Annotated in this window: 44 protein-coding genes, 1 tRNA gene and 1 pseudogene (1 of these 46 only partly in view); 29 read left to right on the forward strand and 17 right to left on the reverse strand. The window is 42.1% G+C overall.

From position 1 onward, the window contains the following. The 4 genes from ACM0OW_RS01515 to ACM0OW_RS01530 form a co-directional block, all read left to right on the forward strand. Positions 1-521, forward strand: partial view of a helix-turn-helix transcriptional regulator gene (locus ACM0OW_RS01515; RefSeq protein ID WP_414548262.1) — the 3' portion only. The gene continues 472 nt to the left of window position 1, outside the view; the window shows 521 of its 993 coding nt (coding positions 473-993); the start codon falls outside the window, past its left edge; the stop codon is at positions 519-521. Between the two features lie 196 nt (positions 522-717). Next, positions 718-3,354, forward strand: a complete 2,637-nt coding sequence (locus tag ACM0OW_RS01520; RefSeq protein WP_414548263.1) for a TonB-dependent receptor domain-containing protein — start codon at positions 718-720, stop codon at positions 3,352-3,354. A gap of 168 nt (positions 3,355-3,522) precedes the next feature. Beyond that, the gene (locus ACM0OW_RS01525; protein ID WP_414548264.1) at positions 3,523-4,473 is read left to right on the forward strand and encodes an ABC transporter substrate-binding protein; all 951 of its coding nucleotides are present in this window, start codon (positions 3,523-3,525) and stop codon (positions 4,471-4,473) included. A 111-nt stretch (positions 4,474-4,584) separates the two neighbouring features. Then, on the forward strand, positions 4,585-5,430 hold the full coding sequence (locus ACM0OW_RS01530) for a SirB1 family protein (RefSeq protein WP_414548265.1): 846 nt from the start codon (positions 4,585-4,587) through the stop codon (positions 5,428-5,430). Positions 5,431-5,433: 3 nt separating this feature from the next. Here the strand turns inward: ACM0OW_RS01530 and ACM0OW_RS01535 are convergent, their stop codons facing one another. Continuing rightward, positions 5,434-5,883 (reverse strand): SRPBCC family protein, encoded by a 450-nt coding sequence (locus tag ACM0OW_RS01535; RefSeq protein ID WP_414548266.1) that lies wholly within the window; start codon positions 5,881-5,883, stop codon positions 5,434-5,436. A 344-nt stretch (positions 5,884-6,227) separates the two neighbouring features. On the opposite strand from ACM0OW_RS01535, the gene ACM0OW_RS01540 reads away from it, so the two are divergent. Beyond that, positions 6,228-7,880, forward strand: coding sequence for a mechanosensitive ion channel (locus ACM0OW_RS01540; protein WP_414548267.1), 1,653 nt, complete (start codon positions 6,228-6,230; stop codon positions 7,878-7,880). A gap of 113 nt (positions 7,881-7,993) precedes the next feature. On the opposite strand, the gene ACM0OW_RS01545 is transcribed toward ACM0OW_RS01540, so the two are convergent. After that, entirely contained in the window at positions 7,994-9,454 is a 1,461-nt protein-coding gene (locus ACM0OW_RS01545) for a GTP-binding protein (RefSeq protein ID WP_414548268.1), read from the reverse strand. Positions 9,455-9,633: 179 nt separating this feature from the next. On the opposite strand from ACM0OW_RS01545, the gene tpiA reads away from it, so the two are divergent. The 3 genes from tpiA to ACM0OW_RS01560 all read left to right on the forward strand — a co-directional run bounded on the left by tpiA (position 9,634) and on the right by ACM0OW_RS01560 (position 11,789). Further along, positions 9,634-10,359: a triose-phosphate isomerase gene (gene tpiA, locus ACM0OW_RS01550; RefSeq protein ID WP_414548432.1), complete on the forward strand. Its 726-nt coding sequence runs from the start codon at positions 9,634-9,636 to the stop codon at positions 10,357-10,359. Positions 10,360-10,430: 71 nt separating this feature from the next. Then, positions 10,431-11,288: a dihydropteroate synthase gene (gene folP, locus ACM0OW_RS01555; protein ID WP_414548269.1), complete on the forward strand. Its 858-nt coding sequence runs from the start codon at positions 10,431-10,433 to the stop codon at positions 11,286-11,288. Between the two features lie 375 nt (positions 11,289-11,663). Continuing rightward, on the forward strand, positions 11,664-11,789 hold the full coding sequence (locus tag ACM0OW_RS01560; protein WP_414548270.1) for a hypothetical protein: 126 nt from the start codon (positions 11,664-11,666) through the stop codon (positions 11,787-11,789). A gap of 36 nt (positions 11,790-11,825) precedes the next feature. Here ACM0OW_RS01560 and glgB read toward each other — a convergent pair whose 3' ends face one another. Both glgB and ACM0OW_RS01570 read right to left on the reverse strand, forming a co-directional pair. Beyond that, positions 11,826-14,117 carry a 1,4-alpha-glucan branching enzyme gene (glgB, locus tag ACM0OW_RS01565; protein ID WP_414548271.1) on the reverse strand — a complete coding sequence of 764 codons (2,292 nt, stop codon included), beginning with the start codon at positions 14,115-14,117 and terminating at the stop codon, positions 11,826-11,828. A gap of 375 nt (positions 14,118-14,492) precedes the next feature. Continuing rightward, a complete protein-coding gene (locus tag ACM0OW_RS01570) occupies positions 14,493-16,070 on the reverse strand; it encodes an iron uptake porin (RefSeq protein ID WP_414548433.1) in 1,578 nt (525 codons plus the stop codon). Positions 16,071-16,386: 316 nt separating this feature from the next. Between ACM0OW_RS01570 and ACM0OW_RS01575 the strand changes: the two genes are divergently transcribed. Both ACM0OW_RS01575 and ACM0OW_RS01580 read left to right on the forward strand, forming a co-directional pair. Continuing rightward, positions 16,387-17,418, forward strand: a complete 1,032-nt coding sequence (locus ACM0OW_RS01575) for a metal ABC transporter solute-binding protein, Zn/Mn family (RefSeq protein ID WP_414548272.1) — start codon at positions 16,387-16,389, stop codon at positions 17,416-17,418. A gap of 86 nt (positions 17,419-17,504) precedes the next feature. Next, entirely contained in the window at positions 17,505-18,275 is a 771-nt protein-coding gene (locus ACM0OW_RS01580) for a metal ABC transporter ATP-binding protein (protein WP_414548273.1), read from the forward strand. Positions 18,276-18,347: 72 nt separating this feature from the next. Here the strand turns inward: ACM0OW_RS01580 and ACM0OW_RS01585 are convergent, their stop codons facing one another. Next, complete coding sequence (locus tag ACM0OW_RS01585) at positions 18,348-18,614, reverse strand: ArsR/SmtB family transcription factor (RefSeq protein WP_414548434.1); 267 nt, start codon at positions 18,612-18,614, stop codon at positions 18,348-18,350. Positions 18,615-18,878: 264 nt separating this feature from the next. Between ACM0OW_RS01585 and ACM0OW_RS01590 the strand changes: the two genes are divergently transcribed. From ACM0OW_RS01590 to ACM0OW_RS01600, 3 genes are all read left to right on the forward strand, one after another. Next, a complete protein-coding gene (locus ACM0OW_RS01590) occupies positions 18,879-19,733 on the forward strand; it encodes a metal ABC transporter permease (RefSeq protein ID WP_414548274.1) in 855 nt (284 codons plus the stop codon). Between the two features lie 76 nt (positions 19,734-19,809). Next, positions 19,810-19,882, forward strand: a tRNA-Phe gene (locus ACM0OW_RS01595). 245 nt (positions 19,883-20,127) lie between these two features. Next, entirely contained in the window at positions 20,128-21,669 is a 1,542-nt protein-coding gene (locus ACM0OW_RS01600; protein WP_414548275.1) for an FAD-binding oxidoreductase, read from the forward strand. Between the two features lie 81 nt (positions 21,670-21,750). Here ACM0OW_RS01600 and nifV read toward each other — a convergent pair whose 3' ends face one another. After that, entirely contained in the window at positions 21,751-22,890 is a 1,140-nt protein-coding gene (gene nifV, locus ACM0OW_RS01605) for a homocitrate synthase (protein WP_414548276.1), read from the reverse strand. Between the two features lie 719 nt (positions 22,891-23,609). Here nifV and ACM0OW_RS01610 point away from each other — a divergent pair. Beyond that, a complete protein-coding gene (locus ACM0OW_RS01610) occupies positions 23,610-27,473 on the forward strand; it encodes a PAS domain S-box protein (RefSeq protein WP_414548277.1) in 3,864 nt (1,287 codons plus the stop codon). 152 nt (positions 27,474-27,625) lie between these two features. On the opposite strand, the gene ACM0OW_RS01615 is transcribed toward ACM0OW_RS01610, so the two are convergent. Continuing rightward, entirely contained in the window at positions 27,626-28,066 is a 441-nt protein-coding gene (locus tag ACM0OW_RS01615; RefSeq protein ID WP_414548278.1) for a hypothetical protein, read from the reverse strand. 127 nt (positions 28,067-28,193) lie between these two features. Between ACM0OW_RS01615 and ACM0OW_RS01620 the strand changes: the two genes are divergently transcribed. The 3 genes from ACM0OW_RS01620 to ACM0OW_RS01630 all read left to right on the forward strand — a co-directional run bounded on the left by ACM0OW_RS01620 (position 28,194) and on the right by ACM0OW_RS01630 (position 31,510). After that, positions 28,194-28,538, forward strand: coding sequence for a hypothetical protein (locus tag ACM0OW_RS01620; protein ID WP_414548279.1), 345 nt, complete (start codon positions 28,194-28,196; stop codon positions 28,536-28,538). Between the two features lie 205 nt (positions 28,539-28,743). Beyond that, positions 28,744-30,927 (forward strand): pentapeptide repeat-containing protein, encoded by a 2,184-nt coding sequence (locus tag ACM0OW_RS01625; RefSeq protein ID WP_414548280.1) that lies wholly within the window; start codon positions 28,744-28,746, stop codon positions 30,925-30,927. Positions 30,928-31,012: 85 nt separating this feature from the next. Then, positions 31,013-31,510: a hypothetical protein gene (locus tag ACM0OW_RS01630; protein WP_414548281.1), complete on the forward strand. Its 498-nt coding sequence runs from the start codon at positions 31,013-31,015 to the stop codon at positions 31,508-31,510. Between the two features lie 83 nt (positions 31,511-31,593). Here ACM0OW_RS01630 and ACM0OW_RS01635 read toward each other — a convergent pair whose 3' ends face one another. Continuing rightward, positions 31,594-33,066 (reverse strand): PLP-dependent aminotransferase family protein, encoded by a 1,473-nt coding sequence (locus ACM0OW_RS01635; RefSeq protein WP_414548282.1) that lies wholly within the window; start codon positions 33,064-33,066, stop codon positions 31,594-31,596. 208 nt (positions 33,067-33,274) lie between these two features. Between ACM0OW_RS01635 and ACM0OW_RS01640 the strand changes: the two genes are divergently transcribed. From ACM0OW_RS01640 to ACM0OW_RS01650, 3 genes are all read left to right on the forward strand, one after another. Beyond that, the gene (locus tag ACM0OW_RS01640; protein ID WP_414548283.1) at positions 33,275-33,493 is read left to right on the forward strand and encodes a hypothetical protein; all 219 of its coding nucleotides are present in this window, start codon (positions 33,275-33,277) and stop codon (positions 33,491-33,493) included. A gap of 59 nt (positions 33,494-33,552) precedes the next feature. Beyond that, positions 33,553-34,560 (forward strand): porphobilinogen synthase, encoded by a 1,008-nt coding sequence (gene hemB, locus ACM0OW_RS01645; protein ID WP_414548284.1) that lies wholly within the window; start codon positions 33,553-33,555, stop codon positions 34,558-34,560. Positions 34,561-34,798: 238 nt separating this feature from the next. Further along, on the forward strand, positions 34,799-35,545 hold the full coding sequence (locus ACM0OW_RS01650) for a cobalt-precorrin-6A reductase (protein ID WP_414548285.1): 747 nt from the start codon (positions 34,799-34,801) through the stop codon (positions 35,543-35,545). A gap of 157 nt (positions 35,546-35,702) precedes the next feature. Here the strand turns inward: ACM0OW_RS01650 and psbA are convergent, their stop codons facing one another. From psbA to ACM0OW_RS01665, 3 genes are all read right to left on the reverse strand, one after another. Then, positions 35,703-36,785: a photosystem II q(b) protein gene (gene psbA, locus ACM0OW_RS01655; protein ID WP_089090755.1), complete on the reverse strand. Its 1,083-nt coding sequence runs from the start codon at positions 36,783-36,785 to the stop codon at positions 35,703-35,705. Between the two features lie 166 nt (positions 36,786-36,951). Next, a complete protein-coding gene (locus ACM0OW_RS01660) occupies positions 36,952-38,451 on the reverse strand; it encodes an MBOAT family O-acyltransferase (protein ID WP_414548286.1) in 1,500 nt (499 codons plus the stop codon). 180 nt (positions 38,452-38,631) lie between these two features. Then, on the reverse strand, positions 38,632-41,673 hold the full coding sequence (locus tag ACM0OW_RS01665; RefSeq protein WP_414548287.1) for a DUF1574 domain-containing protein: 3,042 nt from the start codon (positions 41,671-41,673) through the stop codon (positions 38,632-38,634). Positions 41,674-41,979: 306 nt separating this feature from the next. Here ACM0OW_RS01665 and ACM0OW_RS01670 point away from each other — a divergent pair, with 306 nt between their 5' ends. The 4 genes from ACM0OW_RS01670 (at position 41,980) to ACM0OW_RS01685 (ending at position 46,458) form a co-directional block, all read left to right on the forward strand. Then, a complete protein-coding gene (locus ACM0OW_RS01670; RefSeq protein ID WP_414548288.1) occupies positions 41,980-42,237 on the forward strand; it encodes a hypothetical protein in 258 nt (85 codons plus the stop codon). Between the two features lie 358 nt (positions 42,238-42,595). After that, a complete protein-coding gene (gene ppc, locus ACM0OW_RS01675; RefSeq protein ID WP_414548289.1) occupies positions 42,596-45,703 on the forward strand; it encodes a phosphoenolpyruvate carboxylase in 3,108 nt (1,035 codons plus the stop codon). A gap of 114 nt (positions 45,704-45,817) precedes the next feature. Further along, the gene (locus ACM0OW_RS01680) at positions 45,818-46,066 is read left to right on the forward strand and encodes a hypothetical protein (protein ID WP_414548290.1); all 249 of its coding nucleotides are present in this window, start codon (positions 45,818-45,820) and stop codon (positions 46,064-46,066) included. A gap of 86 nt (positions 46,067-46,152) precedes the next feature. Beyond that, a complete protein-coding gene (locus ACM0OW_RS01685; RefSeq protein WP_414548291.1) occupies positions 46,153-46,458 on the forward strand; it encodes a DUF4090 family protein in 306 nt (101 codons plus the stop codon). A 5-nt stretch (positions 46,459-46,463) separates the two neighbouring features. On the opposite strand, the gene ACM0OW_RS01690 is transcribed toward ACM0OW_RS01685, so the two are convergent. The 3 genes from ACM0OW_RS01690 to petC all read right to left on the reverse strand — a co-directional run bounded on the left by ACM0OW_RS01690 (position 46,464) and on the right by petC (position 49,771). After that, the gene (locus ACM0OW_RS01690; protein ID WP_414548292.1) at positions 46,464-47,912 is read right to left on the reverse strand and encodes a DUF3370 domain-containing protein; all 1,449 of its coding nucleotides are present in this window, start codon (positions 47,910-47,912) and stop codon (positions 46,464-46,466) included. Between the two features lie 237 nt (positions 47,913-48,149). Beyond that, positions 48,150-49,151 carry a cytochrome f gene (petA, locus tag ACM0OW_RS01695; protein ID WP_414548293.1) on the reverse strand — a complete coding sequence of 334 codons (1,002 nt, stop codon included), beginning with the start codon at positions 49,149-49,151 and terminating at the stop codon, positions 48,150-48,152. Positions 49,152-49,231: 80 nt separating this feature from the next. Then, complete coding sequence (petC, locus tag ACM0OW_RS01700) at positions 49,232-49,771, reverse strand: cytochrome b6-f complex iron-sulfur subunit (protein WP_239730191.1); 540 nt, start codon at positions 49,769-49,771, stop codon at positions 49,232-49,234. A gap of 229 nt (positions 49,772-50,000) precedes the next feature. On the opposite strand from petC, the gene ACM0OW_RS01705 reads away from it, so the two are divergent. Further along, the gene (locus tag ACM0OW_RS01705) at positions 50,001-50,309 is read left to right on the forward strand and encodes a DUF3067 family protein (RefSeq protein ID WP_414548294.1); all 309 of its coding nucleotides are present in this window, start codon (positions 50,001-50,003) and stop codon (positions 50,307-50,309) included. 801 nt (positions 50,310-51,110) lie between these two features. On the opposite strand, the gene ruvC is transcribed toward ACM0OW_RS01705, so the two are convergent. Further along, positions 51,111-51,602 carry a crossover junction endodeoxyribonuclease RuvC gene (gene ruvC / locus ACM0OW_RS01710; RefSeq protein WP_414548295.1) on the reverse strand — a complete coding sequence of 164 codons (492 nt, stop codon included), beginning with the start codon at positions 51,600-51,602 and terminating at the stop codon, positions 51,111-51,113. Between the two features lie 264 nt (positions 51,603-51,866). Between ruvC and ACM0OW_RS01715 the strand changes: the two genes are divergently transcribed. Further along, positions 51,867-53,228, forward strand: coding sequence for a gluconeogenesis factor YvcK family protein (locus ACM0OW_RS01715; protein ID WP_414548296.1), 1,362 nt, complete (start codon positions 51,867-51,869; stop codon positions 53,226-53,228). Between the two features lie 52 nt (positions 53,229-53,280). Next, positions 53,281-53,751, forward strand: coding sequence for a tRNA (adenosine(37)-N6)-threonylcarbamoyltransferase complex ATPase subunit type 1 TsaE (tsaE, locus tag ACM0OW_RS01720; RefSeq protein ID WP_414548435.1), 471 nt, complete (start codon positions 53,281-53,283; stop codon positions 53,749-53,751). Between the two features lie 337 nt (positions 53,752-54,088). Here tsaE and patS read toward each other — a convergent pair whose 3' ends face one another. Continuing rightward, complete coding sequence (gene patS / locus ACM0OW_RS01725; protein WP_414548436.1) at positions 54,089-54,142, reverse strand: heterocyst-inhibiting signaling peptide PatS; 54 nt, start codon at positions 54,140-54,142, stop codon at positions 54,089-54,091. Positions 54,143-55,122: 980 nt separating this feature from the next. Beyond that, positions 55,123-55,972, reverse strand: a pseudogene (locus tag ACM0OW_RS01730) (hypothetical protein); the annotation flags it as partial. A gap of 252 nt (positions 55,973-56,224) precedes the next feature. On the opposite strand from ACM0OW_RS01730, the gene lepB reads away from it, so the two are divergent. Beyond that, the gene (gene lepB / locus ACM0OW_RS01735) at positions 56,225-56,866 is read left to right on the forward strand and encodes a signal peptidase I (protein ID WP_414548297.1); all 642 of its coding nucleotides are present in this window, start codon (positions 56,225-56,227) and stop codon (positions 56,864-56,866) included. Between the two features lie 4 nt (positions 56,867-56,870). Further along, on the forward strand, positions 56,871-57,653 hold the full coding sequence (locus ACM0OW_RS01740; RefSeq protein WP_414548298.1) for an MOSC domain-containing protein: 783 nt from the start codon (positions 56,871-56,873) through the stop codon (positions 57,651-57,653). The last annotated feature ends 18 nt before the right edge of the window (positions 57,654-57,671 follow it).

Genomic DNA, 57,671 nt, shown 5'->3' on the forward strand with positions numbered 1-57,671 from the left:
ATAGTAAACAAGACTTTTATGAAACAAATATAATTGCTCCAGAAATGTATCTGCCATTAGAGCAGATCATTAACTGTCCATTCCAGGGAATCACGAAATTTATATATTTAGAAGGTAAATGTTTAGAATTAATTGCTCTCAAATTAGAACAATTGAGACAAAAAAGTCAAAGTAAGACAAAATCAGATGTTCTCAAAAAAGATGATATTGAGAGAATTCATGCAGCTAAAGTAGTTTTAATTAAAAATATTAATAATCCCCCCTCATTAATAGAACTAGCGCGTCAAGTAGGATTAAATGATTACAAATTAAAAATTGGTTTTCATCAAGTATTTGGGACAACAGCCTTTGGTTACTTGCATCAGTACCGTATGGAATTGTCTCGTCAACTGCTTCTAGAAAGACAAATGAGTATACAAGAGGTAGCACGTACAGTTGGTTATGCAAACCACGGTTGTTTTGCAGCTGCTTTTCGTAAACGATTTGGGATAAATCCTAAATACTATCGACTGAAACACTAGCCAAAAAATACCCTTAACTCCTCCTTTCTTAAACCTCCGCGCCCCTAACTCTGCGGGAACGCCTAACGGCGAATGCGTTTAAAAAAAATCCGTCTACCGCCGAAAAAAATCCGTCTTGCAGCTGAACAGGTATTTTAAATCACAGCCCATTTATTGTATTCTTCTTGAAAGAGATTCTTAAGTGGCATGAGTAGATATGTCTGTAAAGTTGCAATTATTAACAGGACTTTGGTTAACTGGGGTAGTGGCTACAGCTAAACCTGCTTGGGCAATTCCCCCTGTGATTGAGGCAGAAAAGACTGCAAATACTGTGGAAGAGTTGGTATCTCAAGCTTCAACTCCTCAATCTCCAATTATTGTGAATGGGGTGCAGGTGAGTCCAACTAACCAAGGTGTGGAGGTAATTTTACAGACAACTCTTGGGGAAGAATTGCAACTAGTAAATCGCAATGTTGAGAATAACTTTATTGTAGATATTCCCAATGCTCAATTGCGTTTACCCAGTGGCGATGCTTCCACATTCCTTTCCCCAAAGCCAGCTGAGGGGATTACTGAAATAACTGTTACTAATTTTGATGCGAATACTATTCGGGTGACGGTAGCAGGTGAGGCGGGTTTACCAGCTGTGGAGTTGTTTGACAGTCCTGAAGGTCTAATTTTTAGCTTCACACCAGTTGTCACCGCTACACAGCAACCTCAAACACCAGAGACATCACAACAGCCAGAACAACCCCCAGAGGAAACTGAACAATCAATTGAACTAGTGGTGACAGCAACACGCACCGAAGAAGATGTGCAGAATGTGGCGCGTTCTGTAACAGTAATTACACGGCAGCAAATTGAACAGCAAGCTAAGTTGACAACCAACTTAGCTGATATTTTGGCGAAAACTGTTCCTGGGTTTGGTTCACCCACTAATCGTAGTAATACATTTGGGCAAACTTTACGAGGTCGTAATATTTCCGTCTTAATTGACGGTGTTCCCCAAAATGCTAACTTGCAATCAATTCCCGCCGCACTCACAACCATCGATCCCAGTGCGATTGAACGGATTGAGGTGGTTCGCGGTCCTAATGCGATCTATGGTGGTCAAGCTACTGGTGGGGTTGTCAACATTATTACTAAGAGGCCAAGCGGTCAAAGACTAACTTCCACAACAAACATTGGTTTAGATACTTCTTTGACTCGTTCCGAAGATAGTTTTGGCTATAACCTATCGCACCAAATATCTGGGACAGAAGGCATATTTGACTATACTGTGGGTTTTTCTCTGGTAACAACTGCGGGTTTTTATGATGCAGAAGGCGATCGCATTGCCAATTTCTCAGGTGATGAAGACAGCGAAAAAATCAACGCTTTGGCTAAGGTAGGAGTGGAATTATCGCCAGATCAACGTCTACAGTTTACATTTAACCATTTTAATCAGCGACAAAATAGCGATTTTATTTCTGATGAAGCAATTGATGACATTCCCGGAATTCAAAAATCTCGCGCTATCAGGCTACCGGAAGGAACAACTGTGATTGGTGTTAGTGATGGGAGTTTTATCAACAATACTTTACTGAGCTTAAATTACAGTAATGACAATATTTTAAAGAGTAAACTTCAGGCTCAAGCTTACTATCGTAATTATGGTTTTGGTGGGGGAATTCCTGGTGATAACCGCAATGGTAGCTTAAGAGCAATTACCGGATCAGAAGGGGATTCGGAACAGTTGGGAGGACGATTGCAAGTTGAAACACCCTTCAATTCTGAAAAAACTGTGAGTTTACTTTGGGGTGTTGACTATCAGAAAGAGCAGAGTTCTCAAAGGTTTAATATTTTTGATGGTGATGAATTTGACGCTTCCGGGGGTAGAATTTTTCGCAAAATTGACGAGCGCGTTTTTGTTCCAGAATATGACTTTAGGGAACTGGGTATATTTGGTCAGTTGCAATGGGAGGTTAGTGATAATCTGCGGTTAAGTGGTGGTTTGCGTTATGTGAATATAGGTGTAAGTTTAGACGACTATGTTACCGCCGACTTTCCCCGTCAGGATATTCAAGGTGGCGATCGCAGTTTTAATTCTACAGTCTTTAATACTGGAATTGTCTACAAATTTACACCCGAAATTAGTGTTTTTGGTAACTTTGCTCAAGGGTTTTCTGTTCCCGATTTGGGTCGTGTTTTCCGCAGACCCCCTGGAGGTGTAGTCAATGTTTTGAACTCTTTGCAATTAACAGAACCACAGAAAGTAGATAACTATGAAATTGGCTTGAGGGGTCAATGGGATAATGTCCAAGCATCCCTTGCTGGTTTTTATAACTATTCTGACTTAGGTTCGGCTTTTAACTTTAACCCTGAAACTGATTTTCTAGAAACTACTCGCGCTCCTCAAAAAGTTTACGGTATAGAAGCTGCTGTTGATGTTCAGCCGGCTCAAGGTTGGAGTTTGGGCGGTACAGCGACTTGGATAGAAGGTGAAAATGATGCTAATAATGATGGTGACTTTGTAGCACTGAATAGTATTACAGTTCCACCTTTGAAATTAACAGCTTACATAGAAAATCAAACTCTCCCCAGTTGGAGAAACAGACTACAATTACTTTATTCTGGTAATCGCGATCGCGCTTTTAATGATGGTGTAGAAGATGGCAAAATTAGCAGCTACGTCACAGTAGATTACCTCAGCAGTATCAGAATAGGTCAAGGAGAACTACAAATAGGTATTCAAAACCTATTTAATAACCAATATTTCCCAGTTTATTCACAATACTTTGCACCATTTTTCGATAGTGCTAATTATGCTGGTAAAGGTAGAACCTTAAGCGTTGGCTATAGAATTGTCTGGTAAATAATTATATCATGTTCGGTTGAATAGTTGTTATTGTGAGCGAATGAAACCTCACCCCAACCCTCTCCTTAGTAAGGAGAGGGAGCAGGAGTAGGAATTTTATTTCCCTGTTTTGTCAGGTTAGGATAAATTTTGAAATCTCAAATTACAAATAATTTATAATAGATCATGCAAATTAAATTTTATTTTTATCATAAATTTCAACTGCTATTATTAAGTGTTATTACAGGTTTAATTGTCATAAGTTGTGGATTGAATAATACACAAAACTTGAATTTAAAGCCTGTGGATACAACTCTAGTGCGAGTGGTAAAACACGCTATGGGTGAAACAAAAGTACCTTTGCATCCCCAGCGCATAATTGTACTAGGTGGCTTAGATAATGTTTTGGCTTTAGGAATTAAACCAATAGGAGCCACAACATTAGGCGATAACAAATTTCTGGGATATTTAGACAATTTAACAGAGGGGATTGAGAAAATTGGTACTAATGGTCAGCCCAGTTTAGAAAAGATTTTATCTTTAAAACCAGACTTGATTTTAGGATTATATTGGGATGCTGAATTATATAAACAATTATCCCAAATTGCACCCACAGTTTTAGCAGATGGTGATATTAATTGGCAGCAGTGGTTAATGAAATTTGCTGAAGCAGTGGGTGAAACAGAAAAAGGTGAAACTCTACTGCGAGACTATGACCAAAGAATAGGAAATTTACGTCAAAAAATGGGTGATGATCTTGCCAATACTAAAGTGTCTCTAGTAAATTTTTGGGCAAATTTTACTAGAATTTATATGAATCGTTCTTTCGGTGGCTCAATTATTCAGGAAATAGGTTTATCTCGTCCTGCATCTGAAGATAAAGCAAAAAATCACGAAAATATTTCATTAGAATTAATTCCTCAAATCGGTGGTGATGCTATTTTTCTGATACTAGGAGGACATAATGAATCAAGGTTGCAACAATTTATTAATCATCCTTTGTGGTCTCGCTTAAAAGCTGTACAAGAAAATCGGGTTTATCCAGTTACAAGCGATATATGGATTGCGTCATGGGGAATTATTGGAGCTAATCGAGTTTTAGATGATATCTTTAAATATTTAGGAGGAGAAAGATAAATAGACATTACTAAGTAATTTGACAAGATTTGAATATTTGTGTGTACACTGGAGTTAATCAGGGGAAAAGAGATCAAGGAGAAATAGTTCAACTCCACTGAGAATTTACTTATGAATTTCTCTTCAGCACGATTATATTTTTACCAGGAAATTCAACAGCCTGATGAGCAGATTGACTTGGCAAAGGCTGCTTTGTATATTGCCCAGGAAGAATATCCTGATCTTGATACTGCGGAATACCTCAACGCCCTTGATACAATGGCGGAGGAAGTTAAAGAATGCTTACCGGCTTCATCATATCCTCTGCGAATTATTCAAACTCTCAATCAATATCTCTACACTGATTTGGGGTTTGCTGGTAATCAAACAGACTATTATGACCCCTGTAATAGCTTTTTAAATGATGTAATTGACCGCCGCATGGGGATTCCGATTACTTTGGCGCTGGTTTATCTGGAAGTTGCCCGCCGGATTGATTTCCCTATGGTGGGTGTCGGAATGCCTGGACACTTTTTGATTCGGCCTGATATTCCTGATATGGAAATTTTTGTGGATGCGTTTAATCGGGGTGAGGTGATGTTTGCAGAAGATTGTGAAAACCAATTGTCTCAAATGTTTCAGCAACCTGTGAGTTTAAGACCTGAGTTTTTAGCCACGGTAAGTAATCGCCAGTTTTTGGCAAGGATGTTGACTAATTTAAAATATATTTACCTTCAACAACAAAATTTAGCCAAAAGTTTGGCTGTAGTGGAACGAATTTTGTTGCTGTTTCCTGAGATGATTTTAGAAGTGCGCGATAGCGCAAGCGCTGACTTGTCAGTTCGCGGTTTGCTCTATTATCAACTTGGTGAATACCCCCAAGCTGCTGATGATTTGCAAAGATATCTAGTCAAGGTTCCTTATGCTGAGGACGCAGTGGTAATTCGGCGCTTACTAGCTGAAATGGGGAACGAATAACTCTTAACTGTTGACTAATGATTCTGCAACTCCTTTAAGGCGACGCAGTTGGGCTTGCATATCTGTTTTAGTCCAAGATGCAGCAAAGTTATTGAACCCCCAACCGACAATGGGGTTAGGAATATCGAACTCAAAGCGGTTGACTAAAAGTGTTCCCTGTGCATTGGGTTGACATTCCCAGCGATCGCGCCCTTGAAAAAATCCTTGAAATTCCCACACAACTAAACCCGGTTGCCGTTCTACAACTACACTTTTTAGGGTGGGTTTAACCAGAGGAATTTGAATCACAAACAGACTTTGACTACCAATGTCAGTACTCCAGACTTCGCCCACAGGTTCGCAACGCAAGGCGGGATTTAGCCATCGTTGCATGAGTGTTAAATCGGTAATACAACGTTCCACTACTGTAGCTGTGGCATTAATTTGAATCGATTGTTCAAAAGCTTGGGACATTCTACATTTCTGATGCTGTTGCTGTACTTAAGAATATCGCAAAATGAATCATTTTTATGACATGATGTCAATGATTTGAGTGTAGAAAAAAATAAAAAAGTTAGTCATAAACACTTAAAAATCTGATATTTTCTGCGGTATTGCTAAATAAAACGAAAATATCAATTATCAAGTAAAAAAAATAGCCTCGATATCAACTGCATATATGGCTTTGCTGCCAATTTACTGGTAAATTATAAGCACAACATGAGTGAACTTACTGGGGCTGAGATTGTTTCATATCCAGCCATACCATAAGTATTACAAGTGTTTTTGGAGACATCTTACCTTAATACCGGAAAACCATGAACACAACTTGGCAAAGTATAAACCAGTTGATAGACAGTGGTTTGCCGATTAGCTTACAACATTTTTTGGCACAATCGCCAAGCCTACCACTGGATCAAGAAAGAGTTAACGAAGGAATCACTGAAGTCCAAGGAATTGTCGAACAGTTGGTGGCGTTTACCCCCCGTTTATTAGGGGCGGCGGCACTTTTGTTAGTTGGTTGGCTGATTGCGGCCATCCTGGGCGCAGTCACCAAAAAAATTCTCGATAACACTAAGATAGATAATCGGATTGCTGCGGGGATAACAGGTCGTGAAGATGTTCCCCAGATAGAGAAATTAATCTCTGGCTTAGTCTTCTGGAGCATCATCTTAATCACAGTAGTAGCGGTTTTACAAACTCTAGAACTAGAGGTAGCCTCTCGACCACTAAATAATTTGCTTGACCAATTGATTGGCTTTTTGCCCAAATTGGTTGGTGCGGGAATTCTTTTGGGAGTCGCTTGGTTAATAGCAACAATCGTCAAACTTGTTACAGTACGAGGGTTACAAGCGCTCAGGTTGGATGAGCGTCTAAATCAAGAGACCCAAAACGATACGGCTAATCTCAACCCATTATCTTTGAGTCAGACCATTGGTAATGCCCTGTATTGGTTTATCTTCTTACTGTTTCTCGTGCCGATTTTGGATACTCTGGCACTGAGACAGGCACTATTACCAGTACAAGCCTTAATTACGGACATTCTTTCAATTCTGCCTAATATCCTAGCGGCGGCGTTAATTGCGTCAGTTGGCTGGTTTATAGCTAATATAGTGCGGCGAATTGTTACTAACTTACTCGCAACCACAGGAGTTGACCATATTGGCAGTCGTGTGGGATTTTCCCTATCTTCAGGAATGCAATCTCTATCAAGTATTATAGGCACGATTGTCTATATTTTGATTTTGATTCCTGTCGCGATCGCCTCCCTAAATGCTTTGAGAATAGAGGCGATTTCTCTACCTGCGATCGCCATGTTGCAGCAGGTGCTGAATACTCTACCCGCCATCTTTACAGCCATAGCAATTTTAATTGTCTCCTTTTTCTTAGGGCGGTTTGTCTCGGAGTTGGTGACTAGTATCCTCACTAGTGTAGGCTTTAACAACATTTTCACCGTATTAGGTCTACCATCACTAAGTAGACAAACTGCAACTTCAGAAGCAGACGCAACCCCAAGATCAGCCAGCCGCACCCCATCAGAAATGGCCGGGATTGTGGCTTTAGTGGGAATTATGCTGTTTGCCACAGTAGCCGCAGTTAATATCCTCAATATCCCTGCCCTGACAGAACTGGTGACAGGAATTTTAATTATTTTGGGGCGGATTTTGGCAGGATTGATTATATTTGCCATTGGTTTGTTCTTAGCTAACCTAGCCTTTCAACTGATTAGTAGTTCCGGCGACCGCCAAGCCCGAATTTTGGCACAGGTAGCACGGATTGCCATTATTACCCTAGTCTCTGCAATGGCATTGCAACAGATTGGCGTTGCCAGTGATATTGTGAATTTAGCCTTTGGACTGTTGTTAGGTGCGATCGCCGTTGCAATTGCCCTATCCTTTGGTCTGGGTAGCCGTGATATAGCCCGTGAACAAGTTCAAGATTGGCTGGATTCTTTTAAAAGTAAGAGTTAAATCTCAAAGAATGCAACCATAAGCATCAAGATTGCAGCCAATACAGCATCGTCAATTTTGTAGGGTGGGCATCCTGCCCGCCCTTATGTACCTCTGAGATATTTGAAGATTCATCACTTCCTCAATTTTACCTTTTGTTGCAATTCCTCTTTAATCCGATTCAAAATCGAACTTTCATCTAGATTTGCCAAAATTCGACCAATCACGGCTTTTGGCCCTTCATCACCCCAAGTTGCGCCATTGGCTAAATAAACTTTAGTAACTTGTCCAATGCCATAAGAAGAAACACCAGCCACCCCAGCTTGAGTAATTGCCACTGAGACATAAGGAGCAAAGGTAGCCCCAGCAGTAGCTGATGCAGAGATACCCAGCAAAGTTTTTAATCCACTCAAGCCTAAATTTGCCAGCAGCTCACTAAAACCGATACCGCCCATACTCAGAGCAATTTTTTGTAACAATTGCACAGCCCCGCTTTCACTCATAGGGATGCCATAGAGTTTAGATAAACCCAAAATCAGAGAAATATCAATGACTATACTACTGAGTATATCGACCACTGTTACCGGATTGAGTGCGATCGCTAAAGCCTTAGTCATCACAGCCTTCCAAATCAACTGATTAGCATTCTGTTCACGAATCGTCAATTTTCTCTCAACCAATTGCTCATTCACATTATCCGCATAAAGCATAGTATTCAGAGCAACCAAAGCTTTACCTTCACGGTGCAAAACCTCCAAAATTTTCAGCTTCAATTCTTCAACTTGGGCTGTACTGCTACGTAACTGCACCCCCCTAGTACCATCAGGGCGGATAATCGCCGTTTTGACCAATGGTGAGGCCGCAGCCATGACAATTTCCAGAGGAGTGAGTAACTCCCTCACTCGTTCATCTCGGATTTTGTGATAAATTGCCATCCTGTCAGCTTCAGGATACTGGTCTACTTTATTAAATACCAGAATTATCGGCTTACCAGCTTCCCGCAACTGAGAGAGGGCTTCATGTTCTATCTTGGTCATGTCCCCAGAAATCACAAACAAAATTAAATCTGCTTGCTTGGCTACCTGTTCGGCTAAAGCAGCACGAGTATCACCATCTACTTCATCTAATCCAGGAGTGTCAATTAGTTCTACCTGAGATTGACCACCAGCAGGTAAAGTTACCCGTAAAGTTCGTTCATTTTCACCAATGCTTTCCTCAGTAATACTCCAGTTAACACTTTGGGAATCACGGGTGACACCATGCAAGGGGCCAGTTTCAAACACCGTTTGTCCCACCAAGGCATTGAGTAGGGAAGATTTCCCACGTCCTACCATGCCAAAAGCAGCAATTTGTACCACCATGCTGTCCAACTTACCCAGCATAGTTTCCAAATCAGCGAGTTCATTTTCCAATCCGCTTTTTTCCTGGGGAGTCAAGTCAAGATTGGTGACTAAACTTCGCAGCGCCCTTTGTGCTTGTTTATAGTTAAGTTCTGTTTGAATATCGTCAAAACTGAAAATGGCACTATCCAGTTCTTCCTCCCAGTTGGGTGAGTTGCTTGGATGAGGTTCAGGCAAGGGTAATGTGGAAGTCATATCAATTAAGGAATGGGGAATAGGGGACAGGAGGCAGGTACGGAGATAAGATAGTAACTTTTAATTCCAAATGACTAATAATTAATGACCAATGACCAATGACTAATGACTAATAACTAACAAAACGTCCTAAACTGAAAAATGCATCTAGTAGCGTTAGAATCTTGACTAAATCATCTGTGCGAAAAATAGTTATTGCCGGTAACTGGAAAATGTTCAAAACCCAGGCAGAAACCCAGGATTTTTTACAAGGGTTTCTGCCTCACTTGGAAGAAATACCCGAAGACCGAGAAGTGGTCTTGTGTCCTCCTTTCACTAACTTAAACGTTTTATCCAAGAGTTTGCACGGCAGCCTCATCCAGTTAGGGGCGCAAAATCTTCATTGGGAAGAAAATGGAGCCTATACCGGTGAAATTTCTGGCCCTATGTTGACAGAACTTGGTGTCCGTTTTGTAATTGTCGGTCATAGCGAAAGACGGCAATACTTTGGTGAAACAGACGCAACTGTGAATCTCCGCCTCAAAGCGGCTCAAAGGTACGGTCTCACACCAATTTTATGTGTAGGCGAAACCAAAGAACAACGAGATGCTGGGGAAACTGAATCACTGATTACCACTCAGCTAGATAAAGACCTCATAGATGTAGACCAGAATAATTTGGTGATTGCCTACGAACCAATTTGGGCAATCGGTACTGGCGACACTTGTGAAGCAACAGACGCTAATCGGGTCATCGGCTTAATTCGGAGTCAGTTGAGTAATCCCAATGTTTCAATTCAATATGGTGGCTCAGTCAAGCCCAATAATATTGATGAAATTATGGCTCAACCAGAAATTGATGGCGCTCTTGTGGGGGGAGCCAGTCTAGAACCTGCAAGTTTTGCTCGGATTGTCAACTACAAGTAATCTCATTATGCAACGCTGTTTCCCTGGCCGAGCCGGGGAATGCGTGTATCAATGACTCAAACTGTTAATTTATGTCCAGCAAGTTAATCATTCGAGAACGCTGTTTTGTGTGGGGACAGCGAACTTATCTTATGGGTGTTTTAAATGTTACACCAGATAGTTTTAGCGATGGTGGCGCGTTTAATAATAGCGCGGCAGCTCTAGCACAGGCACAAGCAATGGTCGCTGCTGGTGCTGACATCATCGATGTGGGTGGTCAATCGACTCGACCAGGAGCAGAGCAAATAACTCTTGCCGAGGAACTGGATCGGGTACTGCCAATTTTACAGGTTCTCCGACGAGAACTTACAGTACCCATCTCCGTAGATACTACTAGAGCTTCTGTAGCGAGAGCATCCATAGAAGCTGGAGCAGATATAATTAATGATATTTCTGGTGGCACATTTGACTTAGAAATGCTGCCAACAGTAGCAAGTTTAGATGTGCCGATTGTCTTGATGCACATTCAGGGAACGCCGCAAACAATGCAGCAAATGACTAATTACCAGGATTTAATCAGAGATATTTCTAGTTTTTTAGCCACACAAATTTTAGCAGCAACAGCTGTAGGCATTGACCAAAGGAAAATTATTATTGATCCTGGAATCGGTTTTGCGAAAAACTATGAGCAGAATTTAGAAATTTTTCGCCGATTACCTGTGTTGAAAGCGCTAAATTGTCCTATTTTATTAGGAGCATCCCGTAAAAGTTTTATTGGTCGCATTTTAAACCAACCAGATCCCAAAGCACGAGTCTGGGGAACAGCCGCAGCTTGTTGTGCAGCTATTTCTCAGGGTGCTGATATCCTCCGAGTTCACGATGTTCAGGAAATGCGTGATGTGTCACTGGTAGCTGATGCACTCTTCCGACAAGAGTCTCAGATGATCTGACTTTTTACGGCATCTGGGAAACCTCACATCCATTCCTCTCCCCTACAATTTACCGTGTACACACAAGTATATTCCGCAAAGGTTTCAAGCTTTCTAGACACTTTAAATTGTCATTATGAGTGCAGCAGAAAATTGTAGGTTAGGTTGACGTAAAGAAATTCAACATAACTGGCATGGCAGGGTTGGGTTGCGCTGCGCTTAACCCAACCTACTTCTAATTCACTGTTTTAGGCTTGTCACCCGTTAAGGTTATAGACTAGCGTCCATAACGCACCGATAATTGAAGATGGTGCGTTGCGCTACGCGACAACACACCCTACAACTTTTGGGGAATTTATTTTTTGGTGTTGCTGAATCAAAGTATGAAATGCCAAAATGACCTTTCTTCTTCTTCGTACCTTTGCGCCTAACGCACTTCGTGCTAAAGCTTACAGCACGCTACGCGAACGCTTCGCTGATGCGCCTTTGCGTGTTAGCGTAGCCCAACAAATTCATATTTGAAATCAGCAACGCCTAGTTTTTGGTGTTCCTCCAGTATTATTCTAGGACTTGGGCTGTCTTCTGTTTATCCAACTTCAGCATCAACACACCCAAAGGAGGCAGGCATAAATCCAACGAATAAGGACGACTGTGTAATGACCAGTTATCCGTCCATTTACCACCTAAATTGCCCATATTACTGCCGCCATAGGGACGGGCATCACTATTAAACAATTCGGTATAAAAACCTTCTTGCGGTACACCAATACGGTAGTGAGAATGGGGTTGGGGTGTGAAATTGCAAACTACAATCACGAAATCATCAGAATCCTTGTCATAACGGACAAAGGAAACCACACTATGACGGTTGTCGCTACAATCAATCCATTCAAAGCCATCTTGGGCAAAATCTTGAGTATATAAAGCTGGTTCAGAACGATAAAGATGGTTAATATCTTGGAAAAACTGCTTTAATTGTTGGTGGTCTTCATACTGTAATAATTGCCACTCTAAGTCTGCCCAAACATTCCACTCACTCCATTGCCCAAATTCCATGCTCATAAACATGGTTTTCTTGCCTGGGTGAGCGAACATATAGCTAAATAAACAACGCACATTTGCTAACTTCTGCCATGTATCACCGGGCATTTTGCCGATGATGTTACTCTTGCCATGTACCACTTCATCATGAGACAAAGCCAGCATGAAGTTCTCACTGTGGTTGTACCACATACTAAAGGTAATATTATTTTGGTGGAACTGGCGGAACCAGGGGTCCATGCTGAAGTAATCGAGCATATCGTGCATCCAACCCATATTCCACTTTAAGTTAAAGCCTAATCCGCCTGTATAGGTAGGCCAAGATACCATCGGCCAAGAAGTGGATTCTTCGGCAATTGAGAGAACACCAGGAAAATAACTGAAAAGATGATGATTTACCTGGCGCAAGAAGTCTGCTGCTTCTAGGTTTTCTCTGCCACCATACTCGTTAGTTAACCATTCTCCTGGTTCGCGGCAATAGTCAAGGTAAAGCATTGAGGCGACAGCATCCACCCGAATTCCATCAATATGGTATTTATCAAACCAGAACAGGGCGTTTGCTACCAGGAAATTCCTGACTTCGTGACGATTGTAGTTGAAAACTAAAGTCCCCCATTCCTTGTGTTCGCCTTTGCGGGGGTCGGAATGTTCATAAAGGTGACTACCATCAAAGAAGGCTAAACCATGACCATCTTTGGGAAAGTGACCGGGAACCCAATCAACAATTACGCCTATATCATTTTGGTGACATTTGTCAACAAAATACATGAAATCTTCGGCACTCCCAAACCGTGAGGTAGGGGCATAATATCCTGTTACTTGATAACCCCAAGACCCATCAAAAGGATGTTCGGCAATGGGTAGCAATTCCAAATGGGTGTATCCCATTTCTTTGACGTAGGGAATAATTCGGTCTGCTAGTTCTCTGTAAGTCAGGAAGCGTGCGCCTGGTTTGAGTTCGGAAACTACAACTACAGGTTCTGTCTCACCATTGGGCAGTTTAGCGGGTTCTGAACTAGAAGCGTGTAACCAAGAGCCTAAATGCACTTCGTAGACCGAGACTGGTTGGGTGAGGGGGTCGGTGTGACGACGCTTTTCCATCCAGTCTTCGTCAGACCAAGTGTAAGCATTTAAATCAGTGACAATTGATGCCGTTTTCGGACGGGGTTCTTGCTGGAAACCGTAGGGATCTGATTTTTCGTAAATATGCCCTTCAAAATTTTTAATTTCATATTTGTAATGCTCTCCCACTCCGATTTCAGGAATGAATAATTCCCAAACCCCAGTAGAACCTTTTCGCATCTGGTGTTTACGTCCGTCCCAGAGGTTGAAATCTCCTAGCAAGGAAACGTTACGAGCATTGGGGGCCCAAACGGCAAAATAAACACCTTTTACACCGTTGATTTCTGTGGGATGCGCTCCCATTTTTTCGTATATCCGGTGATGATTGCCTTCGGAAAACAAATGCAAGTCAAAGTCTGTCAAATTGGGGGAACGGAAGGCGTAGGGATCATAAGTTACACGCTCATGTTCGCCTTCTTTGATCCTTAATTGGTAGTTTGTCAGTTCTGGTACTTCAATTGTGCATTCAAAAAAATGCGGATTATGTACTGTCAGCATTGGGTATTCCTGACGTTGCTCAGGTAGAACTACCCATGCTGCACTGGCATTTGGCAGGTAGGCTCGTACAGCCCAGACTTTTTTGCCATCTTGCTCTATGAGATGAGAACCTAGTATTTCAAAGGGATCGTGATGCTGATTTCCAACTATACGGTCAACCTGTTCTGGGACAATTGTTGTCATGGACATGAAACTACCTACATCTAAATAAATTAATTGAATGATATACTGCCATTGCTGACATGATTGAGTACAGCCTGGTTTTGCTCAAAAAGAACTAAGTTTATGGTTCTAAATATATTGGTTACATTTATTTGTAATTTCGTCGCCACCGTTATCGTACATCACAATGGGGACTGAGGAACTGGGTATGGGGGAATGGCACTAAGATAACGGTAAATCTATTATTTACAAGGCTTTTGGGGGTGGGGTGTAGGGCGTTATGTTAGGGCAATGTTGAGCGCTCAAAGCCTGAAAGCCAGTGGGTTAATACGGTCATAGCTCCGCGAAGGCTCTACGCTACGCGAAGCTATGACTCGAAAGCTTTACAGCACTTTGAGAAGTTTAGAAACTAAATCTAGTTCTGAGCGCACCAATCACAACATCATCGTTGTTGTCGTTATGGTTGGGAGATGTCAACCAGATGATCCCAGGGGTAATGCTAATGTTATCAGTGAGTTGATACTGATAGAAAGCCTCTAAGTGATAGGACGTATCTGTATCTTTCTCTACTCCGAGGATGCTGGAACTTGTGACTCTAGGTTCTACACCAGCAATAATCCCAGCTAAGTTACCTTTTTTACCCAAGTCGGGAAAGCCCAGGGTAACGGCATAATTCCAGATGTCAGCTTTTCCGCCATTTCCTGTCAAGTTGCGGCTATTGGTGTATCCTGCCCAACCACCTAAGACAAATTTTTCACTGAGTCCAATGGATGCTTGGACACCGTAGGAGTTGCTGGAAAAAGCCGGATTCTCTTCTGCTAATAAGCTTTGGAAGGTCGCATTAGTACTACCGGTGAGTAGTGGCTGTCTGTAGGAATTGATGTAAGTTAAGCCTACCGCAATGCGATCGCTTGGTCTGAGTGTCAGTTGTGCTAAAGCACCGTAAGCACCATTAAACAAACCATTATTCGGTGAGGGATCATTCGCTGTGCCACTTAAATAGCCTAAGTTCAGTGCTATTTTATCGCCGAATTGCTGGGTAATTCCCAAACCTGCTCCACCTATTTGGTTATAAATGGGGTTGCGCGTACCAAAGGTAGTCAAAGCACCTGTACTACCATCACCATCAAATAGATTCACTGTATCAGTGATGTCGTCTGCTGCACCAGCATTGGCGATCGCAATTACCTCTGTTTTTGCACCCAGGGGAAATTTGTAAAACAGTGCATCTATCTTCGCATTGGTGGTTCCATCCTCACCAGCGAAGGCAAAATTACCCTCGTTTGTCCCAATGCTAGGGCTTAAAATATTATTAGCTTGGATTCTCGTAAATAGGGTGTCTCTCCCTGTAAAACTGGTGACAAATTGAATCCGTGTTCTCGCTCCCAGGGTGGTATTCTTGTCTGTGATGTCTTCATTACCGCCCAAAACATCACTAATAACTGCGACTACTTCCCCTTGCAGTTTGGTGGTAGTGGAAAACTGATTTGCTTCCAATTCAGATGTGCGTGCTTCCAGTGAATCCACGCGACCACGTAATGTCGCAAGTTCTGCGGAAAATTCTTCTTGCAGCCTTTGTAATGTGCCTAAATCCTGTTGTGTCACTGCATCGCTAGTAGCAGTAGCAATTAACTCATTAACCCGATCCAGACAAGCATTCAAACCAGCCGCAAACTCATATCGAGTCAGCGCCCGATTACCGCGATAAGTGCTATTTGGATAACCTGCAATACAACCGTAACGTTCTACCAAAGATTGTAATGCTTGAAAAGCCCAATCAGTAGGTTGCACATCAGATAACTGAGAAACTGAGGTAACTTGCGCCATTACCTGCTCTTTTGTGAGATTTTCAGCTTTTATGTCTGAATTATTTATTACTGATGTAGTGGGTATTTCCCCTGCATACACGGCAGCGCCAAAAAATAGCATACTACCGCCAAATACTGGACTAAACAGTAGGTATTTCCAGAATTCTCGCATATCCTTTCTCACACTCATTAATGGTTGATTGCACTCAATGCGGGCGTTTTCGAGAATACATTTTCTCAAAAAGTCTATTCAAGATATTAACAGGAGTTTAAGAATTTGCCTAATTTTACTAGTCAAAATCTGATTTTTCTGACTGACTGAAGAAATATTTTCAGGTAATAATCTTGTGCCATAATTATTGGCGCTGTTTTTTTATACAAACACTTCTGGTCTGTATTGTGTGAGAATGAGACTTATTCTATAATATAGAATGAATTTGATTCTCAAAAGAAAAACTGAGTAATCATTAGTTTGGAGGGGAAAGACTGTGATTTGGAATCTCTTAGAACGCAGAACAGGCACACAAAAAAAAGGTGTCCTGTCCTTAATGGCTCTACTTACGTTGTCAGTGGCTGTTGGCTGTAACCAATCAAACACAGATGTAGGAGACACTTCAGAACAAACACCTCAAGCACAGGAAGCAGCAGCGATTCCAGCAACGGCCGAAAAAATTCAAGTTGTCGCCACAATTCTGCCCACATATCTGTTTACCAAGGCTGTAGCTGGAGACGCAGCAGATGTATCAATTCTCGTCCCACCGACTACGGACGTGCATGATTACCAATCAAAACCGGATGATGTCAAAGCGATTTCTACAGCCGCTATTTTAGTAAAAAATGGTTTGGGATTAGAAGAATTTCTGGACAGCACTGTAAAAAATGCCGAAAATCCTAATTTAGTTCAAATTGATGCTAGTAAAGGTATTCAAACCTTAGATAAAATTTCGCCAGTTGATGAAACAGTAACAGAAGACGGACATAGCCACGGACACAGCCATGATCATGCTGACGGAAATCCTCACGTTTGGTTAGATCCAGTTTTAGCCAAACAGCAGGTAGCAAATATTCGGGATGGATTAATTGCAGCTGATCCTGTGAATAAAACTACTTATGAGGCGAATGCTGGGGCTTATATTCAAGAATTAGACAATTTAAATCAAGAATTTCAGCAAACTTTGCAGAAAACGCCTAACTGCACCTTTATCACCTTCCATGATGCCTTTCCATATCTAGCTCAACGCTATAATCTCAAACAAGTGGCGGTGGTGCAACTTCCTGAAGACCAACTTTCGCCGACAGATGTGCAAACAGCTGTCAAGGCTGTGAAAAAATATGACGCTAAAGCTTTATTTAGTGAACCAGGGGTAGATAATAAATTATTAACCAGCCTAGCTCAAGATTTGAATGTAACTGTACGTAATTTGGATTCTTTAGAAACTGCTGGCGGCGATACGAATCCGCAGTATTACTTCCAAGCAATGAGGAATAACTTACAAACTCTGGAGGCTGGGTGTAAATAATTGCATGGACAAGACAGCGATACCTGATAATCGTTGGTCTTGATGTCATGATTAATTAATAATTAATTACCCATAATCCAGGATTAATGACATCTCCTATTTTAAAAGTTGAAGGATTAAATGTATATCAAGGCAGTTATTTAGCTGTTCGAGATGTAGCCTTTGAATTGCTACCAGGAACAAATACAGCTATCGTTGGTCCCAATGGTGCGGGTAAAAGTACCTTGGTGAAGGCAATTTTAAATTTAATTCCTCATAGTGCGGGTAAGATTGAAATCTTTGGTCGCCCAATTACCGAGTTGGGAAATTTGCGTCATCGATTGGGTTATATGCCCCAAAATTTCATCTTTGACCGCAGTTTTCCCATTTCTGTAGGCGAATTAGTCGGACTGGGATGGGCGAATGAAAGCAAAAATCAGAATTCGTTTTTTTCTAAGTTGTGGAAAAAAGATCGGAGGAAATCAGTAGCAATAGCAGAGGCTTTGCGGCGAACAGATGCTTATCATCTCCAGCATCAAGCTATTGGAACTCTTAGCGGTGGTCAACTGAAGCGGGTTTTGCTGGCTTATTGTTTAGTGCTTCCTCGGAAACTTCTGGTATTAGATGAAGCTTTTGCTGGTGTTGATGTCCAAGGGACAACAGATTTTTATGCTTTGTTAAATGAATTAAAGCGGGAAGAAGGTTGGACAGTGTTGCAGGTTTCCCATGATATTGACATGGTAAGCCGTCATTGCGATCGCGTTCTTTGCTTTAACCAAACTGTGGTTTGCACCGGTCAACCCGAAATTGCTCTTTCACCCCAAAATCTGTTAGCAACTTATGGGTTGGGATTCAGTCCTTACAAACATCACCATTAAAATTTGAGATAACTTTCATTCAAAAGTAAAAAGATACAAGCCATATTTTTTTACTTTTGATTTTAAATTTGTTTATTCAACAGGTTCATCTAAATGTTCAGCCACAGCCTGATAAAGATGAAAAATATGATGATCGTGGAGATGATAAAATACATTACGTCCTTGCTTACGATAGCCAACTAACCGCATGACTCGCAAGTTTCGCAACTGATGGGAAACAGCAGATTCACTCATGTTTAGTAATGCTGCCAAATCACTTACACACAATTCTTTATTAGCCAAAAAAGAAAGAATTCGCAGGCGATTAGGATCTCCTAAAAAGCTAAAAAATTCTGCCATCTGTTGAGCTTTTTCGGTGCTGATAACTTGACCCGCTAATTGTTGCACAATATTAATATCTATCTATAGTAATCTATCTTAAATTATACTCAATATTTTCCAGGTTTAAATTCAAATTTCAGATAATTACTAATTCGTAAGTCGTAAGTCGTAATTAAATGGGTATAAGCCCCCACTGATTCTAACTACGAATTACGACTGATCAATTACGAATTATTTTGACTTATGTATTTATCCTTTGTTTGTCAAATCAACTTACTAGTTATGAGCTACACCCAGTCATTAGCGATCGCCACTAACTTTGAGTTTGTAAATTTGTTACAATTTCCTTTCATGCAGCGTGCGATCGCAGGTGCTGTGTTAATGGGAATTTTAGGGGGATTGCTGGGTACTTTTACCACATTGCGCCAGCTATCCTTTTTCAGCCATGCGGTGGGTCATGCAGCCTTAATCGGCGTAGTCTTAGGTGTATTACTACAGTTAAACCCAACTTGGATGCTGTTGCCTTTTACCTTAGTCTTTGGCGTAGTTGTCCTCTACTTCATCGATAAAACTGATTTAGCGAGTGATAGCGTTCTGAGTATAGTCTTATCAGGTGCATTAGGTATTGGCGTAATCCTGACTAGCTTCGTTCCGGGTTATCGTGGCAATTTAATGAGAGTATTGTTCGGCGATATTCTGGCTATCGATAGTACAGATTTAATTTTGACCTTAATTTTGCTGATCGCAAGTAGCATATTTTTATTTTCCACCCTGCAACAGCAAATTTTATTGACCCTGAACCCTGATGTAGCTCAAGTCCAAGGTGTTCCCGTTCAACTATATCGCTATAGCTTTATCATTTTACTTTCCCTAGCCGTTGCCGTGGCGATTACAGCCGTCGGTGTTTTGCTAGTCAATGCCTTTCTGGTGATTCCCGCGTCTACAGCCAAGCTGATGAGTCATCACTTTAACCGTTTTTTGGTCTTATCCATCATCATCGGTTCGACCACAAGCTTTGCTGGTATTATAGTTTCGGGTCTTTTTAATCTGCCATCAGGCCCTAGTATTGTGCTTGTGCAGTTCTTGTTTTTTGTCGCTGTGTTCTTTTCGGTGAAGTTGAAGTTCCAAGCCGGATAAACTTTTTTTCTTCAACCTCTTGCCAAACAATTTTTCTTGTGCTACCTTTAGTAATCGTGGGTCACAAAAGCCCCCAGCCGGGATAGCTCAGTTGGTAGAGCAGAGGACTGAAAATCCTCGTGTCACCGGTTCAAGTCCGGTTCCTGGCATATCAATAAATAGCTGAAAACCTTGATTTTACAAGGTATGTCAATGACTCCTACTGGAATTTAGCAATTCTCAAGTGGGAGTTTTGACATTTTTGAGCTTGACTTTGACTGTGAATATAAATAAATATCCTTGATTACCAATCGTTTTAGCCATTAAAACAGATGACTGATAATCGTCGTGTCATCGATTCAAGTCCGGTTACTGGCATATAAAATTAATAATAGTCTGTTGGAATCAACTGAATATGTCCCCATCTTTAACTGAAAAAATTCTCTCTCAACTACCAGGCGATGTTCTGGCAGGTTTGCGTCAAGGCGATCGCCTGCTAGAATCTTTGAGAGAAAATACCGCCCCAGTTTCCACAGTAGTTAAAGAAAGTCAACAACCATTAGACGTTATAGATTGGGATGTCATCGTCTGTGGTGGGACTTTAGGGATTTTAATCGCTTCCGCCTTAGCCGTTAAAGGGCTGCGGGTGGCGTTAATGGAACGGGGAATTTTACGGGGGAGGGAACAAGAATGGAATATTTCTCGCCCAGAATTAGAAGTATTTGTAGAATTAGACTTGCTGAGTATTGAAGAATTAGAGCAAGCGATCGCAACTAAATATAACCCAGCACGAGTCAGTTTTGCTGGTGGTGCAGAAATATGGGTAGAAGATGTCTTAAATATTGGAGTAGATCCAGTTTATCTATTAGAGACATTAAAAACTCGATTTCTCGCTGCTGGGGGAAAGTTGTTAGAAAATACACCCTTCACTGAAGCCATAATTCATCCAGAAGGAGTGATAGTTAACAACCAATACAAAACTAAATTATTAATCGACGCAATGGGAAATTTTTCTCCCATTACCCGCCAAGCCCGCCAAGGTAAAAAACCAGATGCTTTGTGCTTAGTAGTGGGAAGTTGCGCCCAAGGGTTTCCCGAAAACACCTCTGGCGACTTGTTATTTTCTTTCACACCCTTAGAAAATCAATGTCAATATTTTTGGGAAGCTTTCCCCGCTAAAGATGGGAGAACGACTTACTTATTTACCTACATGGATGCAGAACCACAACGCCTGACTTTAGCTGCATTGTTTGAAGAATATCTGCGACTGCTACCAGAATATCAGGGTGTAGAATTAAACCAATTACAATTTCAACGAGCGCTGTTTGGCTTCTTTCCTTCCTACCGCCAAAGTCCCATCAAAACCCCTTGGAATCGCCTGTTAACAGTGGGAGACAGCAGTGGTAGTCAATCTCCCTTGAGTTTTGGCGGATTTGGGGCGATGGTACGTCACCTCAAGCGGTTAACATTCGGCATCAATGAAGCACTGGAAAGCAATCAATTATCAGCCCAAAATTTAGCCCTGTTGCAACCCTATCAACCAAATCTGACTGTTACCTGGTTGTTTCAAAAAGCCATGAGTGTAGGGATAAATCAGAAAATTGCCCCAGAGCAAATTAACCAACTACTCAAGGCTGTATTTGAGGAAATGCAGCAACTGGGGACACCAGTATTAAAACCATTTTTGCAAGATGTGGTGCAGTTTTCGGGACTGACACAAACACTGTTAAAAACTGGTTTATTTCATCCAGGATTAATTGCCAAAATTATTCCCCAAGTTGGTTTACTGAGTTTACTAGATTGGCTAGTGCATTACAGTAATTTAGGGATTTACACAGCCTTATTTAAGTTAAGTCCCATATTAGAAACATGGATAAAAAATCAGCCCATTGAGCAACAATATTATTGGCATCGTTTAGTTGACGCTTGGAAATATGGTTCCGGTGCTGACGCTTAATCCCAAAATCCGCCGATTGTATTTCCAAATTTGTAGAGACGCGATTTATCGCGTCTAGAAGAAACTTTTTTCACTCAGCACTCAGCACTCAGCACTCAGCACTTTACTATGGTGTGTTTCAGCTAAATGTAAAAGTTCTTGTGTAGTTAAACTGCGTTTGTTATCCATAGACGCTTGTCGCACAGCATCTAAAACAGATTTCATGGCTTCTGGGTTCAAAGAAATACCATGCTGCGCCAGCACATTAGATAATAAATGCCGTCCCGAATGCTTACCCAACACCAAACGCCTCTCACCTCCTACTTCTTCCGGTGCAAATGGTTCGTAAGTATCAGGATTTTGCAGCACACCATGAGCATGGATACCTGATTCGTGAGCAAAACTATTTTCGCCGACTATGGCTTTCCACGGATGTACATCATACCCTGATGCTGATGCGACAAGTTGGGAAATTTCCAGTAAGCGAGAAGTATCAATACCTAAATTAATCTTATGGATGCGTTTGAGAGCCATGACGATTTCTTCTAAAGCTGCATTTCCGGCTCTTTCGCCTAAACCATTGACTGTTGTATTTACTGATAACGCACCCGCTTTCATTCCCGCTAGAGCGTTAGCAGTTGCTAAACCAAAATCATTGTGGGTGTGCATTTCTACAGGTATGTATAATGCTGTCACCAATTGTTTAACTTGTGTGTAAGTTGTAAAAGGTTCCAGAATGCCTACTGTGTCACAAAAGCGAAACCTTGATGCACCACATTCTTGAGCATAAAGCGCTACATCTAAGAGAAATTTTGACTCGGCTCTCGAAGAATCTTCTCCGCCTACTGACACAAACAGTCCATGATCAAGGGCAAAGCTAATACTATCACGCAGTTTGTCTAAAACTACCTGCGATTTTCCCTGAAATTTAGCGGCAATTTGGATTGCAGAGACAGGTATAGATATATGCACTCGCTGCAAACCACAATCTATACAAGCTTGAATATCTGAAATTACGGCACGGTTCCAACCTAAAAGATCAGCTTGTAAACCTAAGTCAACTATTGTTTTTATGGCGTGTTGTTCTGTTTCACCCATTGCGGGAATCCCGATTTCTAACTCATGGACTCCAATGGCATCGAGTAATTGCGCGATCGCTATTTTTTCTTTTAAGTTAAAAGCAACACCAGCCGCTTGCTCACCATCACGCAAAGTTGTGTCATTGATCACAATTTGATCCATTACCGTAATGCCTCTGTTATCATAATTAATATACAAAGTTTTTATCAATAAATAAGTAAAACTACAATTTTTTCCCCAGATATAGACTAAATAAGTCATAGGGGCGCAAGTTCTTGCGCCCCTACCCTGTGGTTTATTTACCTAAAAAACCCGTATAGTAAACCCAGTTTTTTCTAGCATCTCAAGCAATTAACGTTCTCACCTGATTAGCGATCGCCATATCAAGAATTTTTGTAAATTTTCCCTCTCACCAGGAACTAAAAATTTTTTACTTAATGTATTAATTGAAACTAATTTTATGAATATTTTTTAAGTAACCAACGTAAAGATGATGTGTTTACAATCTTGTCAAAAATAGTTTATATGTGTATAAGAATACATGAATGAATCAAGCGATCGCTTCCAGATTTTCTGTGGGTGGTTTGACCCCCTCTCGGTCATAACATTAATTAGTGTAATCTCTTTAAATAAAAGAGCATCTATCCCGAATTCATGAATACAATGGGTTTAAGAACTACAAAAATTACCTCAGCAGTCAAGCTACAGACTCACTTCGGCTGTAGTCAGTAAAGATTTTTTTATCCAAGCATATTTCTATTCAATAATCTGAATTTATTGCTTTTTTCAACTCAATCACCCTCGTTAAGCAACAAATTTCTCAGTATATCTTTCACTATGTAGTTCTGATGCCATCAGATAATTAAAATTGATGAATAACTATGAGATTCAACAATCAGTTAATTGACTTACCAAGTCTATATCATGCTATTGATTTATATCCTTTAACGGTTAGCCCTGATAGTTATGTAGTCGATGCCATTATTTTGATGAGTCAAGAACACAGCATGAACTCGTCACCAACCGCCTCCACTTATAAATTACTTGATAGCACACTCAATCGTCAAGCTAATAACTGCGTTTTAGTTGTAGATCAAGACCAGCTATTAGGGATTTTTACAACTACAGATTTAATTGAAGCCACCGCTAAACGGATTAATTTATCTGAGGCGAAAATGTCCCAAGTGATGACGCAGCCAGTGATTACCCTGACAGCAAGCCATTCCCAGGATGTCTTTACAGCTTTGTCACTATTACGTCAGCATCAAATTCACCATCTGCCGATTTTAGATCAACAGAGGCAACTAGTAGGGTTGGTAACAGAAACCACCTTGCTCCAAACCTTTGAAACCGTGAGTCAGGTGAACGTTGTCGAAGCCTTACCGCTAAATCTACAGCCAGCAAATCAGTCAGCAGAAGTAAGGCGTTACCAAACTCACAGTCATTTAAAAAAGTGGTTAGACGCACAAACTGTTGAAGTCATGCAAGTGAATGAAGAACTTCAGCAAACCCTAGAAGAATTCCAAGTAGTGGAAGAAGAACTGCGACAACAAAACGAAGAATTGGCTGTGGCGCGTGAAATCGCCGAGTTAGAACGTCAGCGTTATCAAGATTTATTTGAATTCGCTCCTCATGGTTATTTAGTAACCGATGCTACAGGTGTGATTCAAGAAGCTAACCATGCAGCAGCTACATTGCTATGTGTAAAACAAAATTTTTTGCTGGGTAAAAGATTCGTTGTATTTATTGCTCAACAAGACCGCCAAGATTTTATTACTCAACTACAGACATTACAGGAGATAGAGGACTGGGAAATTCACCTCCAGCCACGGAATAGTCTATGTTTTCCAGCGAGTCTGAGAGCTGCGGCCATATATAAACAGGGTGAACTTTTGGGTTGGCGCTGGTTGATTTGTGACATTAGCACTCGCAAACAAACAGAAAAAGCATTATCTCAAGCCAGCAATGAGTTAGAAATCCGGGTAGAGGAACGCACAAATGAACTTCTCCTATCTAACCAGTTTTTACAACAGGAAATCATTGAACGCCAACGTATCGAAGATTCATTGCAGCAGAGCGAGAAACTTTATCGCCAGCTAGTGGAAAATCAAATCGATTTGATTTTCCGCACAGATTTACAAGGACAAATTACTTTTGCCAATACAGTAGTTTGCCAAGTCTTGGGTCAGCAATTACACGAGTTACTAGGTCAGTGGGTTTTTCAGTTTTTCCATCCAGATGACTTGCCTCAAATCCAAGAAAATATGAGCATTCTGGTATCCCCACACCATAAATTTATCACTGAAGAGCAACGTCTGTTTACCGCGAATGGTATGCGCTGGGTGCAGTGGAATTGTGCAGCCATTCAAAATGAAATCGGAGAAGTAGTGGAATTGCAAGCGGTGGGCAGAGATATCACCGAGCGCAAGCAAATAGAAGAATCACTCAGAGAAAGTGAGTCACGACTAATTTTAGCCCTAGAAGCCACTAAAATGGGTATTTGGGACTGGGATCTCCAAACCAATTTAGTAGTCTGCTCTGCCAATATGTCGCTCCTTTATGATTTGCCTACTAGCCCTGGGGTTCAAAACATAGAAGAATTTTTTAAATTAGTTCATCCTGAAGATCGTCAATGTTTGTCTGAGACCATAGCTCGCAGTATTGAGCAAAAAAGTAAATTTCAAAGTGAATTTCGGATTATTTGGCAGGATGGGACCGTTCATTGGATGAGTGGAAACGGTAAAGTAATTTGTAACGAACTTGGTCAGCCCATCCGATTAATTGGTACAACTAGGGGCATAGGGGAACGCAAAGCAGCAGAAGCAGCACTGCGAGACAGCGAAGAACGTTATCGTTCAGTGGTGAATGCCATGCAGGAAGGCATCATTCTCCAAGACGCTCATGGCAATATAACTGCCTGTAATGCCAGCGCCGAAAGAATTCTGGGGCGTACTGCTGACCAAATCCTCCACAGTAATTCTGAAAACAATGGTTGGCAGACCATCAAAGAAGATGGCTCTCCCTTCCCTGGTGAAATGCATCCATCAATGGTCAGCTTACGTACAGGCAAACCCTGCTCGAATGTGGTCATGGGCATTCATCAGCCCAATGGACAACTCATTTGGATTTCCATCAATTCCCAACCCTTGTTTCACGAAAATGACCCGCTTCCTTATGCCGTAATTGTTTCTTTTGCTGACATTAGCGATATGCAAGCAGCGCTAGACGAACGCAAACAAGCAGAAGAGAAAATTGGCGAACAAGCCGCCTTACTGAATATTGCCACCGATGCAATTTTAGTTCGAGATTTTGATAGCAAAATCTTATTCTGGAATCACGGTGCAGAACGTATGTATGGTTGGCAGGCAGAAGAAGCTTTAGGCAAAGACCCCCTACAGCTTTGTTGCCAAAACAAATCACCACAACTCCAAGCAGCCCTGAAAACGGTGATGGCATCTGGCTCATGGCAGGGTGAGTTATGTAAAAGGACAAAATCTGGTAAAGAAATTGTGGTAGCCAGCCGTTGGACGCTGATGTATAATGCAGCCGGACAACCGAAATCCATTCTTTGTGTTAGCACAGACATTACAGAAAAGAAACAACTCGAAGAGCAGTTTTTCCGCGCGCAACGATTAGAAAGCCTTGGCACTTTAGCCGGCGGAATTGCTCACGACTTGAATAATATTTTGACCCCAATTTTGGCAGCATCTCAACTGCTACAGGTGAGATTCTCTCAAGACAAAGAACATTATCACCACCTACTAGCAATTATTGAAAACAATAGTAAACGCGGGGCAGGTTTAGTCAAACAAGTTTTGTCATTTGCAAGAGGATTTAAGGGAGAACGCACGATAGTTCAACTCAAACATCTGATTGCAGAAATTACTCAGATAGCTAAACAAACATTTCCCAAATCTTTGGAATTTGCGATCGCCATACCAGAAGATTTGTGGGCTGTATCTGGAGATGCGACACAACTACATCAAGTGTTAATGAACCTCGTGGTTAATGCCCGTGATGCCATGCCAGATGGTGGTAAGGTCAGCATTTCCACGAAAAATATCTTTATTGATGAAGCCTATGCGCGAATGAATCTTGATGCCAAAGTTGGACATTATGTGGTGATGACTGTCACCGATACCGGAATGGGCATACCACCGGAAATATTAGATAAAATATTTGACCCTTTTTTCACAACCAAAGAAGTTGGCAAAGGCACAGGATTAGGGCTTTCAACAGTGCTGGGAATTGTCAAAAGCCACGGTGGTTTTATGAATGTATCTAGCACAGTCGAGCAAGGTAGTAAATTTGAGATGTTTTTACCTGCTGTGGAAGTCACCCAATCCATTGACATCAATCAATTAGAAATAGTTCCCGGACAGGGAGAGCTAATTTTATTCGTAGATGATGAAGCTGAAATTCGGGAAATTGCCAAAATTGTTCTGGAAAAATACAATTATCAAACTCTCATCGCTAGTAATGGCATTGAAGCGATCGCACTTTATGCCCAGCACAAACAGCATATCAGTGCCGTTTTAATGGATATCATGATGCCAGAAATGGATGGAATCACTGCCATTCGCACGTTACAAAAAATGAACCCACAAGTAAAAATTATTGCTTGTAGTGGCATTAACCCTATGGAAGCTTTGGCAAATGCAGATCAAACTTCTGTCCAGCTAGTTGTTGACAAACCTTACACAGCACCAGATTTAATCAATAGCTTACATCATGTACTCAGTTAGAAGAGTGCTGAGTGCTGAGTGAAGAAAGTGTTGAGTGGGTAGGGGCGGCTTGAAGCAATCAACCCACGGAGGTGGGTTTGGTCTGTGTAGCCGCGACTTACAGCCAAGGCGAGTAATAAATTAGACTTTTCAAACACCCTCTAACGAAACAACTACCTGTTCGGCTTTTTTTGTTGCGAAATTGAGAGAGTATAGTTATGCTGATTCTGAGATAATTCACCGACATAAAGCGAATATTCTCCTGCCATGAAATAACCACTTAGTTCTGGCAGGCTTTGGGAGTAATTATCTGCTAGGACACAAAAACGCCCTCCAGGACCCTCAATGAGCAGCGTTGGCTGTTCTGGACTGTCAACTGTTAACCGTAAGTAAGGCAGTGGCTTTGTTAACTGGATAATGTGATTGGGTGTATTCGCAATTTTGCCGCAATTACTGGGAACTTTTCCCCCAGTTATGCCATTTAAAACTACCACTTCTGAATTCACATTGGGTGTAATTTGCAACCTTGATACTTGAGCAAAATTAGCCTCGGTCAGCGCCAAGCTCATGACCAAAGCTGCGGGAACAACTGTAAGTAATTTAAGAACCTTCATATATCAATGCTCCCGACTATTTTGAACGTGACATTTATTTAAAATAGTCTAAAGAAATTGACGGTTTAGAACTATTATATGTTCCTCAGTGTTTCTTAAAAACTACTAGATACAGGTAAATAAAGTAATGAATAATCCGCAATCTGATGAAGACTTACAGCGTCGCCTCCAAAATCTAGAGGCACAAATCAACTCTAAATCTGTAAATGTTGAACAACAACCAGAAAACACCCAGAAATTGCAGTCGGCATTTCTGAAGTTTAAATCTCACTTGGCACGATTGCAGCCTTGGTTTCAAAACTTAAACGGCATCACTAAGGTGATAGTTGCTGGTGTGGGGGTGCTAGTGGGATTTGCCATGCTCCAAGCTGTGCTAACACTGGTTGCATCTGTGATCAGTGTGGCAGTATTGGCATTCTTAGTGTATCTTGGGTACAAATTTTTTGTATCTGGTAACTTACAAAAAAAGTAATAATAGTACACTTTACAAAAAAAAGGGTGTGGGGTGTGGGGTGCAGGGTGTAGAAGAGCAACAATAAAAAACATTCGTTCTGAGTTCTTGTTGCTTCAATCCCATATTTCTAAACGTGGGTTCCCCACACCCTACACCCTATCCCCTACACCCTCTGAATCCCGCCCACACCCCCTCAAAAAGATAAATTCAAAGGAATTATGCAATGGCGACCCCAATTGTGAGGAGAAATACTAGTCAATCTAGCCAGTCCAACAAACCGGAAAAAGGCAACTCATTACCCTTAAACACTAGGCGTTTGGCTGCATGGGCAACTGAAATCACCCTAGTGGTGGTGAGTGGGCTAGTTCCCTTTGGGCTTGGTGTTTATGCCAATTCTCGCAGCGATCTCAACCGTGTGCCACTTCACCCAGTATTGGTAGTCACAGAAAGAGCGATCGCTCGACCATTAGCTTTACCTGTAAGCTATGGAATTCGCAACGTCACCACCCCGACGAATTTTTTGTGGATCATCGCCTTGTTAGCCCCTGTGACGCTTTCATCGTGGCAATTATATTTACTGGGTAAAACAGGTAGCACTCTTCCCAAGCGCAAATTTGGTGTGCGAGTTGTGAACGAAGTCGGCAAACCAGCAGGTTTAGCAGCCATTGTCGCGCGGGAAGGAGTTGGTCGATGGACTGTACCTGTTTCCGTTGCTTATATTCTTTGGCGCTATAGTTTTGCTTTTCCCAATTTAGGATTGTTCACATTTTTGGCTGTATTGATGGTGCTGGGAGAAGGGATAGCCTTACCATCACGGCGAGGTCGTCGCGCACTCCATGACTGGTTAGCAGGTACATATACAATAGATGCTACTCGTCCTTTGCCATCCTCGGTTCAGGGTAATAAGTCCCAGGTGTCACAGTCAGGAGAAGAATTAGCCCCTGTATCAATGTCAATGCTCACAGGAGAAACTACAAATACCTCTACCCTGTGGCAACGGATGCGGCAAAACCCCAGTCGGACTTTGTTTGGGGTAGCCCTTGTCAGCATGATCGCTGTGCTAGGGACTTTAGTAGCCACCCAAGTTTATATTCAAACTCAACAAACCCGGCGGGAAACCAAGCAAATCAACAGCCAAAAGTTTTTGGCTCTCGTAGAAACATTAAATCCTAACTCTGGTGCGACTATAGAAGAACGCCAAAATATAATTCTCGCGATGGGTGGGATCAACGATCCCGATTCCATTCAATTTCTCACAGACCTTCTGGTGAAAGAAACAGACCCCACGATTCTGAATACAATTCAACAAGCTTTAGCAACTGTCGGACTCAAAGCTATCCCGGAATTAAAAAATAAAAATCAGTTTTTAGCAGGTGAGTTAAAGTCTGTGGGTGGCAATACATCCTCAGAAGGGAAATTGCGACAACAGCAGTTACAGATTAATCAGCAGACAATCAACAAAATTCTCAGCGTCTACAGCACTCAAGCCGCAAGTGTGGATCTTAGTCAGGCTGAATTAGGTCAAAGCGGTACTCCAGAAACTTCATTTTTTAACTTGGTCTTAGAGAACGTTGATTTGTCGGGAATCAATCTTAAATCGGCAAACCTAAACCAAGCCAGTTTTAAAAGTAGTATCTTTCGCGCACCTGGTGAGGATGGACGCTGGGATACTTTTGACGATGCGATCGCTGATTTGACCCAAGCGCAAATGAGACAAGCCAATTTCACCGATGCTAATCTCAGTCGCGTGATCATGAACCGTAGCGATTTAAGCCGTGCTACCCTCAACAGAGCTAATTTATCCCATGCCCGTCTCATCGGTGCTGATCTGGGCAGTAGCCAGCTAGTAGGAGCCAATTTGCGGGGTGCATTCCTAGAGAAAGCTAGCTTAACTGGGGCTGATATCGGTGATGCCAAATTCAACGAAGCTAATTTGTATGGGGCGCGTTTAAGTCGCGTTATTGCGATCGGCACACATTTCTCCTATGCCAACTTAACTAATACTGAGTGGCGAGGAGCAGACTTATCGGGAGCCTATTTAGATCGGGCAAATCTCAGCAACGCCAACCTCAGCGCCACTCGACTTACTGGTGCTGTTTTGCGCTCCGCCAGGTTAGAAAATGCCAACTTAGAAAACGCTGACCTGAGTTTTGTTGATTTACGGGGAGCAAATGTGGCAGGTGCTGATTTTAAAGGAGCAGTTCTCGCTCCTGTGACACAAAATCCCGAAGATCAATTTGTCCAAATGCCAGAATTAGGCTCCGTTTCTGCTGTTGTCCAAGGAGTTGATTTTTCTCAAGCCAAAAATTTAGATCCTCGGCAAATAGCTTATTTATGTACCCAAGGCGGAGTGCATTCTAGTTGTGCATCCGTAGGATTGGGGAGTGGGGGAATTAATCGCAGATAAATTCTTACCTAATTAATTAGTAATAGCGGTAATATAAGTATTCAAACGAACTTATAACATTCAAGATGGTGTGAGGTTTCCGGTAATGAAGCATCTTTCTTATTTGGTTACAGCTTTAGCGACTGGCGCGGTCTTGAGTGTAGCTATGACAATTCAACCAGCACAGGCTCAGGTAGCTTATGGTAGTTATATCGGTGTAGGGCCAACTGTTGGTCTGACTGATGGTATTCAAGTTGGGGGTGTTGTAGCTGCCCGTTACAAGCTTCTAGAATCACCAATTTCTTTCCGCGCTCAAGCTTTAATTGGTAGAAATACGGCAATTGTCCCCACAGTTTCTTATGATATCCCTCTCAATTGGCAAACTGATGCCTACTTGGGCGCTGGTTTGGTGCTGGCTGGTGGTGATACTGCGTCTCCTGTGGGAAATAAAATCAGTTTTGCCTTACAACCAGGAATTGATTACGTTGTCCCAAATAGTCAGACTGTGATTTTTGGTAACGCCATCATTGCTTTTGATGCCTACCGTGAAGGTGGTGGTGGTGCGGCTATATCTGTGCAAGGTGGTGTTGGTTACAAATTTTAATATTTTGCCCATAACTTTGATCCCCGTACTGTAGTAGCGGGGTTTATTTTGTTGATTTAGAAATTTCATTTTTGGAGATGCCCTTAACTACAAATTTTTGCTCTTGTGAAATTTAACGTCAGATATTTTTTAATCAAACTACCCAGAATTTCAATTCCTTGCTCAATATCTTCTGGTGTGTGGCAAAAGTTCAAGCGCATGGCTTGATAACCTCGTCCTGGAAAAAATACAGCCCCATTGGCAAGAAGGATATTGTGGGATAAGGCCTCTCGACAAATTGCTTGAATTGGTAAATAATCGGGCAGATGAATCCACAAAAATAAACCACCTTTGGGAATAGTCCAAGCGATCGCATCGGGAAAATAATGTTCTAGTGCTTGCAACATCATGTTCCGTCCTTGCAAATTGCTAGTGCGTAAACGACTCAGGTGACGGCGGTAATGTCCCGAACCTAAAAACTCGCTGACAATTGCCTGAGATACCGTAGAAACGTGCAAGTCATTGAGTAATTTTTGTTTCACTAAATGCTGATGATGTTCCCCTGTCACCACCATGTAACCGACTCTTAATCCTGGCATGAGGGTTTTGGAGAATGTACTGATGTAGGTAACTAAATTGTGGTGATCGCTGGCCTTAATGGGAGCAGGAACAGGTTCAAAATTTAACCCTTCATAAGCATTATCTTCCAAAATCGAACATTCGTACTGTTGTGCTAATGCCAGTAATTTTTGACGATGTTCCTGGTTAGTTGTAATCCCTGTGGGGTTGTGTAGAGTGCTGATAGTGTAGATTAATTTTGGTCGGTGACTGTTGAGATATTGCTCTAGTAATTCTAGATTCATTCCCTGTGCAGTCATGGGAATTCCGATAACTTTAGCGCCTAAGTTTTCCAGAATACCTAAAGCACCATGATAAGTTGGTGTTTCGACAATCGCCCAATCCCCTCCTTGGAGATAGTATTGCATTGCTAGAGATAATGCTTGTTGTGAACCAGTAGTAATAATTATTTCTTCGGGAGAAACTACTAATCCTGTTTGCACTAACATTTGAGCAATCAACTGTCGCAGGAGAAGTTGTCCTTGAGGCAAGTCTTCTTTAAACAGGATATCTCCAGCTTTGGCTAAGGCACGTTTGGCAACTCGTTGGAGATTTGCTAACCCAGGATTATGGGGAAAACCTGAGCTGAAATCTATCATATCTGCTTGCCGTCGAGCCTGAATGGAAGCTGTATATTGTTCTAGAAAAGATCCTCCCCCTTGAGAAATTATTACCTCTTGGGCTGGGGCAAAGTAAGAAATTCGGTTAAAACCAGGGCTAAAGCTGGAGTTAACAAAATATCCTGAACCTTGGCGAGCATGAATCAGTCCATCGACTTCTAGAAGACTATAGGCTTCAATTACAGTTAACTTGTTGACTTGAATACTTTCGGATAAAGCCCTAATTGAGGGCAGTTTTTGTCCAGCCGTGATTTTGCCAGATTCAATTAAACGGCTCAAATAACTGCGAATTTGCAAGTAAATAGGGTTTTGTGAGTGCCGATCTAGAGGAATAATCACAGCGTCACTCTTCCTTAACGAAGAAAGTAGGAGAATACAGGCAATATAAAGGATTTTTCTGGGCTTTAACCAGTACAGTTGCGTTGAATTTGACTATAACAGTGAGAAATGCGGCGACTGTACCAGACTAAATTGGCTAAATCTGTACCTTCCCACATAGCTATTAGTCAGGGAATCTAGAAGGTATAAGTGGAGAAAAAATATTGTTATGAAGATAATTGAAGTATGGTTGCAGCTAAAGTCCAAACTGCAAAAATTAGTTACTGCACTATCAGCTAGTTCAGAATTGCAAGTTTGGCAAAAAAGCGATCGCTATGGTCATATTTATTGGCGCGCCTACAACCCCATCACAGGCCGCTCGGCTTGTTTTGGCTCGGAAGCAGAAATGCGAATATGGATTGAGATGCAATATTACCAAGAAATGTAACGATCAGAATTGATTTTTGTAAGAGTATAATCATCATAAATATTATCCAGTCGTCTATTATGCCATCTATCAATTCTTCTGATAAAACTGATGTCCTTCGTTACCGTCCTCGCCGTCTGCGCCGGACTGAAGCTTTACGAAAAATGGTCAGGGAAACAACTCTGAGCGTTAACGACCTGATTTATCCCATGTTTGTGACTGAGGGCGAGGGGCAAAAAGTTGAAATAGCTTCTATGCCTGATTGTTATCGCTTTTCCTTAGATTTATTATTAAAAGAAATTAAGGAAGTGTATGATTTAGGAATTAATGCGATCGCACTGTTTCCAGTAGTCCCCGAAGAGCTAAAAGATGATACTGGAACTGAAAGCTTTAACCCCAATGGACTGGTACAGCGAACTGTCAAAGCTATCAGAGAAGCAGTTCCAGAAATTATTGTCATGACTGATGTCGCCCTTGACCCTTTCACTACTCATGGGCATGATGGTTTAATCGATGATCAGGGTAATATTTTAAATGACCCGACTGTGGAAGTATTGGTCAAAATGGCAGTTTCCCAAGCAGCAGCCGGAGCCAGTTTTGTTGCACCTTCCGACATGATGGATGGTAGAGTCGGCGCAATTCGTCGCGCTTTAGATGCAGAAGGCTACATTGATGTGGGAATTTTGGCCTATTCAGCCAAGTATGCTTCTGCTTATTATGGTCCGTTCCGGGATGCTTTAGATTCTGCACCAAAATTTGGTGATAAAAAGACTTATCAAATGGATGCAGCTAACGCTAGAGAAGCTTTAACAGAAGTGGAATTAGATATTGCTGAGGGAGCAGATATGGTCATGGTTAAACCTGCGTTGGCTTATCTCGATATCATCCATCAAGTCCGCAACGCCACAAATCTGCCTGTAGCAGCATATAACGTTAGTGGTGAATACTCGATGATTAAAGCTGCTGCACGTATGGGTTGGATTGATGAGAAAAAGATCATCTTGGAAACTTTAACCAGCATGAAACGAGCCGGCGCTGATTTGATTTTGACTTATTTTGCCAAGGAAGTGGCTTTAATGTTGGCGTAAACCTCTCTTGTTTATTTCTCTGCGTTCTCTGCGCCTCTGTGGTTTGTTTTTTTTCATGAATTTATTTCTGGGAAATGCCTAATTCTAATTCTTAACGAACCGCATATCGCTAAAGCGAAAGCTCCGCTAACGCGCAGCGTATGCCCCCAGGGCGCTAGGGCGCAAAGTACACAAAGGAAGAAGGGAAGAAGGGAAGAAAGTTATTATTGCTTTGGATACAAAACCCAGAAAAAATAAAATGATGCGAGTTTTAATTCTGGGTGGAACCGGAGAAGCGGCAGAATTAGCTGCCAAAGTTGCTAATATCCAGGGAATTGAGGCAATCTCATCTCTAGCCGGTCGCACCCGTGAACCGTCAATCCCATTAGGTGATTTCCGAATAGGAGGTTTTGGTGGTGTGGCTGGACTAGCTAAGTATCTGCATGAGATGAAAATCGATTTGTTGATTGATGCTACCCATCCTTTTGCGACTCAGATTGCTTTAAATGCGGCTGATGCTGCAATGGAAGTTAAAGTACCTCGCCTGAAGTTAATCCGCCAACCTTGGGAAGAAGTTAATGGCGATCGCTGGATTAAAGTTGATAGTATAAAAACTGCCGCAGATGTTCTCGAAAATCAATCAAAACGCGTCTTTTTGAGCATTGGTAGGCAAGAAATTGGTGCTTTTGCTCATTTGCATCAAATTTGGTTTTTAATGCGGATGATTGACCCACCGCAGCCCAATACTTTAGTACCACCGGGAATATTATTGTGCGATCGCGGGCCTTTTAACCTCCATAATGAGAGAGAAATCCTAATTCACCATCAAATTGATACCATTGTCAGCAAAAATAGTGGTGGTGATGCCACTTATGCCAAAATTATTGCCGCACGGGAACTAAAACTCAAAGTTGTAATGATAAACCGTCCCCCTGTACCGCCAGGAGAACAAGCCACAGAGATAGAAGAAGCTTTGGCGTGGCTATCACAGCACTTACATCCGTGACTCAGTATTTCTTCCTTTGCGCCTAACGCACTTCGTGCTAAAGCTTACAGCACGCTACGCGAACGCTTCGCTGATGCGCCTTTGCGTGACAAAAAAACAAACATAAAAAACGCCCCCCATTTCTGAGAGGCGTTTCTTATTCAGCTAAACTTTGAGATTAACCGTTGATTGCAGGTGCTGTTAAAGCAACTGGAGCAACATCAGCAGCAGCCAAGTCTAGGGGGAAGTTGTGAGCGTTACGCTCGTGCATTACTTCCATACCCAAGTTAGCGCGGTTGATTACGTCAGCCCAGGTAGCAATAACGCGACCTTGAGAATCAATTACTGATTGGTTGAAGTTGAAACCGTTCAAGTTGAATGCCATTGTGCTGATACCCAAAGCGGTAAACCAGATACCGATTACAGGCCAAGCAGCTAGGAAGAAGTGAAGTGAACGGCTGTTGTTGAAGGAAGCGTATTGGAAGATTAACCGACCGAAGTAGCCGTGTGCAGCAACGATGTTGTAGGTTTCTTCTTCTTGTCCGAACTTGTAACCGTAGTTTTGTGATTCGGTTTCGGTTGTTTCACGTACCAAGGAAGAAGTTACCAAGGAACCGTGCATTGCGGAGAACAAAGAACCACCAAAGACACCAGCTACACCCAACATATGGAAGGGGTGCATCAAGATGTTGTGTTCTGCTTGGAACACAATCATGAAGTTGAAGGTTCCAGAGATACCCAAAGGCATACCGTCAGAGAATGAACCTTGTCCGATGGGGTAGATTAAGAAGACTGCGGTAGCAGAAGCCAAAGGCGCAGAGTAAGCTACACAGATCCAAGGGCGCATACCCAAGCGGTAAGATAGTTCCCACTGACGACCTAAGTAGCAAGCGCAACCGATCAAGAAGTGGAAAATTACCAATTGGTAAGGACCGCCGTTGTATAACCACTCATCTAAGGAAGCTGCTTCCCAGATGGGGTAGAAGTGCAAGCCGATAGCGTTGGAAGAAGGAACAACTGCACCGGAGATGATGTTGTTTCCGTAAATCAAGGAACCAGCTACTGGTTCACGGATACCGTCGATGTCTACGGGAGGAGCAGCTACGAATGCGATGATGAAGCAGGTGGTAGCAGCTAGTAGGGTTGGGATCATGAGAACGCCGAACCAACCGATGTAGATCCGGTTGTCGGTGCTGGTGATCCACTCGCAGAAGCGATCCCATACGTTGGCGCTTTGGCGCTGTTGTAAGGTAGTGGTCATTTCTATAATTGCGATATGTGTTGTTAATGAATCAGACGCACTGTTTGTTTGTCTGTCCTAATAAACTTAACATGAATTTACGTTTAGTGAAGTATTAATTTTGTTATTACTTTTGCTACAAACATTAGATTTACTTATGTCAGGTTCTGCGAAAGGTCAATCAGCCTTAAAAATCAAAGTAAATATAAGGTAAGCTGCCTTCAGGAGCTAATAACCACACAGCGTAGAGACATAGCGGCACAAAGACGAGCTTGACAGGCCAGTTAAACTCTAACTTCAGACGGGAATAAAAGGCATAGATGATACTCATAAATCCAGCTAAAATTCCCAGCAACGCAGCCAGCTGATATTGGCTCATATTCAGAGATTCTATATAAACCTTTTGGACAAACTGTGCATCGGCAGAATGACCCCAGAGATGCTGAATTACCCAAGAAGAATCTTGGAGGTTGGGGAGACGGAACCAAATCCAAGAGGTAAAAACCATTAACTGGGTTAAAAACCAAGCCACAACTATACCTAGAGGATTTTGCCAGAAATGGGCTAAATTTTCAAAGCGATCGCTGATTTCATCTGTAAGTCGATGAATCCCCAAAGCTAAACCGTGGTATATCCCCCAAACAACAAAACCCCAAGCTGAACCGTGCCAAATCCCAGCGATAAGCATCACAATAAATAAGTTCCAGCAGGTGCGAGTTAAACCTTGACGCGAACCACCCAAAGGAAAGTAGAGATAGTTTCGTAACCAATCACCTAATGTAATATGCCAGCGTCGCCAAAATTCAGCAATACTGGTGCTGAAATAAGGAAAGTTAAAATTCTCCGGTAAAAGTAAGCCAAAGAGTAAAGCACTCCCACGGGCGATGTCTACGTAACCACTGAAATCCAAATACAACTGCAAACCGTAGGCAAATGTAGCCAACCACAAATCAGCGCTACCAGCCCGTTGAAGATTGCCAAAACATAAATCCACAAAAATTCCTAAGTTATCTGCCAAAATTCCTTTTTTGACTGCGCCCCTAGAAATTAACCACAGTCCCTCTGTCACTCTCTCAGCAGAGGGAAATTTTGGTTTATGTAATTGCGATGACAAGCTGTGATAACGAGTAATTGGGCCAGAAATCAGTTTAGCAAAAAATAATTTATACGTCGCAAATTTAAGCAACTGTTTAGTAGCTGGCGCACCACGATAGACATCTACTAAATAAGCAATGCACTCAAAAGTAAAAAAGGAAATTCCTAAAGGTGCAATTAGTTTAAAAGCAGAATCTGGTGAATTTATTTCCCGATTAAAAACATATTGAAAGATAGTCGGCAGATATTTAAAACCCAGCAACAATAGAACGTTTAAACTTACACCCAGCCACAATAACTTAAGGCGGCGACGATTCCAGTCAGCTTGGGCAAACTGCCACTCTTCATTAGAAAGTTGCCAGTTAACAGTATATTTTCCGTGTGCGGTATTGTTGCCAATTTCCAACCCTAGACGAAAGTTAATGAAAGTCAATACTAAAAATAAAGGAATATACTGAATATTTAAAGATCCGTAGAAAACAAGGCTAGCAATCAGCAACGTCCACAGACGTAATTTCTGGTTAGTTACAGACCAATAAATTCCCAGTACACTCAGCAAAAACAGGCCATAAAAAATTGATATAAAGTTCATATTTATATTTTAGTAATTAGTAATTAGTGATTATAGCTGTTTCCCAGTTTAATGAAGTACAAGAACCCCACCCCCAACCCCCTCCGGTGCAAGCGAGGAGGGGGCTATGATATACCTTATATGATTAGAAAATGCTTTATACTCAGCACTCAGTACTTTCCCCGCATCCTGCTCAAGACTTTACTTTGTCGGCCAAGCAATCATCGGATCATTTGCCAACCTTTTTGATACTTCGTATGCTCCAAAGCGGTTGAGGTGACTGGGATCAGAAAAGTAAGCATTATTTTTTGGCCAAATTTGGCTTAAGTCTCTATATATCAAGTTGGAATTGCTGGACATAGATAACATATATTGCTGAAATTCTTGCTCATATTTTTTGCGGGCTGGATCTAAATAATCGGCGGTCAGAGGCATATTCACAAATACTAAGGAAATATTTCGAGACTGGGTAAACTGTAATATTTTTTCAAAAGCAATATCTTGTTCACCTTCTACCTGGAAATTTCTATAATCATTGTCGTAATCGCCTGTAACTCTAGGGTGTTTTTGATAGTGTTCCGTAGGGTCGAAACGCACAGACAAAGCTAAGAATCCATCAAAGTCTACGGAGCGATTGGTAATATCTATTTCTACATCATCTGGACTAACTTGTCTTTCTGATGCCAGATATTGGGTATATTTAACTAAAGGCAATGAAAGCAATTTTTCATGTAATAAAGCTTTAATTTCATCCCGATTTTCGTAACTAATAGAAAGTGCAGACACCGCCTGATTTAACTGCTCATTTATGATTTGATAAGTATTTGCATATAGTTTTGGTACAACTGGGGTCTGAACAGCAGAATTTTCGGAATCAGGCTGGGATTGATCGTGATCTGCGGCTGTGAATGCTTTCTGCAATGCCTGTTTATAACCTTCTGAAGAGGCGATCGCCTGAAAGGTAACATCCTCTCGATTGCTATTGAAGGCACGCAAACCATCTGCCCAAAGAATGAGTTTTGGTAATTCTGATGGCTCTAATACTTGACGAATAATCAAGTCTACAACTTGTGCTGTAGCACCGTTAATACCAAAGTTAAATACGTCAACATTGGGATAACCCTGAGTTGCTAAGGCTTGAGAAAGAGCTACGGGATCAATTCCTCTCAAGGCACGGGAGGAACCAATAATTAATACATCTGCGGCTTTACCTTTCTTCGCCACGCGCTGTTTATACAATGCTAGTTGTTCGTTTAATTGCCGAGAATTAAAACTGGACATTTGCGTGAGCGAAGCTCCCGTTTGTCCGGCGCGCGCTGTCAATAAAATCGCTGCGGCGTTGGCTCTTTCTTTGAGTGGACTAGCTCTTAAAATCTTCTCTTGTTGATCATCTTGAGTGAATCCAGAAGGATTAAAGGCATCCTTTTGACTCTGAGATGATTCTTGACCAGACCGACTAGTAAAAAATACTGCTCTTTCATTCTGATCTGCTTCCGGTTCAGAAAATGAGGGAGAAACACTCGTTACTTGTGGTGAACTGGGTGTAGGGCGAGTAATTAGATAATTTAAAATCCAATCAGTTTGCAGAGTCAATAATAAACCCAACATACCCCAGACTAGAGCTACTTTTAGCCCTTGACTATCCGGGTGTGGTGGTACTAACTGACCACTTTCTGTAAATATCTGCGTTTCTATCAGCAATTTTTTGAGATGAATTACTGTGGAGACGCGATTAATTGCGTCTTTACTCCAATCTCGTGCTACTTCTGTAACAAAATTTTGAACTTTTTCTGAGGTTAAATCGTTACGTAAAACTGGTTCTTGATTGTCAGTAGTTAAAAGTTCACTGACATATTCCGAAGTAGCAGCAAATTCGGGAGTGGCTTCGGGAACTAAGCGTTGGCGTTGGATTAAATCTACACCATGATGCCAAAATGGTTCCTTGTTACCCGCACGACGACCGTAAACGCGCACTCCTGTGATCCCTGGCATTTTTAAATGTCGCAAAAATTGAGTGACTTTAGGGGCTACTTGTGAACGAGTTGGGCAAATGGGAGCATCACACATAATGTGCAACAAGTCACCTTTGCGTAGCACCATTACACGAGTACCGCCTGTCTTTAAACGCCAATCCAGATCAAGATTGAGTAAGCGCTCTAGTAAGAAAATAATTGCTGGTTCATCACCCTGATTCGCTAACTCTAGGGGTAATGGAGCTAACGCTGGATGTTCAGTAGCAGGTAAAGTCAGCCAATCAATCCAAGTTGGTTGCTGATCTGAATTTCTATGTCCATAGACAGTGGCAGCTAGAATACCTTGGGGAGCGATCGCTTCTAGCTGTCGTGAAATTAATTTTAAACATTGGGTTTTATCTGGGGCTGGCGCTGTTTCTGTGGGATCAACACCTGGAGTACAAAAAATATGTAGGGTTGATTCCTTCAGGGAAGCTTGTACATCCACTTTGGAGCCTGATAATACTGACCCTAACAGCCTGGCGATCGCCTGGACATCTCCCCACCTAGCCCACTCCTTGAGCATCATCTCTGGCGGGCGTAAGTCCACTCTCAGCAGACACTCAGAAACAGCTTCACCACTGACTTGAGAAACAATTACCGCATCTTCGTAGCCCGCCAGTTTCAAATGCCGTAACTGCTCGGCTATTGGTTCAGCTAATAATGATGAATCGGGGCTATAGCTAGACTTACAAAAGATCCACAGGCGATTAACTGCCCCTTGATTGCCATCTTTTAGCTGAAGCTGCTTGGTTTTTACCTGTACCGATACACCCAAAGGACTGAGAGTTTCGCTGAGATAACGAGCAATGGCATTGGAGTCTCCTCGACGTGCCAAACTTTCATTAGAGATAATCAGCGCCCCACCCACCTGAGCAGATTTTTCCGAGTCTTCCAGGACTTGCTCTACCTGCTCTAGATGCTTCTCAAGTTGGTTTAAATAAACCCGATGACACCACTGGGGTCGATATTCCCCTTTCTTCCGTCCATAGACAAATACTTGGTATATTGATGGTTGTTCGTTACTAGTTAAAAGATCCAAATCTGTTTTTTGTAGCGCGTGAAGCAAGTCAGACAAAGTGCGCCAGCGTTGAGGAGACTCAGAACCTTCACAAAGAATGTGTAGATCATTTCCCCGCAACCGGACTTTTACCCCAAAAGAGTTGATTCCTGTGGCTTGGCTCACCCACTGCACTATTGATTTCTGACTATCTAGTAATCCTGTTTTCATGGGCAGTTAACTTTAGTCATTGGTCATTGGTCATTAGTTATTGGTCATTGCTCAATAAAACATGAATTCAACACCTTATTGTACAGATGCAATTTATCGCATTTGTACGCAGCACTTGGAAATGGTAGTGCCTGTACTTGTAAACTAGAAACATAGGTCTATCACAATTTGCAGTTTTTTTTTAACAATTTTGTTACTTTGTGGGCTTGCAAAATCGGCCAAAATAGACAAGTAGGTCTGGAAGTCGTACAGAAGTTGAATGCACGCGTTTCTTTTCACTCATTTGCCAACAACCAAAAATTAGCAATGACTCCTACTACCCAAAAGTCCTCAGATAATACCGGATTCCATCTACCTTTGTTTGGCATTCCCCAATCTTTCCTCTTACAAATAGGTACAGCGTCTATACTACTGCTGCTTACCACACAAAAGTCCACAGTAAAAGCCCTAGAATCTATGGGGCAAGCCAGTGAAGAATTATTTCGCGGCGATCGCCTGCCGATTCTCCCATTCCCAGATGACAATATTCTGGGTCAAAACGCCAGGGACGGGGAAAGAGGTTAAAAAATATATTTAAAACCTAAAATACTCATGGTTTTACCTTGAGAATTAATTGCCGAAGAAGAGGCAAGGGAGCAGGGAGCAGGCTTGCCCTGAGCGCAGTCGAAGGGGAGCAAGGGGGAGTTAAGAGGCAGGAAAGCAGGGAGCAGGCTTGCCCTGAGCGCAGTCGAAGGGGAGCAAGGGGGAGTAAGAAATTACTTTAAACTTCCGGTTACTTAACAACCATTCATCTTCTCCCCTGAACACTAGCCCCGTTCCTCTTCTCCCCTATCCCCTAACTCTGCCTCTTCTTTGAACAGACGAGATTAATCACGTCTTGACGATGTAAACAGTAATCAGCTTACAAGAGCAGAAAGAAATTATGGGTTCTCTTCTATACAGTTTGTCTCATGCGGCGAATTTCTATCCTGCGTCGGAATTATTTTTGCGTCATCGTCTCCAGGTAGTAGAAGAATTGTGGGAATCAGTATTGCGGCAAGAATGCGGTCAAACGATGGTGGATTTATTGCGACAATTGCGCGATTTGTGTTCGCCAGAAGGACAAGCCAGAAACGATCAAGCCGAATCTGCCGTTAAATTGATTGAGCAACTGAATATCAATGAAGCAATTCGAGCCGCTCGTGCCTTTGCGTTGTATTTCCAGTTGATTAACATCATAGAGCAGGAATATGAACAACGTCAGCAATTAACCCGCTATTCCGAGGGGGAAGCTGAAACAGTAATTCAGGAGGAGACGTTATCTAACGCTACCTACTCCTCTAACCAAAATGAAGATGATTCCATTCGGGTGAACAAAGCCGGAGAAACTTGTGCAGACGAAATAAATCACGTCTCTACAAAAACTTGGGTGACGAAATCAACCGGAAAACAAAAAGGTACTTTTGCCACTTTGTTTCCCCATTTATTCAAGCTGAATGTCCCACCCCAGCAAATTCAACGCCTGATTTCACATCTGGATGTGCGTTTAGTCTTTACAGCTCACCCGACTGAAATAGTGCGTCACACCATCCGCGATAAACAAAGACAGGTAGTGAACCTGCTGCAAAAATTGGATGTAGTGGAAAACCGCACAGAAAGCACCCTGGGAGGATATCCCTGGGAAGCAGCCGACTTGCGAGAACAATTGCTTGAAGAAATTCGCCTGTGGTGGCGGACAGATGAACTCCACCAGTTCAAACCCACGGTGCTGGATGAAGTAGATTATGCCTTACACTACTTCCAAGAAGTGTTATTTGATGGGATTCCGCAACTCTACAAACGCTTAAAGTATGCTCTGGGTAAGACATTCACTTGGCTAGAACCACCGCATAAAAACTTTTGCTCCTTTGGTTCTTGGGTGGGTTCAGATCGGGATGGGAACCCATCAGTTACACCAGAAATCACCTGGCAGACAGCTTGCTATCAGCGCAAAATGGTGTTGGAAAGATATATTAAATCAGTGAAGCAACTGATTGAATTATTGAGTGTGTCGATGCACTGGAGCGATGTTTTACCAGAGTTGCTGGAATCTTTAGAAATTGATCAGTCGCAGTTAAGTGATGTGTACGATGCGCTGGCGTTGCGTTATCGCCAAGAACCTTATCGCTTAAAACTGGCTTATGTTCTCAGACGTTTGGAAAATACACGCGATCGCAATGTGGCTTTGTATAATCGTGAAAAGTCAACCAAAGAAGACTCACCCATGTATCGTTCGGGATCAGAGTTTTTGGCAGAACTGCGGTTAATTGAACGTAACTTGACGGAAACTGGTTTAAGCTGTCGGGAATTAGAAACTCTGATCTGTCAAGTCGAAATTTTTGACTTTAACTTGACTCAGTTGGATATCCGTCAAGAATCAACGCGACATTCTGATGCCATCAATGAGATTCTAGAATATCTGCAAATTCTACCCCAACCCTATAACGAGCTATCGGAAGAACAGCGAGTGGCTTGGCTAACTGGGGAACTGCAAACCCGTCGCCCATTAATTCCAGCCGAATTGCCATTTTCGGAAAAAACCAACGATGTGATTGAAACTTTCCGGATATTGCGATCGCTACAGCAAGAGTTTGGTGTCAACATTTGCCAAACTTACATCATTAGTATGTGCCGGGAAGTCAGCGATGTTTTGGAAGTATTGCTATTAGCCAAAGAATCCCGACTTTTTGACCCGGTGGTAGCTGTGGGGACTATTCAGGTTGTCCCCTTATTTGAGACGGTGGAAGACCTACAACGCTCTAGAAGCGTCATGCGGCAGCTATTTGAACTCCCCTTGTATAGAGCTTTATTAGCAGGTGGTTATGAAGCACTCAAAGCCATTCAGCAAGAAGATTCTTCATTACCGCTTGTCCCCACTACGGCTTCTCCCCTCACCCCTAACTTACAAGAAGTGATGCTGGGATATTCTGACAGTAATAAAGACTCTGGTTTTTTAAGTAGCAACTGGGAAATTCATAAAGCCCAAAAATCACTCCAGACAATCGCCGAAGGATACGGTTTGAGTTTGCGGATTTTCCACGGACGCGGGGGTTCTGTGGGACGAGGGGGCGGGCCAGCTTATGAGGCGATTTTGGCTCAACCAGGACACAGTATTAATGGGCGAATCAAGATTACTGAACAAGGGGAAGTGTTAGCTTCTAAATATTCCTTGCTAGATTTAGCTCTGTATAATCTGGAAACCATTACTACTGCCGTAATTCAAGCTAGTCTATTACGAACAGGGTTTGATGATATTGAACCTTGGAATGAGATTATGGAAGAATTAGCAGTGCGATCGCGTCAACATTATCGCGCCCTCATTTACGAGCAGCCAGATTTCATCGACTTTTTCCACCAAGTTACCCCCATAGAAGAAATTAGCCAGTTGCAAATCAGTTCTCGTCCAGCGCGACGACCATCTGGAAAGAAAGATTTAAGCAGTTTACGAGCTATTCCTTGGGTATTTAGCTGGACACAAACCCGATTTTTGCTGCCTTCTTGGTATGGTATCGGCACAGCTTTACAGGGATTCTTGAATGAGGAAGAGGAATCAGAAGAACACCTGAAATTGCTCCGTTACTTTTACATGAAATGGCCATTCTTCAAAATGGTGATTTCCAAAGCAGAAATGACTCTAGCCAAAGTAGATATGCAAATGGCGCATCACTATGTGGAAGAATTGGGTAATCCTGAAGACAAAGATCGCTTAGAGAAAGTATTTGAGCAAATTGCCAATGAATTCTATCTCACCAGGGATTTAGTCTTAAAAATTACTGGTCACACTCGGCTTTTGGATGGTGATCCTGTGTTGCAACGTTCGGTACAGTTACGTAATGGCACAATTGTACCTTTAGGATTCATCCAAGTTTCCCTACTTAAACGCTTGCGACAGTCCCGGAATATTACCGCTACCTCTGGTGTAATTCATTCTCGTTACAGTAAAGGTGAGTTACTGCGAGGCGCACTGTTAACGATTAACGGTATTGCCGCCGGGATGAGAAATACAGGTTGATCAGAGGAAAGTGCTGAGTGCTGAGTCGTAGGGGCGCAAGGCCTTGCGCCCCTACCGTGTGGTCTATTTACCTGAAAATAGCTGTAACCCACCATTCATTGCTAAATTCAACTCATGATTAAAAATAGATTATTAACTTGCACCTTTTTAGCTTTAACATCAGGATTTTTTGGTGGCTACATCGGTGGACAAATGACATCGATATTGCATAATCAGAAATGCCAAAACCAAGCCTGGGGTTTAAAGATGATGTGTAATGTTTGGGTAACACCCGGTGCTACTTGGCAAGGTACTACAACCGGATTATGGACAGGTACAATTTTAGGAGCATTTGTTGGCGGTTCAATCACACGCCCAGAATGATGCTGGGGTGGTACTTCTTTTTTCCATAGTTTTTTGGTGTCAGCAAGACTGGTAAAATTTACCCATAGCTTTGAGAAAAAATTGCCATGCCTGCTGAAACGAATGAAGTAAATGCTACAACCAAGGGTGCTGATGCTATCGACGCAGCGATCGCTCAGGGAATCGATTTTGATGGTTCTGCCATTCCCACTGCAAAGCTAGAACTGTATAGCAAAGTCATGGCTTTAGAGGGAAATAGACAGCGTAGTGGTGTATCTAATACCATGCGATCGCGCATTGTGCGAATTGGCGCAAAACACATTCCTCAAGCAGAACTCGATAAATTCCTTGTAGATGCAGGTTTTGCACCTTTAAAAGAGAAAGAAGTTGCCTTTTTCTATGGCGGTAAATGAGATCCTTATTCTTGTAAAGTTCTCACAGTGACTACTTGCGGCGGAGTAGAATCGGGTGGATAAATTAAATCTAACTGTATATTGCGGTTAGCCGAGGGTGGTAGTGTAACTTGCAATAATGGTTCTAAAAGTTGCCCAGTTCTGTGCCATAGATGCACATAGCGTGTTTTGTCTTGTCCCTGGTCATCAACATAACGCAATCTGACTGTACCTCGAAAAAACGGAAAATCCAGAGATGGCTTGCGAAAACGCACACCACCTTGAGATAACTTATCTTCCTTCAAAGGTGTTTCTAGAGTCAGAGTAACCTTCTGGGTGGCGTTAGTGTTGTTGTTTAGGGGCAAGTTGAGTTTATATTCCACCCCATAATTACCATGTGCTTCATAGGCTGTATCGGCATAGCGTACCAGCATTTTCGCCGTTTGATTTTGTGCAGTACCTAATCGACCACTCCGCAGAGTGTCTAAAGCATAAGAAATGCCTTTACCTGGTTGAGGAATTGTTAAATAGTTGGCTTGGGGATTATCCACCAGCTTTGCTTGCCACTGGGAACCTTGAGAGACACCAGCGACGCGCCCATAAATCAGTTGACCACTGGTAGCATCTGGAGAAGTGGGGGTTTTGTCCCTTGGCCCGGCGAAGTTCCCAGTATCCAGTAATGCTTGCCATTCTGCAAGAGTGGGTGCGCGATCGCTATTATCAGCGTTTTTTTTAGCAAATGTAGCCAAACTAGCTGCATAAATTTTGCCATTACTACGCAGACGCATGAAGCTGGAGCGACCATTGACAGGTTTTTCTAAATGTCGCACGCGAATAGGATGATTGAGTAACATTCGACTTTTTCCCGGAGGAATTACCAGTTTGGCGGGAAAATCAGCTTGGCGGATGCCTCGAAGTACGTCACTCACAGCACGATTACCTGGCCCTGAGTAGGCTTTACCATCATTATTTTCTACATAAGATGGTAAGGTAACAAAAGGTGCATCTTCCATCAAATAACTTGCTGCCTGCAACACATCTACGGTGACGGATTTTTTACCAGGATTGTGAAGAATTACCCCTAAATAAAGGGTTTGTAAATCCTTGGGAGTGTGGGTATAGTGATGGGCAAATAAGTCAAAGCGTCCCTGAAAAGGGAAATTGAGGTGTGCGGCGGCTACTTTTTTCCCATGTGGAGGAAATGTAGAAAGTAAAATGCCCTCGGTTTTGATCCATTCTGGACTATTGCTATTAAATACAGGTATTGTATCCAGTTTGCCAGGTAAAGCTCGTACTTCCCCGGCTTGCACTATTTCTTGAGGTGTTGGCTTTGGTAAACCTTGGGCAACTACTAAATTATCACCCCGAAGATTTGAGTGAAAAATTGTACATCCACCTATTGGAGTCAGCGTAAGTCCAAATAGAAATAAAAATATAGTTTTAGGTAATTTATTTTGGGATTGTTTGACTGGCATTGATGTTGATTTCCCGATAACTAATGATTCAAAGATCACAAGTTGTAGCTACAAGTTCCTGGAAACAGATTTCTTAAAACACTTACTAACATCCAAATCTGGCTGTTGACCTCAGACTTGCATCAAAGTCTCCCCTCTCCTTAGTAAGGAGAGGGGCTGGGGGTGAGGTTCTGTATTTTCTATAAAAAAAAGACAGACTTTTCGCCTGTCCTCAAAAGTATTGATTTAACCAATAATTTAGAAGTTAAGTTCAGCAGCTTGAACTTTTTCCACTTGCTTCTTCTTCAGTACAAGCATAACTTGAGCTAACATTACAAGAGCAATGAATGCAATCATGCCTTGAACTCTGGTTGAGTCTTGCAAGACAATTTCTACATCTTTTTGACCAAATCCACCAACATTGGGGTTATTAGTCAAAGCATCACCAGCAGTTACAGATTGACCTTCAGAAACAATCAATTCTGGTCCTGCGGGAATTGTATCAATAGTAGTATCGCCAGATTCTGTTTGGATATTTACTAGATATTTAGCATTACCATACTCATCTTCCTCTTTGGCAATCTTGCTGATTGTGCCAGTAGCGGAAGCATTGTAAATGGTATTATTGCTCTTTTCACCAGTAGGATAAACTTGTCCACGTCCCCGGTTCGCACCTAAGTGAACTGAATATTTACCAAAGTGAATATTCTTATCTGTTGCGGGGTTAGGAGAAAGAACTGGGAAGACAATTTCTTGATACTGTTCACCGGGTATTGGTCCAACCAGAAGAACATTATCGCTATCTTCAGTGTAGGGTTGGAAGTAAACATCGCCTACTTCTTCTTTGAGTTCTTCAGAAATGCGGTCTGCTGGTGCAATTTTGAAGCCTTCTGGTAACATCAACACAGCGCCGACGTTTAAGCCAACTTTAGAACCATCAGCACCAACTTGTTGGATGTTGGTATCGTAGGGAATTTTCACCACTGCTTTAAACACAGTATCAGGTAAAACTGATTGGGGAACTTCCACTTCTGCTGGTTTAGCTGCTAGGTGACAGTTAGCGCAGACAATCCGCCCGGTTGGTTCACGAGGGGTTTCAGGATAGGTTTGTTGCGCCCAGAAAGGATATGCAGCAGCGCTTTGAGGTAAGGCTAAATCGCTAGTGAAGTAAAATGTCAAGGTAGCGATCGCTATGAGCAATGTTTTCATAATTGCTCTAGCATTGCGAGTTAGACTCGCTGTGGTACGGGCATTTCTCATCTCTATAAGGACAACTATTCTCTGGTTAATTGGTCATTGATCATTGACTTTGTTCTCAGCACTCAGCACTCAGCACTTCATTAAGACCACCAAGGTTCTTCGTCGGTGCGGAAGTCGGTTTCAGTCCAAGGGGTCAAAACGATTTTGTCGTTTTCGGTTTTGGTGTGTGCGAGAGCCAAAGACAGAGGTGCTGGACCTCTGACCACCTTACCAGTTGCATCGTACTGGGAACCGTGACAAGGACATTTAAACTTGTTCTCTGCGACATTCCAGGGAACAACACAACCTAAGTGTGTGCAGATAGCATTAATGCCATAATCGCCAATGGCTTCTTTGCTTTCTACAACCATGTAGGTGGGGTCGCCCTTGAGTCCTTGAACTAAGGCGCGATCGCCTACGTTGTGACTTGCTAGAAAGCCACTGACACTGACATCGTTACCCAGTTCGTCTTTTGCTGTTGTACCGCCACCAGCGCCACCACTAGCAGGTGGAACAAAGTACTTGACTACAGGATACAATGCACCCAGAGCTACACCAGTCACTGTTCCAAAAGTCAGCAAATTCATGAACTGACGACGGCCCATATCTGGCACGTCCATTGATTCAGAAAATTGAGCCATATTTTACGCGATCTTTGTGTATTTTGTTAAGCATTCTTACAAGAGTACCAGTACTTGAGCTACTCCTGTTTGAGTGGAAATGCCAACGCCTACAACGATGCTAATTTTCTTTATTCCAAGATATATTGAGCATCTCTTCTGTTAGCATTACATTTCTTTATATGTCTATCATACTTGAGTTACGGAACGTAACATCATAACTAAATGTAAAATCTAATTGAGAAAAGCTATGACAGGACAGGAATTACGCAGATTATTGCTTGACAAATGGGGATATTCTTACGATGTCCAGTTCCGACGCACGAAGGGGAAGATATTTCTGCAAGTGATGTGGAAGTATCTTGAGCAAGCTTCTTTTCCCTTGACTGAGGCAGAGTACCAAGAGCATCTTGACAGCATTGCTAATTATCTTCAGGCTTTGGATGGCGTTGTGCAAGTCCAAACATTTATTGCCCAAACGCGCGATCGCCCCCGACTGGGCAAAGCTGTGAGTATTCCCCTCGATTTAGGTGAACGCGCCTCGGAATGGATTGTTTGAGATGAGATTCCTCTGTCGCACTGCGCGATCGCCCCAATGGGAGCAGCCACTGATAACCTAATGCGGTACTGGGGCGTTTATCCTCAGATCCTTGGCGGTTGCAATCTAATCAGCGATCGCTCATTATTCAATTACAGTTTATCGGCTCAGGCGATCGTCCTAACAGCCATAAATTATATAGGTATTACTAACGTTTATTTCTGAGTTTAATTAATTATTCTCGTTTTCCCACCTATGTATAACGAAAATAATTAACTAAACTACAAATTAGTAAGGATTTTAACACTGCAAAAATCTACAAATACGGAATATTGGCAAGCGGTTTTTGGTAAAAATAGTAATTTAGTATTAATTTCGGACTTTTCACGTTAATTTTTCCACATAACGTGAAAAGTCAGGTTAGATATCGGGGGTTTTGTCGCAAGTACAAGCCAAAGCAAAAATCAGAAAACCGTAACCACTGGGGAAGCAAGCTGTTAGCTGGAATGAAGTTGAAAGGAAAGCCGAATCAAAAGAAAACATCACCAGGACAAATGAATCGGGTGTATCCCAGATATTATTTTTCAGAAAAAGAATAATATTGTCATTGCCAGGAGGAACGACGTAAAGCCTTCGGCATAGCTAGAGCCTCCGGCACGCTAACGCGAACGCTTACCGCGTAGCGTTTCGCCTTGCGACTCAGCAATCGCATTGTCTTTAATAAAACATAAAACGTTAATTTACTTAGGGTAATGTGAATTTCTGACTTTTGCCGTTTTAATTAATTATTCTCTATTTCAACTAACTATTCTCTTTTTACACCTAAATTTGATACCAAGCAGTCAAAGCCACCGCCAAAGCATCAGCAGCATCATCTGGCTTAGGAACATAGTCTAAATCCAACTCTCGCGCCACAGCATCTTGCACTTCTGATTTATCGGCATTACCATAGCCTGTTAAGGCTTGCTTAATTTGGCCAGGAGTAAATTCAACATACGGTAGCTTATGCTGTGCCAAGACCAACATTAGTACACCCCTAGCCTGTGCCACAACAATTGTATTTGCCATACGATAAAAGAACAATTTTTCAATTGCTACCAAATCAGGTTTTAATTCCTTAATCACGGTGTGCAAATCATCAAACAGAATACAGAGGCGCTGACCCATTTCGGTATCTGAAGTTGTACGAATTACACCAAAATCAATCATTTCTACCGTTGTATCTTGTGGCTTCTGGGAATTATTTGTGCAGCTAATTGCGCCAAAACCTAAAATTGCTAGTCCTGGATCTAATCCTAAAATGCGTTTTTCCATTAAATTCAATTTATAGCCGTAGTCATAGCGGGGGGAAGAAGCAGGGGAACAGGGAGCAGGGGAGCAGGAAGCAGGGGGGAAGAAACCTACTAATAACTTTCTTCACTCCGTACTTTCCCCACTCAGCACTCAACTGGCAACTTTAACAACTTGCTGCTAGTGTAAAGTCCTTGATAAATTTAAGAACTCTACATTTGGTGTTCAGACCAAGTAGTGTAAATTTGCTGTTAATCATTTATTTTGTAGCACTGCTCCGAATCAGGTATGTCAATTGGTTTTCTCAGACAAGCCCTCAAAGCCCTGCAAAAGCAGTCGCGCTCCCGCACTTCCCATCGTGTTAACCAGTGGTTCAAGTGGTTATCTCCTGGTCTAGCCATCAAACGCTGGTTGCTAATTAGCCTTGGAGGTGTACTGCTGGCAATTTTGGGGGCGGCTATATGGGTGAGGCTAACCCCAATTTTTTGGGCTTTGGAGTTGGTCAGGGGTTTTCTGGGAGTAATTGCTGAGATTTTACCCTACTATATCAGCGGCCCTTTGGTATTACTGAGTGGTATACTTTTACTCTTTTGGGGGCAAACTCGCACGGTTAGCTCAATTACTCAGGTGCTTAGACCAGGCGGCGAAGAGGATTTAATTGATGTGTTGATGGCACATCGTCGATTGTATCGTGGTCCGAAAATAGTCGTAATTGGTGGTGGGACTGGACTTTCGACTTTATTACGGGGATTAAAAACCTATAGTGCTAATATTACTGCCATTGTGACTGTAGCTGATGATGGTGGTTCTTCTGGGCGATTGCGTCAGGAATTTGGTGTTTTACCACCTGGGGATATTCGGAATTGTGTCGCCGCACTGGCAGATGAAGAAAAGTTATTAACAGAATTATTTCAATATCGTTTTAAGGCTGGAGATGGCTTGACAGGCCATAGTTTTGGCAATTTGTTTTTAACTGCCATGAGCGATATTACTGGGGATTTAGAACGGGCGGTTGCAGCCAGTTCCAAAGTGCTAGCAGTCCGGGGACAAGTTCTACCAGCTACCCTAAGTGATGTTCGTCTCTGGGCAGAATTAGACGATGGCCGTCGCATTGAGGGTGAGTCGAGTATTCCTAAAGCTGGGGGGAAAATTGTCAAGATTGGCTGTATCCCTGCTAGTCCTCCAGCTTTGCCAGCAGCTATTAAAGCTATTAAAGAAGCTGACTATATTATTGTGGGGCCAGGTAGCTTATATACCAGCCTGATTCCTAATTTACTTGTACCAGAAATTGCTGATGCGATCGCTGACTCTATAGCCCCTAGCATCTACATCTGCAATATCATGACTCAACCAGGCGAAACTCAGGGATATACAGTTGCTGACCACATTAAAGCTATTGATGCTGCTTGCGGAGAAAGACAGCTGTTTGATGCCGTATTAGTACACAAAAAATCTCCCTCAGAGCAATCACTCATCCGGTATGCTCAACAAAATTCCCATCCAGTATTCTTGGATCGGGAAGATGTTACCCTATTAGGGCGGCGAATTGTTCTAGCTAATGTCTTGTATGAAGATGAAACAGGCTGCGTGCGTCACAATCCTCAGAAACTAGCACGAGTTTTGCTGCGGTGGTACAGTGGAACCCATTAACCGAAGTGAATGCAAAATGGAGTCAGAAAAAATATCCCATCTTGACTCGGCCATGAATATTTTACTTACCGATGCAGAAGCAACGCTACGCTTGGGCATCATACTTGGTCAAAATATGACGGCTGGCAGTGTGATTTTACTAGAAGGTGATTTAGGCACTGGTAAAACTACACTGGTACAGGGAATTGGTCAAGGTTTAGGCATCACTGAATCAATTGTTAGTCCTACTTTTACTCTGATTAATGAGTATACCCAAGGACATTTCCCTCTTTACCATTTAGATTTATATCGCCTAGAACCCTCTGAAGTCATAGCCTTAAACCTAGAAACTTACTGGGAAGGTTTTGAGGTAATGCCGGGAATTGTGGCAATTGAATGGGCAGAAAGAATGCCTTACAAGCCAGATATTTATTTGAGTTTAGTGTTGACTCATGGCGATGACGGCACTCGTCAAGTAAAACTTACATCATGTAATTGCAGCATTCACAAACTCATTCGTAGTATCTCAGGTTTTGTGGGCTGAGAGAACTCGTGCCAGACAGGGTTTTTCTACCCAAAATCAATGGATAAAGCTTGAGATATTCTCCAGAAACCCTTTTTTTGAGCCATACGCAAGGTGTCCGCCTATGGAATGCGGAAGCATCGCAATCCATCAGAGGCTTGATAAACCGCTCATTGTAACGATTTTGGATTGATTGTGGATTGTGGATTGATTCTTCACTGCAAGCCCCGTAGCTTGTCGGTGGAACAAATCTCAAATCCCAAATTGTTTGATATGGCCTATTGGTCTGATAGTCGTCTGTGTAGCGTCTCAAGGAGAAGAGAAGAGAAAAGCAGAGAGGGAGAATTCCACACTCGTTCTATCTACCGCTACCACGCTCATCAAAAGAATTCACTAACATTATTGTCTTCATTATTCAAAAATCAATGAAATACTGTTCAACTTAAGAACTGGTTAAGATTCACATCTACTAGCTGTTTGCTGCGGTTAGCTAGGATTGCCGTATTCTCGCAGATAATATTGCAGTAGATGAATGAAAACTGGACTCAAACCGTTACAGAAAACTGCTCTTGCAGGTAATATCTAGCACGCTGCTAGATAGTCTTTAATACTTACCCTCAAGAGAAGTTATATTCATATCAGAATTAACATAACTCTGTCCTCTAGGGGATCATATTTGTAAATAGGGATGTGAGATGAATTGAAATTACTCAGTAAATGCTGGTATTTTTTTTCATCTGCTTACACTCTGATTATTCCTATTGCTTCATTGCTTTGATTATCTCGATAAATAGTGATTCAGTTTGTTTGATTGGATGCTGATTTGTCTTTATTTGCTCCGTTTTGCTGGCTAATGTTAAGCTTTTTAGCAATGTTACGGACGGAAACCCAAAACAGTCAGCACTGAAAAAATTAGGTTTTAGCACCGTACAAATTCAGTGCAGATAAAATTTTTATATGTATAAAACATAGTATTCACAGAAATTTGCCCGTTTACTTAACCCTATTAATTCTCTACATTATTTAGAGAAAAAATCCGGATAGTTGAATACAAAAAGATTGTAGTGAAAAGTTCAGTGTTGAACATTTGCACTTCATTTGGTTTAACTTATGTTCGCGATTAGTATTTCTAGGTAAGATTCAGAATCTATAAACCAAAAGTTACTGATTGTAGAGTAATGAGATTAATTTATTTAAATGATTTTTAATAGAAGCTCTACTTATGTCTGTAACTATCGATGTAGTTATGAATTTGTGAAAAATAATTGTTCCCTGACAAATGGCTGGGAATTTTAGTTTAGTACTTATACGATTTTTATAGTATAAATACAATCCGATGTCTGCAAAAGAAATGATACAGGATATTCTCTAGAATCGATGTGCTTTGCGCCTGCCAGAGGCGATCGCACCTTTATTAGGTATGCCATAAGCCACAGCCACAGCCTGAGACATCCACTTCACGACTTGAGACACTGTACAACGCCCATCCATAGCCGCAGTTAACATCACCGCCAAAGAAGTCTCTACGCCTGGCATTCCAGAGGGTGTATTGGGATATTCTTGAGCTTTTTCTGCCAAAGTATGGGGGGCATGATCTGTAGCAATAAAATCAATGATCCCATCGCGCAAAGCTTGCCAAAGCACTTCGTTATCGTGAGGCGATCGCAACGGTTGATTCATCTGAGCCAAAGTGCCAATTGTTTCATAAGCACTGGTATTCAATAATAAATGCTGTGGTGTCACCTCTGCTGTTACCCAACGGGGTTTTTCCTGACGCAGCAAGTCCGCTTCTACTACTGTAGATAGATGCAGGATATGCAAAAGACGGTGATTTTTGTGAGAAATTTTTAATGCTCGTTGGGTTGCCAAAAGTGCCGCAGTACTATCTTGAATCTGAGAATGAACTGCCGGCACAGGCACAACTGGCTGTAAACAAGTCTTTCTTGTGTTCTAAGCCTGGTTCGCGGAAATGTACCTGCGGATCGTCGATGACTCCCGGCAACAAAGTTAACCCTTGTGCGTCAATTTCTTTAACTGGTGTTGCCGGGGCAATTTCAGGTGCAACTTCAACGATTTGGCGATGGGCAAAGCCCCGCCTGCGGCGATAGCGTTCGCGGAGCGTGTGCTTTGCACTCAGCGCTGCTGCAAGCAGATCGCGCGTCAGCACATCCCCCAGCACTAACTCACCATTGGGGAGAATAATCCTAGCGTGGCGAATCAGTAAACTTTGTGGAAATGACATGAGCTTAACCGGATTTAGACAGATGCCTAGACTTTCAGGTTAAACTTGGTTGCGCTAGCCATGATCAATATTTGCATATCGTTAAGAAAATATTTATTTTTAACTGATAAATTCCTTTCTCATAGCGGAGCATGGCATCAGCCATAGATGCTTACTTTATCCGGGAAATCAGAATTTACTCGTTAAGATTAAAGAATATAGTTTCCGTCAACGAGTTCATTACCTGCACTTCTCCCTTATTCCAGTAGTTTCATGCGAAATCAAGTGTCCGATAACAACTCTAGTCAACAACCCGATAATTCCTGGTTCGCCGAACTAGCCAGAACAGTTATATTAAGTATTGTGCTAGCCCTGGGCATTCGTACTTTTGTTGCTGAAGCTCGTTGGATTCCTTCTGGCTCTATGGAACCTACACTGAACGGAACTCCAAACCAGTGGGAGGCAGACAAAATAATTGTCGATAAATTGAAGTATCGGTTTTCTGAGCCACAGAGAGGAGATATTGTAGTTTTTTCACCCACAAAAACACTACAAAATGAACAATACAACGATGCCTTTATTAAACGTATAGTCGCCTTACCTGGAGAAAAAATAGAACTCAAGGACGGACTAGTTTATATCAACAATAAACCCCTGGAAGAAGTCAAATATCTGGACTCCCAGCAACGCACAGCAATTGATGTTTGCACATCAGGAGCGCAACCAGCTTTTTTAGCACAACCCCAAACTATACCCCCCAACTCATACTTAGTTCTAGGTGATAACCGTAATAGTAGTTACGATAGCCGTTGCTGGGGTGTTGTACCTCGCGGAAATATTATCGGTCGTGCCGTACTCCGCTTTTGGCCTTTAAATAATATTGGTGGACTTGATAAACCACCATTGTATCCATAGATTAATGCCATACTTAGCCAAAATCCTCCTCTACCCGATTAAATCACTGGATGGTGTTGAAGTTGAGCAAACAAAGGTTTTAGCTAGTGGTGCGCTAGAGTATGACCGTGAGTTTGCCATTTTTGACGTGCAGGGTAGGTTTGTGAATGGCAAGCGTGTGGGCAAAATCCATTTAATTAGATCAAAATTTGATATTCGTAATAGAACTATCTCGCTGCAAACCCCTAAGCAAGACTCACCACAAATTTTTCATTTGGATACAGAACAGCCAGAAATAGCGGCAAGCCTCAGTGATTTTTTGGGGTTTGCCGTAAAATTAGGACAAAATTCTTTCCTGGGCTTTCCCGACGATACCAACTCACCAGGGCCAACAGTAATTAGCACAGCAACTTTAACCGAGGTAGCTTCCTGGTTCCCTGATTTAGATGTGGAGCAAATGCGTCGCCGTATCCGTGCCAACATTGAAGTTGGTGGTGTACCAGCATTTTGGGAAGATCAGTTATTTAGTCAACCAGTCAATAAAGTCTCCTTGCGAGTAGGAGATGTCAGTTTATTTGGAGTTAATCCTTGTCAGCGTTGTATAGTTCCCACCCGCAATCCTGATTCAGGAGAAGTTTACCCAAACTTTCAAAAAATATTTGTGCGGCAGCGACAAGCAACTTTACCGAATTGGGTTGACTCATCGTACTTTCACCATTTTTATCGCTTGAGTGTAAATACACGATTAACACCAGCAGAAACTGGAAAAACGTTTCAAATTGGTGATACAATTGACATTATTTCCTAGTAAGTCTTGCGGTTGTAG

It is taken from the genome of Anabaena sp. CCY 0017, assembly GCF_963920885.1.
Taxonomy (GTDB): domain Bacteria; phylum Cyanobacteriota; class Cyanobacteriia; order Cyanobacteriales; family Nostocaceae; genus Nodularia.

Excerpts from the sequence above, each read along its gene's own strand:
- ACM0OW_RS01520 (WP_414548263.1), top strand. The coding sequence starts at position 718 with ATGTCTGTAAAGTTGCAATTATTAACAGGACTTTGGTTAACTGGGGTA.
- ACM0OW_RS01525 (WP_414548264.1), top strand. The coding sequence starts at position 3,523 with ATGCAAATTAAATTTTATTTTTATCATAAATTTCAACTGCTATTATTA.
- ACM0OW_RS01530 (WP_414548265.1), top strand. The coding sequence starts at position 4,585 with ATGAATTTCTCTTCAGCACGATTATATTTTTACCAGGAAATTCAACAG.
- ACM0OW_RS01535 (WP_414548266.1), bottom strand. The coding sequence starts at position 5,883 with ATGTCCCAAGCTTTTGAACAATCGATTCAAATTAATGCCACAGCTACA.
- ACM0OW_RS01540 (WP_414548267.1), top strand. The coding sequence starts at position 6,228 with ATGAACACAACTTGGCAAAGTATAAACCAGTTGATAGACAGTGGTTTG.
- ACM0OW_RS01545 (WP_414548268.1), bottom strand. The coding sequence starts at position 9,454 with ATGACTTCCACATTACCCTTGCCTGAACCTCATCCAAGCAACTCACCC.
- folP (WP_414548269.1), top strand. The coding sequence starts at position 10,431 with ATGTCCAGCAAGTTAATCATTCGAGAACGCTGTTTTGTGTGGGGACAG.
- ACM0OW_RS01560 (WP_414548270.1), top strand. The coding sequence starts at position 11,664 with ATGACCTTTCTTCTTCTTCGTACCTTTGCGCCTAACGCACTTCGTGCT.
- glgB (WP_414548271.1), bottom strand. The coding sequence starts at position 14,117 with ATGTCCATGACAACAATTGTCCCAGAACAGGTTGACCGTATAGTTGGA.
- ACM0OW_RS01570 (WP_414548433.1), bottom strand. The coding sequence starts at position 16,070 with ATGCGAGAATTCTGGAAATACCTACTGTTTAGTCCAGTATTTGGCGGT.
- ACM0OW_RS01580 (WP_414548273.1), top strand. The coding sequence starts at position 17,505 with ATGACATCTCCTATTTTAAAAGTTGAAGGATTAAATGTATATCAAGGC.
- ACM0OW_RS01585 (WP_414548434.1), bottom strand. The coding sequence starts at position 18,614 with ATGGCAGAATTTTTTAGCTTTTTAGGAGATCCTAATCGCCTGCGAATT.
- ACM0OW_RS01590 (WP_414548274.1), top strand. The coding sequence starts at position 18,879 with ATGAGCTACACCCAGTCATTAGCGATCGCCACTAACTTTGAGTTTGTA.
- ACM0OW_RS01600 (WP_414548275.1), top strand. The coding sequence starts at position 20,128 with ATGTCCCCATCTTTAACTGAAAAAATTCTCTCTCAACTACCAGGCGAT.
- nifV (WP_414548276.1), bottom strand. The coding sequence starts at position 22,890 with ATGGATCAAATTGTGATCAATGACACAACTTTGCGTGATGGTGAGCAA.
- ACM0OW_RS01610 (WP_414548277.1), top strand. The coding sequence starts at position 23,610 with ATGAGATTCAACAATCAGTTAATTGACTTACCAAGTCTATATCATGCT.
- ACM0OW_RS01615 (WP_414548278.1), bottom strand. The coding sequence starts at position 28,066 with ATGAAGGTTCTTAAATTACTTACAGTTGTTCCCGCAGCTTTGGTCATG.
- ACM0OW_RS01620 (WP_414548279.1), top strand. The coding sequence starts at position 28,194 with ATGAATAATCCGCAATCTGATGAAGACTTACAGCGTCGCCTCCAAAAT.
- ACM0OW_RS01625 (WP_414548280.1), top strand. The coding sequence starts at position 28,744 with ATGGCGACCCCAATTGTGAGGAGAAATACTAGTCAATCTAGCCAGTCC.
- ACM0OW_RS01630 (WP_414548281.1), top strand. The coding sequence starts at position 31,013 with ATGAAGCATCTTTCTTATTTGGTTACAGCTTTAGCGACTGGCGCGGTC.
- ACM0OW_RS01640 (WP_414548283.1), top strand. The coding sequence starts at position 33,275 with ATGAAGATAATTGAAGTATGGTTGCAGCTAAAGTCCAAACTGCAAAAA.
- hemB (WP_414548284.1), top strand. The coding sequence starts at position 33,553 with ATGCCATCTATCAATTCTTCTGATAAAACTGATGTCCTTCGTTACCGT.
- ACM0OW_RS01650 (WP_414548285.1), top strand. The coding sequence starts at position 34,799 with ATGATGCGAGTTTTAATTCTGGGTGGAACCGGAGAAGCGGCAGAATTA.
- psbA (WP_089090755.1), bottom strand. The coding sequence starts at position 36,785 with ATGACCACTACCTTACAACAGCGCCAAAGCGCCAACGTATGGGATCGC.
- ACM0OW_RS01660 (WP_414548286.1), bottom strand. The coding sequence starts at position 38,451 with ATGAACTTTATATCAATTTTTTATGGCCTGTTTTTGCTGAGTGTACTG.
- ACM0OW_RS01665 (WP_414548287.1), bottom strand. The coding sequence starts at position 41,673 with ATGAAAACAGGATTACTAGATAGTCAGAAATCAATAGTGCAGTGGGTG.
- ACM0OW_RS01670 (WP_414548288.1), top strand. The coding sequence starts at position 41,980 with ATGACTCCTACTACCCAAAAGTCCTCAGATAATACCGGATTCCATCTA.
- ppc (WP_414548289.1), top strand. The coding sequence starts at position 42,596 with ATGGGTTCTCTTCTATACAGTTTGTCTCATGCGGCGAATTTCTATCCT.
- ACM0OW_RS01680 (WP_414548290.1), top strand. The coding sequence starts at position 45,818 with ATGATTAAAAATAGATTATTAACTTGCACCTTTTTAGCTTTAACATCA.
- ACM0OW_RS01685 (WP_414548291.1), top strand. The coding sequence starts at position 46,153 with ATGCCTGCTGAAACGAATGAAGTAAATGCTACAACCAAGGGTGCTGAT.
- ACM0OW_RS01690 (WP_414548292.1), bottom strand. The coding sequence starts at position 47,912 with ATGCCAGTCAAACAATCCCAAAATAAATTACCTAAAACTATATTTTTA.
- petA (WP_414548293.1), bottom strand. The coding sequence starts at position 49,151 with ATGAGAAATGCCCGTACCACAGCGAGTCTAACTCGCAATGCTAGAGCA.
- petC (WP_239730191.1), bottom strand. The coding sequence starts at position 49,771 with ATGGCTCAATTTTCTGAATCAATGGACGTGCCAGATATGGGCCGTCGT.
- ACM0OW_RS01705 (WP_414548294.1), top strand. The coding sequence starts at position 50,001 with ATGACAGGACAGGAATTACGCAGATTATTGCTTGACAAATGGGGATAT.
- ruvC (WP_414548295.1), bottom strand. The coding sequence starts at position 51,602 with ATGGAAAAACGCATTTTAGGATTAGATCCAGGACTAGCAATTTTAGGT.
- ACM0OW_RS01715 (WP_414548296.1), top strand. The coding sequence starts at position 51,867 with ATGTCAATTGGTTTTCTCAGACAAGCCCTCAAAGCCCTGCAAAAGCAG.
- tsaE (WP_414548435.1), top strand. The coding sequence starts at position 53,281 with ATGAATATTTTACTTACCGATGCAGAAGCAACGCTACGCTTGGGCATC.
- lepB (WP_414548297.1), top strand. The coding sequence starts at position 56,225 with ATGCGAAATCAAGTGTCCGATAACAACTCTAGTCAACAACCCGATAAT.
- ACM0OW_RS01740 (WP_414548298.1), top strand. The coding sequence starts at position 56,871 with ATGCCATACTTAGCCAAAATCCTCCTCTACCCGATTAAATCACTGGAT.